This is a genomic window from Streptomyces sp. AC558_RSS880, assembly GCF_019049255.1.
In the GTDB taxonomy this organism is placed as follows: Bacteria; Actinomycetota; Actinomycetes; order Streptomycetales; family Streptomycetaceae; genus Streptomyces.
On record NZ_JAGMUJ010000191.1, the window covers coordinates 57,672 to 114,885 of the forward strand.

Below are 57,214 nucleotides of genomic sequence, written 5' to 3' on the forward strand. Positions count from 1 at the left end.
CCGAGAACACGGTGGGGACGGCCGTGCGGATGCCCTTGGAGACGACGGCCACGTCGTCACCGACCCGGGAGAGCACGTCTCCCCGGCCGACCTGCTCGATCCGCGCGCTCGGCATTCCGAGGACCGCCCGGACGGCCCTCTCCCGCAGCCGTGCGAGCAGGTCCGCGCCCAGCCTGCCGATCAGATAGGTCGACACCGCGGTGGCCGCCGCTCCGAGCAGGGCGGCGGCCACCATCAGGGCGCCGATCGTGACGAGGATCGAGCGTGACTCACCTTCGGTCACCCCGTCGACGACCCGGCCGAGCAGCAGCACGGGGAGCACCTGGAGGGCCGCCCCGGCCACCGTGGTGAGCACGGTGGCCGTGGTCAGACCGGGCACCTGCCGGCAGTGCGCCGCGACCCATCGGGCGGCCTCGCGCCCGGTCGCCGTCCGCAGGGTCGCCGGGGCGACGCGCGTGTCGGTCGTCCTCACACCGTGCCCCGGGCCGGCCGGGGACGGGACGTGTCGGCCGTCATCCTCAGCCGGCCGCCGACTCGACGAGCTCGTCGACGGCGTACGGCATGGACAGCAGGGTGCCCTGGGAGATGGCCGCGCCGACCGCCGGGCCCTCACTGTCCAGCAGGTAGGACACGTTCCCCTTCTTCACGGCGTCCAGGTTGGCGAACAGCTTGAACTTCTTGAGGGCTTCCGTGTCCGCCTTGTCGTTGATGACGAAGATCCGGTCGACGTCGACGAGGTCGACACGCTCGGGAGAGAGCTTGGTGTAGAAGCTGCCGCCCGCGATCTTGTCGATCTCGGTCTGGTACGTGAAGCCGATGCCCGACGTCAGCCGTCCGCGCACGTCGGTGGAGGTGAACGGCGCCACGGAGTTCTCGTACCAGGACAGCACGACGGCGGTCTGGTCGGCGAACTCGGGGTGTGCCTTCTTGGCGGCGTCGAGCTTGCCCTCGATGTCCTGCACCATCTTCTCGCCCTCGTCGGCCTTGCCGAGGGCCTTGGCGATCTGGAGGGCGTTGTCCTGCCAGGGGGCGCTGAACGGCTCCTTCTCGGTCTTGGTGCGGCCCACCGTCGGAGCGATCTTGGAGAGCTTGTCGTAGGCGGCCTGGTCGACCTCGGAGTAGACCGCGATGATCAGGTCCGGGCGAAGGGCGGCGATCTTCTCGTAGTTGGGGCCGGAGTCGCCGTTCTTCATGATGACTTCGGGCTTGGTGTCGCCCCACTTGTCCTTCACCCACGGCCACTGGGTGTTGATGTCGGGGCTCTGGCCCGCCGGGTTCGGGTACTGGTCGACCATGCCGACCGGCTTGATGCCGAAGGCCAGCACGGACTGGTCGTCGGTGTAGCCGACGGTGACGACCCGCTCGGGGGCCTTGTCGACCGTCGTGGATCCGAATGCGTGCTCCACGGTGACCGGGAAGGCGCCGGCCCGAGTGGTGGACTTGCCGTCGCTCGCCTGGTCCGCCGGGTCCGAGTCGGAACCGCAGCCCGCGAGGAGGCCCGCGCCGAGCGTCGCGGCGAACAGTATCGCCGCCGGCCGCCGCCACGGCTTCCTACGCGTCGTTCTGTGGAGGAGCATCCGCAATCCCCTTGCTTTTCGCGCTGTCGCTACGCCCCGTGCGCAGGGCAGGCAAACCGTATCGCACTCGAGTAAGGTGAGCCTAGCCTAACTTGAACAACTTCTTTGGGGGTCAATCCAGTTGGACGTGTGTGCGACCGATCGGCACGATGAGCGGCCGGTCGCCCACCGGATCGTCGATCACCTTGGCGCGCAGCCCGAACGCCTCGTCCAGCAGCTCGGCGGTGATCACCTCCCGCGGATGTCCCTGGGCCAGGATCGAACCGGCCCGCATCACCACGAGGTTGTCGCTGTAGCGGGTGGCCAGGTTGAGGTCGTGCAGCACCATGACCACGGTGCACCCCGACTCGTGCAGGTCGTTCACCAGGTCGAGCACGTCGATCGCGTGCGCCAGGTCCAGGTAGGTGGTCGGCTCGTCGAGGAGCAGCAGGTCGGTGCCCTGCGCCAGGGTCATGGAGATCCAGACGCGCTGGCGCTGTCCGCCGGACAGCGTGTCGACCGCGCGGTCGGCGAGGTCGGACACCCCGGTCATGGCCAGCGCACGCTCCACGACGGCGGCGTCGTCCGACGACCACTGCCGCAGCCAGCTCTGGTGCGGATGACGGCCCCGGGCGACCAGGTCGGCCACCGTCAGCCCCTCCGGCGCGACCGGTGCCTGCGGCAGCAGGCCGAGCTTCTTCGCCACGTCCCTGGTCCTGAGCCGGGCGATGTCGTCGCCGTCCAGCACGACCGATCCCTTGGCCGGCTTGAGCAGCCGCGCCAGGGTCCGCAACAGGGTCGACTTCCCGCAGCCGTTGGGGCCGATGATCGTGGTGACCAGTCCCGGCGGTATCGCCACGTCGAGATCGTCGATGACGGTCCGGGCGCCGTATCCGACCGTGACGCCCCTGGCTGCCAGCCGTGAGGCGCCGTCGACCGCGGACTCGGCTCCGGTGATGGACTGAACGACCACAAGGCCCCCTTACTCAGGTCTGCCTGACTTTGTATCAGCTATCTGCGGTTCGCCCGTACCAGCAGATAGACGAGGAAGGGGCCGCCGATCGCCGCGGTGACCACGCCGACCGGGAGACTGACGGGCAGTGCCTTGCGCGCGACCAGGTCCGAGCCGATCAGCAGCAGCGCCCCCACCATGCCGGAGGCGGCCATCGGCGGCGTCGGGCACCGCGCCAGCCGCATCGCCACCTGCGGCGCGACCAGCGCGACGAACGGGATTGGGCCCGCCGCGCCCACCGCCATGGCGGCCAGCAGCACCGCGCACAGCAGCAGGACCGCCCGCACCGCCGAGTGACGCACGCCCAGGCCCGCGGCGACGTCGTCGCCGAGGTGCATCGGCCTGAACTGGAACGCGACGCCGGTGACGACGGCCAGGAGGACGAGCGTGCCCCAGAGCGCCGGCATGACGTCGTCCCACGACCGGTTGTCCAGGGAGCCGACCAGCCAGGCCTGGGCCTGGGCCACGTCCCTGATGTCGGCCGTGACCAGCAGCCAGGTCGTGATCGACTCCATCACGGCGCTCACCGAGATGCCGATGAGGATGAGCCGGAAGCCGTCGATCCCGCGCCGCCAGGCCAGGAAGTACACCAGAAGACCCGTACCGAGACCGCCCATGAGGGCTGCCGTGGACAGGCCCACGGAGTCGGTGATCGCCGCGGCCGTCCCGCCGGACACCGTCACCAGGAACACCGCGGTCGCGCTCGCGCCCAGGGTGATTCCCAGAACGTCCGGGCTGGCCAGCGGGTTGCGGGCGACGGACTGCGTGATCGCCCCGGACACCCCCAGCGCGATCCCCACGACGAGCCCGGCGAGGGCCCGCGGCATCCGCAAGTCCATGATCACGAACTCGTCGACCTGTTCCCCCTGCCCGAGGATCGTGGAGATCACCCGGGGCAGGCTGATCGGGAAGTCCCCGACACCGATGGACACGCAGAACAGCAGGAGGCTCACGGCCGCCAGCGAGGCCGTGACGAGGACGGCCCAGGGCCGCCATACGAACGACACGGGGCCGAGCCGTACGCCCGGCGCCACCGTCGGCTTCACATCCGTCCCGTTCATGCGTTCCTGAACTTTCCGCGCCACACCATGACGGCGAAGAAGGGGGCGCCCAGGAGGGCGACGAGGACACCCGCGTCCAGCTCGCCCGGCCGCACCACCACCCGGCCCACGATGTCGCAGACCAGGAGGACGATCGCGCCGAGCAGGCCCGCGCAGGGCACCAGCCAGCGGTAGTCGGGCCCGGTCAGATACCGGGCCACGTGGGCCACCATGAGCCCGAGGAACGCGATGGGACCGCACGCGGTCGTCGCCGCGCCCGCGAGCAGCGTGATGGCGGTGACGCCGACGGTCCGGCTGAGCGCGATGTTCACGCCCAGTCCGCGCGCCACGTCGTCGCCCAGGTTGAGCAGGTTGATCGCGGGCAGCGTGGTCAGTGCCAGCAGCAGCCCGGCCGCGATGAACGCGGTCATCGGCCAGATGACGTCGAATCCGACACCGGCCACGGAGCCCGAGTTCCAGAACCGCAGCGCGTTCAGGGACTTCTGGTCCGAGAGCGCGACGGCCGTGGTCATCGCCGCGAGGAACACCGTGACCCCCTGGCCGGCCAGTGCGAGTGTCAGCGGATTGCCCGCCCCCCGCCCGATGCTCGCCAGCCCGAACACCACCACACCGGCGACCGCCGCCCCCAGGAAGCCGAACCAGACGTATTGGAACGGGTCGGAGAGGCCGAACAGGGCGATCACCGACACCACGGCGAACGAGGCACCGGAGTTCACCCCCAGCAGGCCCGTGTCGGCGATCGGGTTGCGCGTGTACCCCTGGATCAGCGCCCCGCCGACCCCGAGGGCGACGCCCGCCACGATCGCGAGCACCGTCCGGGGCACCCGGACGGTCCGCACGATGAGCCGGATCTCGGTGAGCCGCTGGTCGGGGTCGGGCGGCGCGGACAGTCCGTGCCACACCTCGGCGGGACTCAACGCGCGCGCGCCGACGGCCAGCGACACCGCCGCCGCGATCACGAGAATCCCCACCAGGGTGCCCAGACCCACAACCCGCCGCTGCCGGACCCGTGTGGTGGCCACGGTCGCGGGGCGCTCCACTGCTGTCGTGCCCATGTGGACGTACGTTATCCCTTTGATCAACCCTGGCGGGCGTGGTCGCCCGTGCGGTCGGCGACCGTCCGGGCCTCGTCGGAGGCCGACTTGCGGCCCCGGTCGAGGAGCGAGTCCAGGATGTCGCCGACCCTGACGGCGGTGTTGGACAGCAGGGACGAGGTGATGCCGTGGGTGTGCTCCGTGCCGCCCTGCAGGTAGATCCCGCAGCCCAGTTCGGGGTCCGTCGCGACGCGGTAGTCACGCTCGACACGGACCCGGCCCTCGTCGTCGCGCAGGCAGTGGTCGGCGACCTCGCCGAGCAGGCCGACGGGGTCGGCGGGGCTGTAACCGGTGGCGAAGACCGCCACGTCGGCGTCGAGGAGGGTCTCCTCGCCGGTGACGAGGGAGGTGACGGTGGCGCGCACCTTGTCCGGCGTCTCCTTGACGTCGGTGAGCCGGGAGACGTTGAGGAAGCGCAGCCGCTCGGTGCCGAGGACCTTCTCCCGGTACATCTGCCGGTACAGGTCGTCGATCAGGTCGATGTCCACCACGGAGTAGTTGGTGTTGCCGTGGTAGTCCATCAGCCGGCGCTTGACGGTCTCCGGCGCGGTGAAGAACTCGTCGACGGCCCCGGGGTCGAAGATGCGGTTGGCGAAGCTGCTGTCGTCGGCGGGGCTGTAGCCGTAGCGGGAGAAGACGGCGCAGACCTCGGCGTCGGGGAACCGGCGGTGGAGGTAGGCGACGTTCTCGGCGGCGCTCTGTCCGGCGCCCACGACGACGAACCGGGAGGGCGAGGTCCCCTCCAGTTCGTCGACCTTCGACAGGAGTTCGGAGTTGTGCCAGACACGGGCGCCGCGCTCCACGCCCTCCGGCATCAGGGGGCGCAGGCCGGTGCCGATGACGAGGTTGCGCGCGCGGTGGACCGCGAGTCCCTCCCCCGACCGGACCGTCACGTCCAGGTACTCCACGGTGCCGTCACGGACCACGGGCATGACGCCGACGACCTCGTGGCCGTACGAGACCATGTCGTCGACCTGGCCGGCGGCCCACTCGAAGTAGTCGTGGAACTCCACCCGCAGCGGGAAGAGGTTCTTGTGGTTGATGAAGTCGATCAGCCGTCCCCTGCTCTTGAGGTAGCACAGGAAGCTGTACTCGCTGGCCGGGTTCCGGAGCGTCACCAGGTCCTTGAGGAAGGACACTTGCATGGTCGCGTCGTCGATGAGCATGCCTCGGTGCCAGCCGAAGCGCGGCTGCTGCTCGAAGAAGTGCGCGGTGACCGCTTCCTCACCGCCGACGCGTGCGTTGTGCTCGCTGAGCGCGATCGCCATGGCCACGTTGGACGGCCCGAAGCCGATACCAATGAGGTCGTGGATCAGAAGGGCGTCGCCGGGACGAGCCTGTGCCATGTCACTCCCATCGTGCGGTGCGGCGGCCGTGCGGGGGCAGGCAGCCGTTGGTCATGCATCGGGAAGTACGGGCGTCCGGGCACGCCGAAGATCAGCTGCCCCGAACTTAGGTAAGGCTAAGCTCAGCCCCGCGGGGCTGTCCATAGACAAAACGGGCACCCGGGGGCGCGCCGACCGCCAACACACGCCCCCATGCGCCCCGTTGACCACTTAGGTAAGCCTTGCTTTACTGATCGCGGTCATTCCCTGCCCCGAGGAGGAACCCCATGCGGGTCGTCATGTTCGGCTACCAGACCTGGGGGCACCGCACCCTGCGAGCCCTCCTGGACTCCGAGCACGACGTGGTCCTGGTCGTGACCCACCCCAAGAGCGAGCACGCGTACGAGAAGATCTGGAGCGACTCGGTCGCCGACCTCGCCGAGGAGAACGGCGTACCGGTCGTGATCCGCAACCGCCCCGACGACGACGAGCTGTTCGACCGCCTCAAGGAGGCCGACCCGGACGTCATCGTGGCCAACAACTGGCGTACGTGGATCCCCCCGCGCATCTTCGGCCTGCCCCGCCACGGCACCCTGAACGTGCACGACTCGCTGCTGCCGAAGTACGCCGGCTTCTCCCCGCTGATCTGGGCGCTCATCAACGGCGAACCCGAAGTGGGCGTCACCGCGCACATGATGAACGACGAGCTCGACGCCGGCGACATCGTGCGGCAGGAGTCGGTCCCGGTCGGACCGACGGACACCGCGACCGACCTCTTCCACAAGACCGTCGACCTCATCGCGCCGGTCACCATCGGCGCCCTCGACCTGATCGCCTCCGGGCGGACGGAGTTCACCCAGCAGGACCGCTCGCAGGCGAGCTTCTTCCACAAGCGGTCCATCGAGGACAGCCGCATCGACTGGACGTGGCCGGCCGCGGACCTGGAGCGCCTGGTCCGCGCCCAGTCCGAGCCGTATCCCAGCGCCTTCACCTTCCACAAGGGCAAGCGGCTCGAGGTCCTGGCCGCCGTCGTCTCCGAGGGGCGGTACGGCGGCACGCCCGGCCGCGTCTTCTACCGCGAGGGCGACGGCGTGGTGATCGTCGCCGGCGCCGACGCCCGCACCGGCCGCAACCACGGCCTCGCCATCACCCGCGTACGGACCGAGGACGGCCGGGAGCTGCCCGCGACCGAGTACTTCACCTCCATGGGCGGCTATCTGACCAACCGCCCCTGAGCCGTCGTCGCCGCTTCCGCCCCGCGGCCGGCGCGGGGCCGTCCGGCCGCGGGGCGGAAGCGGCGACGCCCGAGGTGCTCGAGGGCGACATCGGCGCTTGACCTCAAGCGGACTTGAGCTTCTACGTTCGTCGCACAGCCGCGGGAACCGACCGGCGGTGCCTTTCGAGGAGGTTCGTCATGGCCGAGCGCACAGCCGACATCGAGATCCCCGACCGCTACCGGTATGCCGTGGTCCCGCACATCATGGTCGACGACGCCGCCGCGGCCATCGACTTCTACCGGCGGGCGTTCGGTGCCCGTGAGGACTTCAGGGTCGATGCCCCGGGCGGCGGGATCCTGCACGCCGAGATCACCATCGGGCGGTCGGCGTTGATGCTGGGCGACGCGAGCGTGGACGAGGCGGAGGCGGGCTCCTTCGCCGCGCCGGCCTCGCTCGGCGGGGGCACCTCCGTCACGCTGCACGTCTTCGTGCCGGACGTCGACAGCCTGGCGGAGCGCGCGGAGACGGCCGGCGCCGAGATCCTCCAGCCGCCGACCGACATGTTCCACGGCGACCGCACCGTCATCCTCAAGGACCCCTCGGGTCACATATGGGTCTTCCTGACTCACCTGGAGGACGTCTCGGAGGAGGAGCTCCGGCGCCGCCTGGCCGCCGCCGGGTGACCGCCCTCGGTGGGCACCGCCGTGCGGCGGCGGGCGAAGTCCATGGTGCGGGCGAAGCAGTCCTCGACGTCGTCGTCGGTCAGGCCCACCCAGAGGTGGTTGCCGCCGCCGAGGAGACGCAGGTCGGGGTCGTGACCGGCGGCCCGCAGGGCGTCGGCGAGGCGGACGGACTGCCGGGCGGGGACCAGCACGTCGTCGGTGCCGTGGAGGAGCAGGAAGGGCGGCGCCTGGGGGCCGACGTGGGTGACCGGGCTGGCGTCGCGGGCCGTGCCGGTCCGCTCCGCCGGGGCGCCGCCGAGCAGCAGGGCCTCGAAACCGGCCGGGTCATGGGCGTCGTAGGCGCCCTCGGGGTGGTCCTCGGCGAGTGCGGGCAGATCGGTGGGGGCGTACCAGGTGACGCAGCCGGAGACGGTGCCGGCGGGCCGGGTGAGGGCGGTCAGGGCGGCGAGGTGTCCGCCGGCCGACTCGCCCCACAGGACGGTCCGCGCGGTGTCCAGGCCGAGGTCGGCGGCGCGGGTGCGCAGCCAGGTGAGGCAGGCGGCCAGGTCGTCGGTCTGGGCGGGGTGGGAGGCCTCACCGCTGAGGCGGTAGTCGGGGCAGGCGACGGCGAACCCGGCCCGGGCGAGCCGGGCGAAGGGGCCGGGGTTCCAGTGGCGGAAGCGGGGGCCGAGGTCGTCGCGCAGGCCCGTGCGCCAGGCGCCGCCGTGGACGAAGACCACGACCGGGACGGGGCCGGCGGGGTCTTCGGGGAGCCACAGGTCGACGGCGAGCGGACGGCTGCCCTCGGGGACGGCGTAGACGGCGCCGCGCAGCAGTCGCACGCCGTCGGCGGGGTGCGCGGGGTGCGGCAGGGGCAGCGCGGCCGGATCTGGCGGGGCCAGGAGGTGGAGGGGGAACGTCACGGTGGGTGCCTTACGTCAGCGGGCCGTGCGGGGCAGGATGCGGCGGGCGTTGGCGGTGGTGAGCGCGCGCCAGTCGCGGGCGCCGTCGGGTGCCGGGGCGGCGTCCAGGCCCGCGACGTGGGCCTCCACCCCGGCGGCGGGGGTCCAGCAGTGGTCGCTGCCGTACAGGAGGCGGTCGCTGCCGACGAGGTTCAGCAGGGCGGGGAGCTGGCGGGGCAGCGCGGGTCCCGCGAGGTCGTAGTGGAGGCGGCGGAGTTGTTCGACGGCGCCGGGGGCCTCGGTGCCCTCGGGCATGAACATCCTCATGAAGCCGTCGATGCGGTCGGCCAGCACCGGCAGGGCGCCACCGCAGTGCGGCACGATCACCGTGAGGTCGCGGTGGCGGTCCAGTGTTCCGGCCATGAGCAGGTCGGTGACGGTGCGGGCGGTGTCGAAGATGAACTCGATCATCGGCCGGGGACGTCCGAGGGCGGACCGCTCCCAGCACACCGGGGACGTGGGGTGCAGGAAGACGACGGCGCGGCGCCGGTCGAGTTCGGCCCAGACGGGCTCCAGGTCCGGGTCGCCGAGGTAGGTGCCGTGGGTGTTGGTCTCCAGGATCACTCCGTCGGCGTGCAGGGTGTCGTAGGCGTACGCGATCTCCTCCAGGGCGCCGTCGACGTCCGGGAGCGGCAGTGAGGCGAACAGGCCGAAGCGGCCCGGGTGTTCGCGTACGGTCTCGGCGCCGGCCTCGTTGACCTCGCGGGCCAGGCGGCGGGCGGCGGTGTCGTCGCCGAAGTGGACGCCCGGTGAGGAGATCGAGAGCATCGAGGTCTCGATGGAGCAGCGGTCCATCAGCTCCAGGTGCGCGGCCGCCGACCAGGTGGGCCAGGCGGGGACCCCGTCGGGGAGTTCGTGTCCGGCCTCGCGGGCCCGGCGGACGTAGGAGTCGGTGAGGAAGTGGGCGTGGACGTCGAGGTATCCGGGGGTGTCAGGGGACACGGGTGGTTCCTTCTTCTGCGGCGGACGGAGGAGGGGCGGGACGGCGCCGGGTCGGGCGGTCGCGTACGGCGGTGGCGGCGCGTTCGCCGAGCACGATGCCGGCCAGCCCGGCCAGGCCGAGGAGCGGCGGGGCGGGTGAGGTGAGGTCCATCGCCCAGTAGAGCGCCCCCATGAGCAGACCGGCGGCGAAGGAGAGGGCGGCCTTGCGGAGGAAGCCGCGCGTGGCTCCGGTGGCGCTCACAGGGTCTCCAGCACGGCCTGGCCCAGCAGCATGCCCAGCAGTCCGGCCAGCGCGACGGGGGGCGGTGCGGGCGACTCGACCCGCACCAGCACGTAGGCCACGCCGACCAGCGTTCCGGCGATCAGTGCCTCGAGGTACGGCATGGACCGCTCAGCTTCCGGTGCGCCACTTGTGATCGGGCAGGAAGGTCACGTCGTACCGCTGCGGCACGGTGCCGAACTTGTGCGGCTCGGGCACGAACGGCCGCCGGGGCAGGCCGAGTTCGTCGGTGGGGGTGCCGAGGTTCTCGAAGAACCGCTCGAAGGTGCCGCCCGGTCCCGCGGCCACGCCGACGATCCGGCTGTGGTGGCGTTCGATGCGGTAGGCGTGCGGGCAGTTCTTGGGCACGAACCCGAAGTCGCCCGCGGTGAGCAGCTTCTCGTACTGCTCGCCCTCGAGGTCCTCGACGAACAGCCGCACCGCGCCGTCGGTGATGTAGAAGACCTCGTAGGTGTCGGGGTGGGAGTGGGCGGGGATGATGTCGCCCTTCGGGCCCTCGCAGGTGAAGAAGTTGAAGGTGTTCTCGGTCTGCTCGCCGCCGGCGTAGACGGTGAACAGGTCGGTGAACAGGTGGGCGCGGTCGCCCTGGCCCTTCTCGATGAAGTACGGCTTGCCCGGCTCGGGCGGGATGTGGGAGCGCTCGCGGTAGCGGGTGGCGAACTCGATGGTCATGGTGGTCCTTCCCGTCGGAGAAGTGGGAGAAAGAAGAAAAAGGGACTCGGCCGGGATGCCGACGGCTCGCCCCGTGCCCGTCACGGCTCGTGTTCTTCACGCTAAACCGGCGGGGAGGGGCGGACTGCGTACACTCGGGCATGCGATGAAGGAAAACGGACAGTTCCCCGTGGGCCGTGGACCGGCCGGCGTCCCCGCCCTGGCCTACCGCCCGACGCCCGGCAGGCCGCCGGGTCTGGAGGTCCTCGACCTGCCGGGCCTCGCCGCCCGCGCCGAGGAGCGGGGGCTGCCCCTCACGGTGCCCGGACGTCCGGCCTTCCACGTGGTCGTCGCGGCCCGCGGCGGGCGGCTCGCGTGCTCGGTGGACTTCACCTCGTACCTCCTCACGCCGGGCGACTGGCTGTGGGTGTGGCCCGGGCAGGTGCTCCGGTTCCCCGACGGGCACCGGGGCTGCGACGCCACCGTCCTGGTCTTCCCGACGGGTTTCCCCGGCGCGGCGACGGACGCGCTCATCCGGGACGGCGCGCACGTCCCGCACCGCCTCGTCACGCCGGACGAGCCGCGGCAGAGATCCCTGCTGCGGCTCCTGGACGCCCTGGTCGAGGAGTACGCCGCGCTGTCCGACCTGTCGCTGGAGGCGTACGTCGAGACGCTGCGGAACCTGCTGTCGGTGATCCTGATCCGGCTCGTCCATCTCACCGACCCGCGACGGCGGGGGCGTGACGGCGGCGGCGAACCGTTCCAGCTGTTCCGTGAGGCCGTCGAGGAGGACTTCCGCCGGACCCACCGGGTCGAGGACTACGCCGCCCGGCTCGGCTACAGTCCCCGCACCCTGACCCGGGCCACCCGGGCGGCCCTCGGCTGCGGCGCCAAGCGCTACATCGACGACCGGGTGCTGCTGGAGGCGAAGCGTCTGCTGGTCCACAGCTCGCTGCCGCCCGCCGCCATCAGCGAGCACATCGGGTTCACCTACCCGACGGTCTTCAGCGCCTTCTTCCGTCAGCGCACCGGCATGACGCCGACCGAGTTCCGGTCGCTGACGAAGCCCTGAAGGCGGGGGTCAGCCGTCGGCGGGGTCCTCCTCGGGGTCGCGCAGCCGCGGGATGAAGACGGAGAGCACCAGGGCCACGACCGTGACCGCGGCGCCGAGCCAGAAGATCCCGGAGTAGCCGGCGTCGAGGCAGAAGGCGGTGCCCTCGACGGTGGTGCTGTGCGCGCCGAGGACGGCGTAGGCGCCGGCGGTCACGACGGCGCCGAACAGGCTGATGAGCATGTTGAGCATGCCGCTGCCCAGCCCCTGTTCGTCGGGCGAGACCACGCCGATCACCAGGACCGGCGCCACCGCGACGACCACGCCGGAGCCGAGGTCGGCGACGCAGGAGGTGACGATGAGCTGGAGTTCGTCGCCGTGGAAGAAGCCCACGAGGGTGTAGCCGACGGCCATGACCGCCAGACCGGCGCACCACACCCGGCGCGCGTCGAAGCGGCGCAGGTGCCGGCTGACCAGCATGCCGATGCCGAACATCACCAGGTTCCAGCTCACGCTGACGACGGCGTTGTGGTGGGCCGTCCAGCCGAGCCCGTCCGACACGCCCGGGATGGCGGGGTACAGGGCGAGCAGGATGGCGAGGCCCGGCATGGTGAAGGCGACCGTCTGGCCGAGACCTCCGGCCGTCAGCGCCAGGGCGACCTGCCGGCCGCGCTGGGGGCGGCGACGGCCTGCTTCCTGATCCGTGTGCTCGGCCTGCGCTTCGGTCTCGACGCGCCCGAGCCGCCCGAGACCCGCAGGAGCGAGGACGCGAGCGGGGCCGGTGCGTAGACCGCCCCGGCCGGTTCACCCGTACGGCCGTCCGCCACGCCCCGTCCTCCTCCGGTGGCCGAGGATGGGGCTGGAATCCGCCCGTCGGCCGCCCACCGGCCGCCCGGTCCAGGGTTCCGGAACACTCCCGCGAGGAGCCTCGATGACTCGTCCCACCCGGACCGTACTGGCCGGCCTCGACGCCGTCCGCGCCGACGTGGAGGACCTCTACCGGGACCTGCACCGGCACCCGGAACTCGGCCTGCGGGAGCACCGCACGGCGAAGAAGGCGGCGGCCGCCCTGGCCTGGCTCGGCGGCTGAGCGGCGTCCGCTCAACGGCTCAGGGCGGTCTCGCCCTCCATGTACGACAGCTTCTCGGGGTTGCGGACGGCGTAGAGGCCGGTGACGAGGCCGTCGTCGATGCGCACCGTGAGGACGGTGTCGAGCGCGCCGTCGAGCCGGACGATCAGCGCGGGGCGGCCGTTGACCTCCGCAGGGCGCAGCGACACCTCGGCGGTGAGCCTGCCCAGCCCGCCGTACAGCAGGCGGGCCACCTTGCCGGCCCCCACGACGGGCCTGAGGACGGCCTGCTTGACGCCGCCGCCGTCGCCCAGGAGGACCACATCCGGCGCGAGGACGTCGAGCAGGCCCTGCACATCGCCCGTCTCGACCGCCCGCCGGAAGGCATCGAGGACGTCCCGTGTCTCGGCGGACGAAACGGCCCCGCGCGGCCGGCGCGCCGCGACGTGCGCCCGCGCCCGGTGCGCGATCTGCCGGACCGCGGCCGGGCTCTTGTCGACGGCCTCGGCGATCTCGTCGTACCCGACGTCGAACACCTCGCGCAGCACGAACACCGCCCGCTCGGTGGGGGCGAGCGTCTCCAGCACCAGCAGCATCGCCGTCGAGACACTGTCGGCGAGCTCGACGTCGTCGGCCACGTCGGGCGCGGTGAGCAGCGGCTCGGGGAGCCAGGAGCCGACGTAGGACTCCTTGCGGCGGCCGAGCGTACGCAGCCTGCCCAGCGCCTGCCGGGTGGTGATCCGTACGAGGTAGGCCCGCCGGTCCCGCACCGCGGCGAGGTCGACGCCCGCCCAGCGCAGCCAGGTCTCCTGCAGGACGTCCTCCGCGTCGGCGGCCGAGCCGAGCATCTCGTAGGCGACGGTGAACAGCAGGTTGCGGTGGGCGACGAACGCCTCGGTCGCCGCGTCCGTGTGCTCTGTTTCCTCGCTCTTCACCGGCTGCTCCCTCTCAGTCGCTTCCCACGGTCCCCCCGCACACAGGACGCCGGCCGCCGCGGTTCTGTGACATGGGCGGGGGAGGTCGGTCCGGACCGACCGTCCGCCCCGGCGTTCGGCCGTGTTCCGGCCGGGACGCCGGGCGGACGCCGGCCGGGAGTCCCGGCCGGCGGGCTGTCAGCAGCCGATGGGGGCGGAGCCGACAGCCACGTCGTCGAACCACAGCGTGTCGTCGCCCGTCCCGTAGCTCTCCCAGCCCAGTCGCAGGGCGGTGGGGCGGGGCGGGGTGGTGCGGGCGAGCCACTGCCGGTCGATGTCCTGCGTCGGCACACCGTCGGCGTGCAGGCCCGGAATCAGCTCGTCGCCGAGCCAGGTGTCGAGTCCGGGAGCCGTCGTGTCGATCGCGAAGCGCAGGCACTGCCAGCTTCCCGTCGGCAGCGGCCTGCTCTGCGCCACGCCGGCCGGGCTCTGCTCCGGCAGGGTGGCGTCGTCGCTCTCCCGGTTCCACTGCAGGGCGCCGTTCTGGCCGCCGACGCGCAGGCTCCGCCCGCTCTGGGAGGTGTCGGGCAGGGAGACGAAGGTGACGTGGGCGGAGGGGAGGGCGGTGGTGTGCCTCACCCACATGCGTACGTGCATCACCGGACCGACCGAGGACAGGTCCGCGGTGGCGGCGACGAAGGCGTGGTTGCAGTAGCCGGCCCGGCCGTCCACCCGCAGCGACCGGCTGCCGCTGTGCGCGACGGCGGTGTCCACGGCGGCCGTCCCGGTGCCCTGGCAGTCGGGCGCGGTGAAGCGCCAGTCGCCGGACGGGGCGGGGCCGGTCTGGTCCTCGAAGTCCGAGCAGATCACCGCGCTGCCGCAGTCCGGGTCCGGTGGCGGGGTCGTGGGCGGCTCGGTGGTGGGGGGCGTGGTCGGCGGCGTGGTGCCGTCACCTCCGCACGGCACGCCGTTGAGGGCGAAGTCGCTCGGTGCGGGGTCGGCCGAACGCCAGGTCCCCTGCAGGCCGAACTCGACGGCGCCTCCCGTGGGCAGCACGCCGTTCCAGCTCGTACTGGCGGCGACGACGGACCCGCCGGTCTGGGTGACGGTCGCGTTCCACGCCGAGGTCACCTGCTGGTCGCCGGTGTAGGTCCAGCTCAGCCGCCAGCCGTCGAGCGCCGGACCGAGATGGGTGACCTTGATCTGTGCGGTGTAGCCGTCGGCCCACTTGTTCACGGTGTAGTCGACCCGGCAGCCGGTCTCCGCACCGTTCGCGGGCAGCACCGTGAGGGCGGACGCCGACAGCACGGCCGCGGTGAGGACCGCCGTCCAGGGCCGACGCGGTAATCGTGCGAGAAGGGCACGCACTTGTGCCTCCGAGGTAGGGGTGAGGGGTGGGGGACGTACGAGGTGCGAAAGCGTGATGGGAGCGCTCCCAGTCGGCGGGACGGGGGGTCCGGCCGGCCGGACCCCCCGTCGAAGGTCAGCTCGTGGGGAAGTTGTCGGGGGTGCTGATCCGGCTCTTGAGCAGCGCACCGGACTCGGTCAGCACGCCGCTGCCGCTGTAGTCGGTGCCGTTGCAGGTGCCGGGCCTGAACGCCGCGCTGCCCTCGTCGGCGTCGGAGTAGGTCCAGTTCGCGTAACTGATCTTCAGCTGGTCGAGCAGGTCCAGCCAGGCCGTGCTGCTCGCCCGGTCCACCGCGCCACCGCCGGTGGCGCTCACCGTGCCGAACTCGGAGACGAACAGCGGCAGTCGCGAGGCCGCCCGGCTCACCGTGGCGCGGTAGTTGTCCTTGTGGCTCGCGGCGTAGAAGTGGAACGCGTACATGATGTTGGTGGCGTTGACGGGGTTGTTGATCACCTCGCTCTCGTTGGAGCCGTCCGAGACTCCGAGCGAGGACCAACCGCGGGTGCCGACGATGATCACGGCGTCCGGGTCGGCGGCCCGGATCACCGGGATGACCTGCTCGGCGTAGCTCTTGACGGCCGTCCAGCTCACGCCGTTGGGCTCGTTGGCGATCTCGTAGATCACGTTCTTCTTGTCGGCGTTGCGGGCGGCGACGGACGCGAAGAACGTCTTCGCGCGGTCGAGGTTGAAGTTCGGGTCGCCCGGCGTGAGGGTGTGGAAGTCGATCACGGCGTACATGCCACGGGCCTCGGCCATGTCGACGAGGCTGTTCACGCGGCCGGTGAAGCCCGCGGGGTCGGTCTCGTAACCGTCCTCCTGCACGTACATGGCGATGCGCAGCAGGTCCGACCGCCAGTCCTTCGCGAGCGCGTCCAGGGACGCGGTGTTGTAGCACCGGCTGAACCACTGGATGCCGTGGGTGCTCATGCCGCGCAGCTGGATGGGGCGGTCGTGCTGGTTGCACAGGTTCACTCCGCAGACGTGGAGCTGCCCGTTGATGTCCACGGGGGTGCCGTCGTCCGGGGGCTCTTCGACGGAGCCCGTACAGGCGACGCCGTTGAGCGTGAACGCCGTGGGCTGCGGGTTGGCACCCGTGAAGGAGCCGGTGAATCCCACGTCGACGGTCGCGCCGGTGGCCAGCGTGCGGTTCCAGTCGACGGCGGTGGCGGTGACCGTGGAACCGGACTGCGACCAGGTGGCGTTCCAGCCCTGGACGACCTTCTGTCCGGCGTCCGGCATGGTGAACCCGAGCGTCCATCCGGAGACGGGGTCGCCCAGGTTGGTGATCCTCACTCCGGCCTGGAAGCCGCCCTGCCACTGGCTGGCCACCGTGTAGTCGACCCTGCAGCCGGTGGCGGCCGCCGCCTGCGGACCGGACAGTGCCGTGAGGCCCAGGACCGTCGCGCAGGTCGCCAATAAGGCCAAAAAGCGTTTCACAGCGTTCCTCCTCGTGCGATGCGAGCACAGCGTGATGCAGCGCCATGGGAGCGCTCCCAAAGCCCATCGGCCCGAGACCGTACACCGGTGCGCCGATGCGCGATAGCCGTGCGACGGCCGCAGAATCCTGTGGCGCGGGTGACCACTGCTCAGCCGGAGGTGTCCGGGCCCGTCGACGCGAGCGGTGGCGCACGTCACACTTCCCCTCTGTCACAGGGAGCGGGCCGCCGGCATCTCGTGTTCAGCCCAGCACGACACCACGAACGAACACGAGTGAGGACGAATCCATGGATGCCCGATTCAACCTGTTCGAGAACGAGCTCGCCGCCCGGTTCGCCAAGCGGTTCGCAGGAGCCGGCCTGGTGATCCACGACTCGCCGCTGCCGAAGTCCACCCAGGAGCTGGTGTCACTGCGCGCCAGCCAGATCAACGGCTGCGGCCACTGCATCGACATGCACGTCAAGGAGGCCGCGGCCGCCGGCGAGAGCGCGGTCCGGCTCCACCTGGTCGCCGCCTGGCGCGAGTCCACCGTGTTCACCGAGGCCGAGCAGGCGGCACTGGCTCTCGCCGAGGAGGGCACCCGCCTCGCCGACGCCTCCGAGGGCGTCTCCGACGAGACATGGGCCCGGGTGCGCAAGCACTACGACGACGACCAGACCGCCGCGCTGGTCGTCCTGGTCGCCCTGATCAACGCGGCCAACCGGCTCGCGGTGATCACGCACCAGAAGGGCGGCTCGTACGAGGCGGGCATGTTCGCGGCGGCGGTCGAGGACTGACCGGAGGACGCCTCGGGCCGGTCCGGGACCGTGTGATCCGGGCCGGCCCGCGCCTGTCAGGGCGGAACAGGGCCCGGCAGGGCCGCACGAGGTGCGGGTTCCCCCGTCACGGCACCTCGCGGCGCACGAGCGCCTCGGCGAAGGGCTCGCCGGTACGGCGGGCGTACGCCGTCCGCTCGCGCACCTCCCTCAGCGTGCGCGGGCGGTACCCGGGCCCGCCGCAGCAGCTCTTGTGGAAGTGGACTCCCGCGTGCAGCAGGACGGACAGCACCCTCCATGCCTCGGTGTCCCGGCGCGGCGGCGCCGCGAAGGCCGACCCCACGTGGATCAGCGGTTCCGCACAGCGGGGACACGTCCGGTGCGGTCTGTCCCTGTCGTAAGGCTGCTTGTACGAGGCCCGACAGGGCAGGCAGACATAGGAGGTCTTCGCGTGGCCCATGCCGCCAGGGTAGGTGTCGACCGGGCGGCACTCGAGGGGATTTTGTGGTCCGGGGCGCTCTGCGGACGTCTCCGCGCCCGTGAGACGGGATCCGCGAGCGGCGGCCGTTGTGCCGGGGAGTGCGGAGCGGGGCGGTGTGCCGCACTCTCCGGGTGATCGTGTTGTCGCTGTGTGCGTCAACGGCCCCCGGCTGCACGGGTATGAGGTCGAGGCCACCGAGTCGGGGGTGCGTGCGCGCCGTCGAGCGGGAGTGCGGACATTCCCCGTCGGCCGGGAAGCCCGTCCGGTGCGCGGCGGCCCGGAGAGGGCGTCCGGCCGCAGCCCGCATGCGCTGATCACGTCCGTCGGAGGAGGCACGATCGTGCGACGTTCGTGGGCGGGTCACGAACTGATCGGGATTCAGAATCCTCGCGGCGACGGAGCGTACAGTGATGACGGGATCAGTGACACTGACATGCCATGAGCCAAGGTCCGACAGGGGGCGTACGGTGGATCCGATCGACGAGCATCTCGCCCGGCTCTCCCGGCGGACGAAGAGCCCCGGGTCCGGTCGGTCGTCATGAGGGTCGAGGCGCGTGACAACTCCCGCGTGTACATGGCGGGCGGAGACCAGCACATCGCGGGCGCATGAGCGCACCCTCCCGCGATCCGGACCCGACCGGCGTACGGATCGAAGCTCAAGCCCGTGACAACGCCAAGGTCTACATAGCGGGCAGGGACATCCACATCACCCAGTCCGGCTCGGCGGCCGACGACGAGCATGACCCTTACAGGGACATGGTCGACGCTCTTCGGGTGTTCACCGGCCCGTTGTTCCTGCTCTGCGGATGCGTGGCGCTCATCGGGGCGGGGCTGCTCGGTCCGGAGAATCCGGGTGGCAGCCTCACCGCACTGGTACTGCTGGTGGCGGGCTCGAGCGGACTTCCCATGGCGCTCGCCCTGACGCGTCGCCGCTACTGGCGCCGGCAGCACATCCGGCTGCTGAACAGCCCCGCGCTCATGCGCCGTCACGACCGGCGGCTGGACCACGCGGCGCGGCATCTCGCGAGCGCACTGCGTGCGCAGTGGGAGGCCGAGGAGAGGCTGCGCAAGGTGCAGCATCCCAGTCCGCTGCCGGTTCGCTGGAGCACCGAGGACCGGCTTTCCGACCACTGGTCGAGCGTGCGCGGGGACGTCGGGTGCGACACGCCGTTGGACCTCGCGGGCGGCTTCGCCTCCGTCGCCGAGACATACGCCCGGGTGCCTTCCGGCAGGCTGCTCGTGGTCGGTGGCCAGGGTGCCGGAAAGTCCGTACTCGCCCTGCGGTTCGCGCTGGACCACCTCCGCCGGGCCGGGCCGGGCGGCCGTGTTCCGGTGATTCTTCCGTTGGCGTCCTGGGATCCGACCAGCCAGGACCTGGAGTCCTGGGCGGCGGCGCGGCTGATGCTCGACCATGCCTGGCTGGCGGCCCGCACCGCCCGGGGGACCGCCCTCGCTGTCGAACTTCTGCGGAGCGGAAGGCTGTTGCCGGTTCTCGACGGCTTCGACGAGATACGTTCCGAGGCACGTCCCGAGGCCGTTCGGCGACTGCGCGCTTCACTTGGGCACGCGGACCCCGTCGTCGTCACCAGCCGGGTCGACGAGTTCGACACCGCCGTCGCCTCGGCGGGCTTCCTGCTGCCCGCCACCGCGGCCGTCCGTCTGCTGCCCCTGGGCCTGGACGACGTGGCCGAACATCTGCGCCGCACCACGCGCAGGACGGTCACCGGTGACCTGGTGTCCACCAAGTGGGACCGGGTGTTCGCCCGGCTGCGCGAGGGCGCCGGCGACGCACACGTCGAGCGGTTGCGCAACGTCCTGACCACTCCCCTCATGGCCTCGCTGGCGCGCACCGCGTACAGCGAGACCGCCAGGGACCCGTCCGAACTCCTGGACCGCGCCGCCTTCCCGACCGAGACGTCGGTCGAGGACCACCTGCTGGACCAGTTCGTCCCGGCGGTCTACGACCGGCCGGAGCAGGCGACCCGGTGGCTGGTGTTCCTCGCCCGGCGGCTCGAGGCCCAGGGCACGCAGGACCTGGCGTGGTGGCAGTTCGGCCGGCGCGCCGCGGGCGTCCTGCGGACGCTCGGGGTGGTGTCGGCACTCGCCGTGTCCACCGCCGTCATGTGGTGGTTGTTCGACGACGCACCGGCTTCGTTCTTCTTCGGTCTGCCGGTGTGGGTTCCGGTGGGGCTCATGGGTCTCGTGTCGGTGGCCGACATGGCGGTCGGGACGCGGGGACATGTGTCCTTGCCCCACCGGTTCCGACGCCCCGCGTCGACCGGCCGTTTCCTGCTGGGTGCCGCGGCAGGGCTCGCCCTGGTCCTGACGTGCGGTCTCTGGCTGTTCGACGCCGGCGTCGTCCTGGTGCTGCTCCTGGTGCCCTACGCCGCCGTGCTGAGCTCCGTCCTGCATCCCGCGGTCCCCCTGGCCACCGCGCGCAGCCCGAGATGGGTGCTGCGCCAGGACCGCAGAGCCACTGTCTTCTCCCTCGGGCTGGGGAACCTGTCGGCGGGCGGCGGCCCCTGTCTGAGGGCCGCCGTGCCCGTGCTGTTCCCCGTCGTCGCCCTGACGACCTGGAAGGCCGGCGCGGGCCGCGACGCCGTCGATCCCGTCGACTGGGCCGTCGGCATCGGTGCCTCGTCCGCCGCCCTGGCGGTGTTCGCCGTGAGCGTCTCCGCCTGGGGCGTCTTCGCAGCAGCCAGAGTGCGGCCGTGGCTCGCCGGGCAGGTGCCCTGGGAGCTGATGGATTTCCTCGAGGACGCCCACCGCCGCGGCATTCTGCGGCAGTCCGGCGCGTACTACCGGTTCCGGCATGCCCGGCTGCAGAAGAGGCTCGCCGGCCGTGCTGCGGCTCAGCTCCCTCCGCCCCCTCCCGCACCGGCACGGCGACCCCGTCAGCCGCTCCTGGCCGCTGCCGGCGCACGGGGACGGACGGCCGGGTTCTCCCTGTGGTCCCTCGTGGTCCTGGCCGGTCTCACGGTGAGCTCCCTCCGCATGTCGGAAGGACCCCCCGGACCACGTGTGCTGATCAGGCCGGGCTGCGAACTGCTCGACCGGGAGGCTCTCACGGCCGTCCTCCCCGAGCCGGACATCGTCGGCGAGCCGGACGGCGGCGGCATGTGCTGGTGGACCAACGAGCGGCCGGTCCCGGGACGGCCGGATGTGCAGGTCGAGGCACGGGTGCTCGCCCCCTCCCTCCGGTACAGCGCAGTGCAGTACGCGGAGAAGCACTTCCGGTCGGAGGTGCGGGTGAAGGAGACGAAGTACGACCCACCGACATCCGACAACGTTCACCGACCCCAGTACACCGGACACCCGGAAGGGCTGGGAGACGAAGCCTTCACGGTGATCCACGTCAGGGACTCCGCCATGGCCGAAACCGTGGTACGCGTCGACAACGTCGTGCTCGTCATCACCTACACGGTCGACGCCCGGGACGACGACGGGACGCCGGCGCGCCTGGCCCGCACCACCGAGAACCTGGCGCGTGTCGCCGTGAGCAACCTTGACCCATAGCTATGGGATGGCGCCCGCCGCGAGGGCGTCCGGCTCGCGCTGATCCGTCTTGCCGCCGCACCGCTCGCCGACGGGCGCGCGTCACGTCGTCCGCGGCCTTCCCCACCCTCGCCCGCACATCTCGAGCCTTGACCGCATACAGTCAGCGAGGTTCAACAGGGGAGGGAAACCCGCACGTGAAGCACCGCATCACCCGCCGCGCCGCCACCGCGTTACTGTGCGCCGCCACCACCGTGATCATCACCGGCTGCGGCCCGGACGGTACCGGGGCCGACGCGAAGAGCACCGCGTCGGCGTCCGGGACGAAGCACGCGTTCGGCACCATGACACCCGAACAGATCGACCATCAGGCCCGGGAAGCCCTCGGGAACACCACCAGCATGCGCTTCACCGGCAAGGCCGACATCGACGGCCGGCAGATGGAGGTCGACCTGGCCATGGACGTCCACGGCTCCTGCAACGGCACGGTGGACACCTCCCCCGGCGCCATGCGCATCATCAAGAAGGGTTCCCTCGTCCACGTCAAGGCCGAGGAGGACTTCTGGCGGGCCACCTTCAGCCGCGGGATGACGGCCGAGCAGGCCGAGGAGATGGTCGCCCTCTTCACTGGCCGCTGGATCAAGCCCCCCAGAGGGATGTCGGAGATCCTCGGGCGCGTGTGCGGCGGTTTCGACGCCCTGCTCGGGGGACTGGATCCCGTGTCCGACGGAAGCGCCACCCGCGAGGCCGACGCCACCGTGGGCGGCCGGCCGGTCGCCGTGCTCACCGAGAGGACCACGACCGAGACCACGACCGTCTACATCGCCAAGGAGGGCGAGCCCCACCTCCTGCGGGCCACGGCCACAGGCGGTGATGTGTCCATGGACCTCACCTTCACCGACCACGACAAGCCCGTCGACACCACTCCGCCGCCGCCCGACCAGGTCCTCGATCCCACCACGCTCCGCTGATCCCGCGTGCGCGCCCGGCCGGCCGGTGAATCCGCCGGCCGGGCGCCCGTCCGTCAGATCGGGAAGTGCGCGCGGCCCCTGGCCTGCGCGGTGACCCAGCGGGTGTCGGTGAAGGCCTCGGCGCCGGCCTGTCCGCCGAAGCGGCCGTAGCCGGAGCTCTTCACTCCGCCGAAGGGGGCCTGCGGTTCGTCGGCGATGGACTGGTCGTTGACGTGGACGATGCCGGTGCGCAGCCGGCCGGCGACCTCCAGTCCCTTGGCCAGGTTCTCGGTGATGACGCCCGCGGTGAGCCCGTAGGGGGTGTCGTTGGCGAGCGTGACGGCCTCGTCGGTGCTGTCGACGACGTGGACCACGGTCGCCGGGCCGAAGATCTCGTCGTAGTAGATCTTCATCTCCTCGGTGACCCCGGTGAGGACGACCGGGCGGATCAGGGTTCCCGGTTCCTCGATCTCGCCGGTGCCCGCGGCCAGCTCCGCGCCCCGGGAGACCGCGTCCGCGACCAGCGCCGAGACCCGGCGGGCGGCGGCCTCGTTCACGACCGGGCCGACCGCGGTGCCCGGGTCGCTCGGGTCGCCGCAGGGCAGCGCCCGGACGCGGGCGGCGAACTTGGCGGTGAACTCCTCGGCGACCGTACGGTGGACGACGACCCGGTCCACGCACATGCAGATCTGGCCCGCGTTCATGAAGGAGCCGAAGACCGCGGCGTCCACCGCGTAGTCGACGTCCGCGTCCTCCAGCACCAGCAGGGGGTTCTTGCCGCCGAGTTCGAGGACGGCGGGCTTGAGGTGCTGGGCGGCCTGGACACCGATGGTGCGGCCGACCTCCGTGGAGCCGGTGAAGTTGACCATCCGCACCCGGGGGTCGGAGATCAGCGCGGAGACCACCTCGGCCGCGTCGGCGCGGTCGTTGGTGACGACGTTGAGCACGCCCGCGGGAAGCCCCGCCTCGTGCAGGACGTCCGAGATCAGCAGGCCGCAGGCGATCGGCGCGTCCTCGCTGGGCTTCATCACCACGGTGTTGCCCATCGCGAGGGGCATCGCCACCGCGCGGACGCCGAGGATGACCGGCGCGTTCCACGGCGAGATCGCGGCGATCACCCCCTTGGGCACCCGCACCTGGGTGGAGTGGACGCCGTCGGCATTGGTGGCGAGGATCTGGCCGGTCGGGCGGCTGACCTCGGCCGCCGCCTCCAGCAGGATGTCGGCGGCCAGGTGGGCGTTGAAGCCCGCCCAGGGTGCGGCGCCGCCGACCTCCGCGGCCATCAGCCGTACGACCTCCTCGGTGCGCTCGGCCATCAGTTGCGCGGCGCGCAGGAAGATGCGGCGGCGTTCGGCCGGCTTGGTCGCGGCCCACGCCTCGAACGCGGCGTCGGCGGCGTCCACGGCACGGCGTACGTCGTCCGGGGTGCCCGCGGCGACCTCCGCGCAGACGGCGCCGGTCCAGGGGTTGGTGTCGGATGCGGTGCGGCCGGAGGAGGCGGGGACCTCCTGGCCGTTGATGATCAGTCCTCGGGAGACGGACACGGGATGCTCCTGTACAGGGGATGTGGGGCTCAGGCCTGGGCGGGCGAGGGTGCGGGGCCGGTGGTCCGGCGGGTGCGCAGGGCACGGTGGGCGAGACCGACGAGAGCCGGGGCGACCACCGGCGCGATCATGTAGTTCCAGAAGTGCTCGTGCGTCCCGGAGAGCAGGGCCGGTCCGAAGGCCCGCGCCGGGTTGATGCTCGCGCCGGTCACGGTGCCCAGGGTCGCGACGACCACGCCCACCCCGATGCCGATGACCGCCGGGATCAGCGCCCCCAGGGCGGGTCTGCTCATCACCAGCGCCACCGTCACGAAGACCGCGGCGAGCGCGGAGCCCTCGACGAGGAACAGTTCGACCGTACCCGTCCCGGGTGCGGGGTGCACGGCCCCGTGCCCGACCTGGCGCACGGCCCCGCCCCACACCAGCCCGGCCAGCGCGGTACCGGCCGCGGATCCGGCGAGCTGCGCGGTGACGTACGGGAGGACGGCGCGGGACGGGAAGAGGCCGCTCGACCACAGGAACACGGTGACGCCGGGGTGCATGTGGCCCCCGGATCCGCGGCCGGGCGGCGAGTACATCAGGCCCGCGATGAGCGCGGCGACCGCGACTCCCGCGACGGCGAACAGGGTCTGGGGGTCGCCGACCGCCAGCGGCGACCCGGGGAGGGCCAGCCAGCGGATCAGGCTCACCACTGCGAAGAGAAGCACCGTGGTCAGCGCGAACTCGTACGCGCTGTGCCGGACGAGATCCGCGCGGCTCTGGGCGGAAGTGCTCATGGGAGTCCTCATCAGGGACGGGGGCAGGGCAGGGGCAGGGGCGGCTCGACGGGGTGCGTCCCGCACCACACCGGGCATTATTTTTCGCTGAGTGAACTTACTTTCATTTCCCGAGTGCGCCGAGTCTGTGTGATCGCCGGGACGCTGTCAATGGCCGGTAGCGTTCTCCCGAAGACGGGTACGGCCTCATGCGCCGGAAAGCCGACATACAGGAGGAAGTGCCATGGCGCCGGGCGTTTCGAGGGCGGCACCGGAGGCGCCGACGGCCCCCGCGTCGGCCGACTCCCCCGCGGAAGCCGCCGGCCCGCTGGAGCGCGGACTGGCCGTGCTGCGGATCGCGGCGGACGCCCCCCACCCCGTCCGCCCGGGCGATCTCGCCCGCGCGACCGGCCTGGCGCGCTCGACCGTGGATCGGATCACCGCGACCCTGACCCACCTCGACCACCTGCGCGCCGTGGGACGCGACCTCGTGCCCGCCCCGCGCCTGATGGAATTCGGCAACGCCTACCTGCGCGCGAGCGGCATGTCCCAGGCGCTGCGGCCGAGCCTGGAGCGGCTGGCCCGCACCCTCGACGAGTCGGTCTCGGCGATCGTCCTCGACGGCTGCGACGCACGCATCGTCGGCAAGGCCGTCCCGCCCGGCCGGATGATCCCCCTGGGCTTCCGCGTCGGCGACCTGCTGCCCGCCGAGCGCTGCGCGGCCGGTGCCGTACTCGCCGCCGGCTGGCAGCCCGACACGTACGACGCGTGGCGGGCCCGCCGTGCCGCGGACCCCCTGGACGAGACCTTCCCGGCCGTTCCCGCACGCCGCACCACTCCTCCCCCCGAACAGGTGGAGGCCGACTTCGCCGCCTGGACCGCGGCGGCCGACGCGGACGGCTGGGCGCTGGACGATCAACTGGTCGCCCCGGGCCTGGTCGCGGTGGCGGTCCCGGTACGCGACCCCGACGGCCGGCCCGTCTGCGCGATCAGCGTGCTCGCGCACACCAGCCGTCACAGCGGCGACGCACTGCGCGCGCACGCGCTGGCCACGATGGAGGAGGAGGCCCGACACATCGCGGACGCGTTGTACGGCACCTCGACGGAAGCCACCGCGCCGCCCGCCGCCCCCGCCTACGCCGACGCCAAGCCCGAACTGGGACCGTCCTTCCTGCAGGCACTGGCCAGGGGCCTCGCCGTCCTGACCGCGCTCGGCCGGCGGCGCGGCGGCCTCACCCTCGCCGAGGCCGCCGAGGCCGCAGGACTCTCGTACCCCAGCACCCGCCGCAACCTCCTGACGCTCCGTCAACTGGGTTACGTGGAACAGCTCGGCCGCCGCTTCCTGCCCTCCCCGCGCGTCCTGGAACTCGGCTACGCGCGGCTGTCCACCCTCACCCTCGCCGACATCGCCCAGCCCCATCTGACCGAACTGGCCGGACGGGCACGGGAGTCGGCCTCACTCGCGGTCCTCGACGGCACCGAGGTCCACTACGTGGCCCGGGCCGCCGTCCAGCAGATCACCAGCGCCCGGATCATGCCCGGCACGCGACTGCCCGCGTACGCCACCTCCATGGGCCGGGTCCTGCTCGCGGACCTGCCCGAGGCGGACCGGCGGGAACGGATCGACGCCTCGCACCCCCGGGCCCTGACCCCGCACACCCTCACCTCGCCCGACGCGCTCGGCGCCGCCCTGGACCGGGTCGCCCGTGAGGGACACGCCCTGGTCGAGCAGGAGTTGGAGGCGGGACTGCGCTCGCTGGCCGTACCGGTCCGGGACCGGAGCGGGCGAGCCGTCGGAGCCGTGAACATCGCCCTGCACGCCGGTCCCGAGCCGCCCGAGCACACCAGGGACACCCTCCTCCCCGCACTGCGCGCCTGCGCCGCCCGCATCGAGTCGGACCTGGCGGTCGCGTTCGCCGACGGCCCCGTACAGACGGGCTGATCATCCGCGCGATCACACACGCCGCCCGAAAATTCTCACCGCACCGGTCCCCGGTCACCGGCCACTCTGCTTGACCTGGACTTCGGTTGAGGTCCTAGCGTGCGGCAGACGCGATCATTGGCCGACGGCAGGAGAAGACGACGATGATCCTCGTGACGGGTGCCACCGGAAACATCGGAAGCGCTCTGGTGCGGCAGTTGCACGGGGCCGGCGCCTCACCCGTGCGAGGGCTGACCCGTGACGCCGCCCGCGCCTCGTTCCCCGACGGAGTCGAAGCCGTCGAGGGCGACCTCGCCCGGCCCGCCTCGCTGAAGCCGGCGCTGGACGGAGCACGTTCCCTGTTCCTCGTGCCGGGCATGGGCACGGACGCGGACGTTCTCGCTGCCGCCCGGCAGGCGGGTGTGGAGCACGTGGTGCTCGTGTCCTCCATCACGGTACGGACCCATCCGCACCTGCCCGCCGCCGCCGAGAACCTGGCCGTCGAGCGGCTCCTCCAGGACAGCGGGATGAACTGGACGATCCTGCGCCCGACACAGTTCGCCTCGAACGCCCTGTGGTGGGCGGAGTCGATCCGGGAGCACCGGTCGATCCGGGTGCCCTATGCGGACACCGGGCTTCCCGCCGTCCACCCGGCCGACATCGCGGCGGTGGCCCGGGCGGCGCTGACCGGGCCGGGGCACCACGGGCGGACGTACGCGCTGACCGGACCGGAACGCATCACACCCCGGCAGCAGGCCCGGGCGATCGGGGCGGCCCTGGGGGACGAGGTGTCCGTCGAGGAGATCAGCCGGGAAGAGGCACACCGGCAGATGGCCCCCTTCATGGGAGCGCAGACCGCGCACGCGGTGCTCGACCTGATGGGCGGGGACGTCAACGACGAACTGCTCACGGTGCACGACACGGTCTCGCACGTCACCGGCTCCCCGGCCCGGCCCTTCGCACAGTGGGCCGCGGAGAACGTCGCCGCGTTCCGCTGACGATCCGGCTTCCGGCGGCGTCACAGTGGCCACCGGCAGCCGCTCGCCTCGCCCCCCCGGCCGCGGAACATCAGCGGTACCGCCTTCATGCCTGAATCACACCGTTGAGCATGGCAGTTGAGAGACCATGGAGTGATCTGCGAGGAACGCGTTCACCGTGTTCGCAGCATTCGACATCCGTGAGGGAGCCATGCCTGCGTCGTCGGAGCCGAAGCCCGGCCCGGCTCATGAGCACGGGCGAGAGTGGTCGCAGCGGGCCGCGGCTTCCGGCTGGGCTTCCACCGGGGCTTCCAGCGGACTCGGCTGCTTCCCGTGGACGACGCTCACGGTGCTGATCGCCCTCGTTTCGGGGCTGTTCACCATGCTGTACAGCAGCGACGACGGGCCGGGGGATCAGAGAACCTACGTCGAGGAGATCAGCCAGGCTCGCCGGCAACTCTTCGAGGGCCAGCTCATTCACACGGACACCAGGTCCTTGGATCTTGTGGCAGGTGCGGAACCGCGCTCGTTCCGCGTCGAGGTCCTGGGCAGTTGGCGCCGCCCCGGTCCCGGTGAGACGCAGGCCCCGGTCAGCGCGGGGTCCCAGATCGGAGTGAAGCTGCACTGCTCAGGCGCCGGGGTACGGTGCACGCCGCTGTCGTCGGAGCGGCAGAGTGTCCTCTCCAGGAAGGACGGGGCGACCTGGATGTGGGACGTGAGCGCGCGGCACGCCGGGAAGGTCAGCATTGCTCTCACCGTGACCGCCTACTTCCGCGACGGCGACACCGTGCTCCTCGAGAAGCCGCCCATGGCATCGCGCGTCGAGGTGGCCGCACCGCCCGGCGACGGCAGTTGGTTCTCCTGGGTCAAGGACTCGTGGCAGTGGGTGGCGGGTGCGATCACCGGACTGGGCGGGCTCGCCGTGTCGGTGACCGCCATCGTCACCGCGGTCGTCATGGTGATCCGCCGTCGGCTTCCGGGTGCCGACACGGAGGAAGCGGGCGCCGCTGAGCGCGTGCGTGGCCCTGGTTCGCGACCGAGGACACGGTCGACGCGAGAGGGCCGTTCGCGTCTCGGCCGTCCACACACGCGGTCGACTGTCGTCAGGAGCCTTCCTCCCAGCCGTCGGAGAGACGCTCAACGCGAACCGCGCGAGTGACAACCCGCAAGGCGACGAGCCCTGGGGGTGCACCCTGTCCATCGAGCGGTGCCTGTGGGTGTACGGGATTCCGTACGGCTGTTGTACGGGTCCGGGGCCGTGCCCACGTCGTTGCGGCTCGCGTTGGACAAGGTCCCGGCGGCCGGGTTGGGCGCCGCCGCAGTGCGGGTGGGCGGGTGCGTTCCGGGACGGAAGGGCGTGAGGGTGTGAGCACGGTGCGGGAGACGCGGGGCGGTCGGGCGGCGAAGGCGAAGGAGGAGGGCGGCGATCTACCGGGGGCGTGGGCGGCGTACGGAAGGTTGCTCCAGCATCTGCGCAAGCGGGCCGGGTTGAACCAGCAGCAGCTCGGGGAGGCCATCGACTACTCGCTGGAGCAGGTCGCCTCGGTCGAGCAGGGGCGGCGGCCGGCGAAGGCGGCGTTCACGCGGGCGGCGGACCGGGTGCTGGAGGCGGGTGGGGTTCTGGAGGTGCTCCAGGACGAGGTGGACCGGGCGAAACTGCCGCGTTTCTTCCGCAACTTCGCGCTCATCGAGGCGGAGGCGGTGAGCCGTTTCTCTTACGATCCGCTGCTGGTACCGGGGTTGTTGCAGACGGAGGGGTACGCACGGGCCCTGTTCGCCGGTCACTGTCCTCCGCTGAGCGAGGAGACCATCGACCAGCACACAGAAGCGCGGCTGAGTCGGCAGAAGCTGCTGACGCGGGTACCGCTCGCCGAGTTGTCGTTCATCATCGGGGAGGAGGCGCTGCGGAATCCGGTGGGCGACAGAGAGGTCATGCGCGAGCAGTGGCAACACCTGTTGAAAGTAAGTGCGTTGCGCAACGTTGAGGTGCAGGTCATGCCTGCCGCGCCCGGGTTCCACTCCGGCCTGAACGGGCCGTTCGTCGTACTGGAGACCAGTGGACACCAGCACCTCGGATACATCGAGTCTCAGGAAGTCGGGTGCGTCGTCCATGATCCAGCAGAGGTCAGCGCCTTCGGGTTGCGGTATGGCAAGCTGCGATCGCAGGCTCTGAACGCTGTCGAGTCTGCGCGGCTGATCGAACGGCTGGTGGGAGAGACATGAGCGTGGAGCAGGTATCCGAGAACGTGAACGGGCTGCACTGGTTCAAGAGCAGCTACAGCGGGTCGGGCGGCGGCGACTGCGTGGAGGTGGCCACCGGTCCCGGCGCCGTGTACGTGCGGGACTCGAAAGCCCTGTGTGACGGGACCATGCTACAGATCGGCCGGGACGAGTGGGCCACGTTCGTGGCGCTCATGGCCGTGTAGCACCGCTGGGACTTCTAAGCGCGACAGCGGGCTGGTCCGAGTCACTTCAGGTGACTCGGACCAGCCCGCTGTCATGCCGCCCGCTCGGAAGAGGGAGCCTTCGGTGTGCTTCGGTGCCGAACTGTGGTCCTGCAGCTTCAACACTTCTATCGTGTTGCCGCACTCTCACTCGACGTTCAGGGGGTTCGGTGGATCCTGCGACCTTGGCATCAACCGCAGCGGCTGCATTGGTCGGGGCCATGGCAACCGACACGTGGCAGCACGCGCGCACCGCCGTCGTGGACTTATGGCGGCGCGCTTTTCCTCAGCGGGCCGACACGATCGAAGCAGAACTGGTCGGAGTCCGTGAAGAAATCCAGTCGGCCCGCCAGGCGGGCGACGACAGCACAGAACAAGAGCTCGCGGAGGACTGGCAGCGCAGACTCATGCGTTTGCTGCGTCAGGACCCAGGTCTGGGAGAGGAGTTACAGCGCATACTCGACGACGTGCTACGACCGTCTCTTTCAGCTTCCGATGAGGAACGTGTCCGTTCCCTCGTCATGAATGCGACGGCTTCCGGAAGCAGCCGCGTCTACCAAGCCGCTCGGGACATCCATGTCACCGAGAGCTGAAGAGGTTCCCGAGGGAAGGGCGGACAGAGGCGAGGAGGAACACCGGATCGTTCTCCGGGCGCAAGCCTCCGACTCGGGCCGTACCTACCAGGCCGCCGGGGACATCAACGTCTTCGAGGCAGGTCCGGGCACGTCGGTCACCGAGATCGAACTGGACCGAGTGGCAACCGAATCCACGGCTCGCACCCGGTCACTCGTCGCCTCTCTTACGTCGTACGCACCGGCTGACCTCACCTACCGACCGCCCTCGGACGCGATCGGCGTACTGACCTCGTTCCTGGAATCACCGTCGCGCGTGTTCGTCCTCAAAGGACCACCGGGTTCCGGCAAGACCGCCTTGACCTACCACCTGGCGGATCGGATGGGGCCTGACGTCAGCTTCCAACTGCATTCGGCCGATTCTTGGGACCTGCCCCGGTTCGAGCTGGCCGCAGAGATCCTGCGCTACGCATCGGTGCCGCGTTCGGACGACTCGTTACTCACCCTGGAGCGGGCCGGCGTCCGTCTCGATCGACCATGCGTAGTGGTCGTCGACGGCATAGCCTCCCAGAGCCGATTCGACGCGGTGGCCCTGCAGGTGGACCGCATCCTCCGCCAGGTCACTACACCCGCTCTGCGTTTCCTCCTGGTTGTGCGGACTCCCCCGGACATCGAGATGTCGGCCTATCCGGTGCTCTCCGCCACTGTCTACAGTCAGTCCGCCGCCCGCCCACGCGGAACCTCCTACCAGCTCGTGCCCTGGAGCACAGCCGAGGCGCGAGTGGCCTGGAACCAGTCACGCAAGCCGCGTGAGACCGTCTTCAGCGAACTGCCGGCCGCCGTCCGCCAGCTAGCCCGGCTTCCTCTGTACATGAAACTGCTGAAGGCTGCCGGGCTCGACTCGGCAGACGGCGAAATCAACGGTTACCGGCTGGTCGATCACTGTGTGGCCGCTGTACTGCCGGCCTCCGGACATGATCGGGTGGATCTTTCAGAAGCTCTGGCCGACGCCGCCCTCCAGGCGACTCCGGAGCTCGTTCCTTCCCCTCTCCGATCGTTACAGCCTGCGTCCTCCCAACCCACAAGCCCTTTCGGCGTGGAGGCACCTCCTCTCGTCCACAGCGGAGCGGACGGAGCTCCCGTCTTCATCCACGATGTGGTCCGGGAGTACTTCCTGGCTACCAGGATCACAGCACTCCTGGAGGACCAGGGCAGGTCGTCGTCAACGGTTACCGCTGTCAATGAGCTGGCCAAGAAGGCCATGGGGTCCGCGGCCGCCCGAGGTGTCTTCGAGTTCACCGTCTACGGTCTGGACCGCTCGGCGCCCGACCTGCTGGCCGCCGTCATGGTGTCACCCGCGGTGCACGTCGGTTCCACCCTGCCTCTCGTCCTGGGCCTGGTCGCTCGGGGCGGGGTGCGGTTCGCCGACGAGCACGTACTGCGGGTGTGCACGCGAAGGTGCCGACGTGAGGCGTCCGCGGAGTTGGCCAAGTCACTGCTCGCCGTCCCAGCGGTCGCCGATGCCCTGGCGGCGGAGTATGCCCCTTGGCTCGCGGAGCTGCTGAGGCAGTTCGGCCCGGCGGTATGGCCGCAGCTCGTGACCGCCATCGAGCGATCCCTCGACGCCCAGGGCATCAGGCGGCTGCTGAACGCGGTCGACCTGAGGCATGCGGACGAGGCCACCTTCTTCGCCCGCTACTACTACGTGTTCCTGTCCTCCGAAGCCGATTCGGCCGCGGAATCACTCGACACCTTCCTGGAACATCCGGACTGGCGCGTGCGGGCGGCTCTCGCCGACGGCATCCGGGACAAGCAATCACCTCGGGCAGAATCGGCGCGGATCATCATGGACCGGTTGGCCTACGACGCGGACTACAAGGTCCGCGCCGCAGCGGCCCGGGCCATCGGGCAGGCCGGCTCGGAGCTGGCCGAGCACCACCTCGGGGCCCTGCTCACGGACGACAACTGGCATGTGCGGAGCAACGTTCTACAAGGGCTCCTCTCCGGAAGCGGCGAGCCCGCCGATGCCCGCCCCGCCACCGTCATGGCCCTCGATCTGCTCCGTTCCGAGCCCGGCTGGCAGCAGTGTCCCGCCCAGATCGCCACCCACTACGAGCGCCTGCTCCTCCTGAGCGGTGTGCCTGGCCGGAACCCGGAATCGGCCGGCCGGACACGCGCCCTGTTCGAACTCCTGCGTGAAGCACGCACCGGTTGGACCTCACTTGCCGGCGAGGTGCGGGACACCTTGGTCGCAGAAGGGCTGAGTGTGCCGAGCTGGCTCGTCCGACGGGAAGCCAAGGCCTTCGCACGCCCTTATTCGGGCTCCGGGGCGGTCTCGTCAGCTTCCTCGTTGGCTGCTCCATCGCCTCCCGACGCCTATCGGCGGTTACGCGGCGGCAGATCCATCCAGATCGCGCTCGACCTGCACGACCTGGACCAGGCAGTCGAAGTGGCACGGGCCGTGGCCGCGGCAGGTGCCGAGTTCATCGAGGTCGGCGATCCATTGATCAAAACGGTGGGTGTCACCGCCGTGGAGCGGATCAAACGAGCCGTCCCCAACACCACCGTCGTCGCGGAGATGATGTCGGCCGACTGGGGACGCGACCAAGTGGTGCTGGCGGCCGAATACGGAGCCGACGTGGTCTTCCTCATCGGGCCGGCCACCACCGCAAGCGTGTCGGCGGCCGTCGACGCGGGGCGGCGGCTGGGCGTCCCCATTCTGCTGGACGTACCGTCCGGACATGCCTCTGCCCACTGGATCGCCGACATGGAACAGGCCGGCGTGGACGGCTTCGCCATCACCACCAACATCGACATCGGAGTCGGGAGCAACCATCCCCTGGCCCGCTCTCAGGCGCTCCGCAGCTGGACGAGGCTTCCGGTCGCCGTTTCCGGCGGTTTCAGCTCGACCGACCGGACGGTGCTACGCAGCCCCGAGTGGGACGTACTCATCGTCGGCCGCAGCGTCACGGAGGCCACCCACCCCACAACCGCCGCCCGTTTGCTGACCCAATTGATCCACCAACCGGAGTGAGACCCGCCGCCATGCATGTCACCCCCCTTCGCCAAGACCTGATCCCTGATGTCATCAAGCTGATGGAACAGGGAGCCCCTTACATCCGCCCCCGTACCGCGTCGGACTACTGGCTGTACGCGCACCTTTTCGCCTCCTCGTGCCCGGTCGCCCTGATCGACGGAGAAGTGGCTGGTGCGGTCATGGCGTTCCGCAGTCAAGAAGATCCTGCGGAGGTCTACATCCAGGACGTGATGACCAGTCCCGGCCACCGCAGGCTCGGCGTGGCGAAGGCCTTGCTGGAACACGTACGGCTGCGGGCCGTCTCCTGGGACTGTTCCCGTGTCTACTTGACGTCCGAACCTGAGAACACCGACGCTCAGGCCACATGGCTTTCGCTCGGTTTCCACAATGTGCCGGGGGAGATGGAGGTGAACGGCGTCTCGGTCCGCAGGGACTTCAAGGGCCCCGGCAAGCACCGGGCCGTCTACCAACTACTGGTGTCCTGATCTGCCCTGATATCCGTGGTGACGACGTGCTTCTCGATGCCGTCGAAGAGCACGTCAGCCGCCGCCAATACCCCTGTGCCCAGTGGTCTCACCCGTGCACCCGCTTCGCTTGCGATGAGCCGCCCCGCCGCCCAGTCCCAGCGTGAGGCCCGGTCCTCGAAATAGGCGTCCAGGCGGCCGGCTGCAACCCAGCACAGGGCCAGTGCGGTGGAACCGAGCATGCGGATACCTGCCACACCGCCCACCAGGCCGGCCATCCGCGCGCCCTGCTCTCTGCGGTGAGAGACGTCATAGGCGTACCCGGTGGCGACCAGCGCGTCATCCAGAGCGCTAGCCGGCGGGCCGTTGAGGCGTTCCTCTCCCAGGAAGGCACCTTGTCCTTCCATCGCGGAGAAGAGTTCGTCGTGCAGCGGGTCGAGCACCACGCCGACGACGGGCGCCCAACGCCCTTCACGTCGCTGTTCGCAGGCGACGCTGACACCCCAGAAGGTATGACCGCGCAGGTAGTTGACCGTGCCGTCGAGCGGATCCACCACCCATCGCAACCGGCTCTGCCCGGCCTCGTCGCTTCCTTCCTCGGCGAGGATGCCGTCGTCGGGGCGATGCCGACGCAGCCAGCCGGTGATCGCCGCCTCACTCGCGAGATCAGCACCGCTCACCGGGTCGGTGTGTGCCTGTTTGTAGTGGACGTCGGTCACGGCTCTGAACGCACGCAGCAGCTCCTCCCCTCCCGAACGAGCCGCTTGCTGCGCTGCTGCCAGGCAGTCCTGCAACTCCTGCTGGTTCAGTACCGATTGTTGTTCCACTTCCGCAAGGCTCATGGGTGGGAGGGAACAGGACGGCTCCAAGACACGCAAGTCCATCGATCCGGTCTGTGGCCGCGTGTCGGGTGCCGGACGCGCGAAAGGGCGCGAATTCTTTGGCTCCATGAAACCAATCCTGTGTGCGCGGGGTTGACCTGACCAGGTCGGACAGCCGTACCAGAAGAGCTCGTACGGCTCCTGTACGGGTTGACAGGGCTGGAGCAGTGATCTACGCCCGACACCATGCCGCTTGGGCGACAGACTCCCGATGGCCTCGTCCGAGAATTCCGAGTGGGACGATTGTCAGCCCAGTGCATTGGCCGGCAGAAGTTGTTCGAGGCGCTGGGGTCGTCATGCCTCGATGCGCAGCCAAGTGTCGCCCGTGCGAAGCCAGAGGACGCCGTCACGGCCCTGGCCAAAGCGCATGACGACCCGGCCGGGTACATGGAGCGCGCGGCGACCGGTCGCCGTCCAGGTGGTGCCGTCGAACTCGGCCCGGCTGAGTTCGACGGTCCGCCGGTTGTGGTCGCGGCGGGTCAGCACGGTTCGGTCGTCGCGGACAGCGAAGCCGTCCGGTTGGTGAACAGGAAACGGCGAACTGCTCACGGTGCACGACACGGTCCGGCGGGTCACCGGCTCTCCGGCTGGGGTCTTCCGGCAGTAGGCTGCGGAGAACGTCGCCGCGTTCCGCTGACGGTCCGGCGGGTGCGCCGCAGTCTCCCGTGGATGCCGGGCGGAGCGTGGGTTCACTGTGACGGTTTCCTCTTCTTGGGCTTCTCCCCGAGGCCCGGCAGCGGACGGGCGTCCCTCAGCGTGCTGCCCTTCTTCTTCGCCCGCACCTTCTCCCCCGGATTCACCAGCGCCTGGCGCTTCCGCTTGCGCTTCGTCACCCCACTGTTCAGCCAGTCGCGTGCCGTCCTCATCTCCCGCAGCAACTTGGCGTGTTCGGATTTCGGCAGGGTGACTATCGAGTCTTCCGCCTGCTCGAGAAGACCCACCACGAGCCTTCTGTCCTGCCTCTCCCGTGCACCGCGCAGAGCCTCATGAAGTGGTGTGACCTCCAGTAGTGAGGCGCGGGCCTCGACATGGACGATGGTTCGCCGTGTCGCCGGCGCGGTTCTCTGCGCGGCGATCCGTCCGTCGGCGGTGAGCTCCAGACGCGCTGGAGCGGTGCGGGGCGGCATTCCGTACACGGCGAACGCCCGGTCGGCCTCCCGCTGGCACCAGCGCTTCAACACCTGTGCCGTGGCCGGTGTCCCGCCACCGACAGCGGCGACGATTTCCCTGATGTAGGGCGGTGGTTCGCCCTCTCCGGTTCTCAGAAGAGCTGACAGTAGCGGTGCGCCCTCTTCACCGGCCTGTTCCACGGCGAAGAGCAGGCCGGCCCGATCCTGCGGAGAGACCCCCAGCAGGTCACCGCCGGCTGTGCGGCACAGCGCTTCCCAGGTGAGCCGGGTCCGGAAGCGTGCGGCGCTGATCAACGCTTCCCTCAGCGCACGGACCCGGTCGTCGCGCGACCTCGGCGCCACCGCGGTACCTGCCACCTCGAGAGGTCGCGAACCGGAGGTGCGACGTCGCAACTCGACTCCTGGCACCCGCAACCCCTCGGGAGTCATGACGCAGGCCCTGAGTGGCACCCATTCGGTGCTGTTCCGGGGGTCCTCCGCCCGGAGACGGATGTGCCGGACCGCGCCGTGCGTCTCGAAGCGGAAACGAAGCAGATATCCGTACTCGTCGCACAGTGCTTCCATGGTCTCCAGTTGCACCGTGCTCGGCCCGAAGACCCAGTCGAGGGTGGCCGCCTCACGCGTCAGCTGATCACGCGTGCTGGCCCACTCGGTATGAGAAAGCTTGCTGAACTGGAAGCGTACGTGCTGCTGCCCGCCGTTCCCGGCACGGAAGTCAACGGCGTCGCCGGGGCCGGACCCGAGATCGCGTGAGGTGGCGCGTCCTTTGATCCCGAGTCCGCCGGTCCAGGCGGCGAGGTCGTCCTTGATGAAGAGGTGGTCGGCGCTGTTGGCACCCGTGGCCGTGCGGTGGCAGGAGGTGTGGGGCCGGTGCGCGAAGTGGCAGACCTTGTCCCGGTACAGGCGGTCGGAAAGCTCGTTGCCACAGCCGCCGAGCTGAGTTCCGCACCAATATGTGTAGGCACGGTGACCGCGGCGCCACCGCAGCAGTTCGTCGGCGTCCGTCGGCAGAATGATCGCGCGTCCCGAGTTCGGGCTCCCGATCACCGCGGTCTGCACGAGTCTGCTGTCCGGACCACTCACTGCTTCCCTCCGGGGACTGCCCGCGCCCGCTGGGGGCGACGCCACACTGATCGTTTTCGGCATCAGTATGTGATCCCTACACTCACTTCACAAGCTGTCCCCTATCTCACATTTCGCCTTCATGCGATCAGTTACTGACTCCTGACAAGGCACCCAGGAGCACCGTGGCTCCGCGGCGGCTCAGCAGTTCGTGGAAGCGCTCATTGCGGAAGGTGCGCAGGCATGCGTAGCAGCTGCTCTCAGGGCCGCATTCACAGCCGTCCATCCGGTCAACCGCCGCTTCGACGACGGCTTCGAGATGCTCGCCGATACGGATCGTGTTACCCGCACCGCCCGGCGTGGTGTCGAAGAGCAGCAGCGACGGCATACCGTCGGTTCCGGTGTGGACCGTGCCGTCGATGTCGTCCCGGCTGATCTCCAGGTGGGTGGCCGCGCCTTCCAGCAGTGCGTAGAGACCGGAACGCAGGGTTTCCTGCGTCGCGCTGAGGGCGGTGAGGGGGTCGAGGTGGATCTGGAGGAAGTCCGTCTGGTACCGGTGCGCGAGGGAGACGATCCGGAGCGGTCCGGTGCACTGCGCGTCCTTCAGTAGATGAGGGTGTGCCGCACCCCGGGATGCCGCTCGCGCGTGCGGACGACCCCAGCCGCACCAGTCGCAGATCTCGTACCCGGCACCGCCCGGCCCTTCCGAGACGACGACCATCTCTCCCCGGGTACCCGCCGACCAGGCCGTGGTGTGTCCGGAGGTGAAAACAGTGGTTCCCTCGTGGACGTCCGCAGTGTCGGTGGACATGTGGACGTCGCCGTACCAGGAGCGGCGCGGCGGTGTCTGTCCCGGGTTGCGCTGGGGTCCGCGCGCGGCGACGAAACCGTAGACCGGCTCGACGTAGCGGCGCGGAGCGGAGGTGGACAGCGTGCCGCAGGCGGCACAGGTGGGATCGACGGGCTCGGTGGCCTCCCCATAACGGCCGCAGGCGCCGCACACGGTGTAGTAACGGCTGACCAGTTCACGGTCGGGCAGGCGGTAGACGCCCGCGGACGCCCACAAACGGCCGCCCGCCACGATCTCGGCTCCCGGCGCGTACTCGTGGACGGCAGCGCTGAGGTCGCGGGTGAGTTCGAGCTGACCCGATACGGTGCCGCTGTCCTGCGGGATGCGCAGTTCGACGGTGTCCACGGGGAAGCCGTACTTGGGCAGGACGTTGCGGTTGGCCAGGACACCGAGCAGGTCACGGTGGGTCAGATTGCGGATGACCTTCTCGTACATGTCCGCCAGCCGGTACTTGCGGGCGGCCACCGCCTGGTCGCGTCGTTCGCTGTAGGCGGTGACGTCCTGGTCGAGGATCTGTCCCGCCGCCCGCAACAACCGGTCCAGTTCGCCGGTCCAAGAACCCGACTCCACGTCGATCTCGTCCTGGACGCTTGCGGGAAGCACCCGGCGGATCGAGACCGCCACGCTCTCCGGGACGGGCGTGAGCCAGTCGCGCACGATGTGGGCCGCGGTCTCGCCGGTGGTGTCGTCGGGCAGGAAGAACTCGCCCGCCGTGCGCCAGATGCGGCCCCGTTCCTCCTTCATGGCGCGGAAGAACGCGGCGAGGGCGATCGAGTGGGCGTGACGGCGGTCGATCCGCACATTATCGACGGGGACGATCGGGGCCCGGACCTCTCCGGTGATCATCCGCTGGGGTTCCGCGAACCGTGCAAGGTCGTGGGGGCGTCGCTGGGCGTAGGTGAGGACGAGCGCGGCGGAGTCCGCGCGACGGCCGGCGCGTCCGGCCCGCTGGACGTAGTTGGCGGTGGAGGGCGGCATGTTGCGCAGGACGACGGCCTGCAGCTCGCCCACGTCGACGCCGAGCTCGAACGTGGTGGAACAGGAAAGGGCGTTGACCTGCCCGCGGACGAACTCGCCCTGGATCTCGGCGGCCTTCTCGCCGGTCCACTGGGCGGTGTGTTCCTGGGCGCGCAGCGGGACGGGGTCGAAGGTGCGGTAGAGGCGCCGGAGGTGGCCGTCCGTCTCGGTGGTCGGCTTGTACTCCTCGAGGCGGCCGGTGCAGCGCAAGGTGGGGCACACCCCGCGTACGGACACGGCGACGACGCGGCGGCAGCGGTCGCAGGCGTGGAGCGGCTCGCTGTCCTCGGTGACGGGCCGCAGGCGCAGCCAGGCGTGGTCGAGCCGGCGGACCGCGCCGATGCCAGCCTGGTTCTCCACCGGCAGCCAGTCGGCGAGGTGTCCGGTGGTGAGGTCGGTCCACAGCCGGCCCAGGATCTCCAGTGCGGCCCCGCGCCGGTCGCCCTGGTGTCCGAGGGCGTCGAGCACCCGCTCCAGGTAGTCGACGCGCCGGTTGGAGACGCCCGCGGCGCTGGGCAGCCAGCTGATCACCTTGCGTTTGGCGTCGGACCCCTTGGAGCGGACCCAGACGGGTCCGCGGCGCGGGGCGAACGTCTCGTCGCCCGCGTCGACGTCCTCGGGCATGGTGAGCGCACCCTGGTTGCGCACGGTGCGCAGCAGTTCCTGCACCAGCCACCAGGCCTCGTCGTCGGTCAGCCCGAGGGAGGTGAGTGCGGTGGGCGGCTGCCAGAAGGGCTCGCGGTCGAGGTCGGCCCGGAGCAGTCCGAGGCCTTCGAGCGACTGGCGGTCGTCGATGCTGAGCACTTCCTGCATCACCCACAGGGCGACCTCACGCTGCTTGGCCTGGCGCGAGTCGTTGCGGCGGAAGACGCCGGCGCGGTCGGCGGCGCGGATGGTGTGGGCGACGAGGTCGTCGATGTGCAGCGGCTCGTCCGGGTCGGGGCAGCCTTTCAGCGCGGCCTGGGTCATCAGGCGCCGGTGCTGGATACGGGTGTAGGACTCCTCGAGGTAAGGGGCGAAGTAAGCGGCGGCTTGGCGGCTGTCGCTGAAGAACAGCAGCTTGCGGCCGCGTCCCGGCAGCGCGGCGGCGGGGCCGTCGGTCGCCGGGGGCAGCGCCTGGTAGAGGGCGGTGCCGAGGACCGAGGCCGCGGCCTCGTTGCCCGTCTCGAAGAGACGGATCATGCCGTGGCCGCGGGCGCCGCAGGCGAGGCAGGAGGCTGGGGTTCCCTCGCGGGTGTCGAGCTGGTGGACGCGGCGCAGTTCGGTCCCCTGACAGTCGTCCGCCGTGCAGGCCGCCGTCCCGGCGGGGTGCACGGTGGCGCAACGGGTGCACAGCCTGCGTTCACTGAGTCCGCCCTTGGTGCTCTCCCCGAGGGTTTCGTCGTCCTCGTCGACGCCGGCGCCCGAGTCGTCCCCGTCCAGGAGCAGCCAGGTGTGGGGCTTGTCGGGTGACTTGCGGTGCGCGAGACGGGACCGCCCCCCGGGGCCGTCGAGGGTGCCGTGCAGGTGGACGGCACCACAGCGGCGGCAGGCGCCCAGCTCGAAGGAGGGCCGTTCGCAGTGTGGGCAGACCTCGTGGCGGGCCAGGTCGAGGTGGGGACCGTCCGGGGCGAGGCAGGTGAACGCGCCTTCGGTGGCCCGTGCGAAGAGGTGGTAGCGGGCGGAGAGGACCGGGGCGCCGTCGGTGTCGGTCACCTGGCTCGCGAGCTGGATGAGCGCGGTGAGGGCGGCCGGTCCCACCGGATCCCCGGGGAAGACGGCCTGTGCGATGTCGCGCACGGGCCGGGGCCCCTCGGCGAGGGCTCGGCGCAGGGCGGCGGTGCCGGCTTCGGTGGCGAGGGCGGCGGCCGGGGTGGTGTCGGCGGACAGCCCGTGCATGCGTGCGGCCGACACGATCTCGGGGCCGGGGTCGGCCGTGGCGGCCAGGCGCAGGTACTCGGTGGTCGGCAGCGGTCCCCAGTGCGGGCCGCCGGGCGTGGCCACCCGTGTCGCGGTGACGAGGTCCTGTGCGGCGGGGTCGTCGGCGTCCCAGTGGAAGGGGACGTCGAAGAGGGCCTGGGCGAAGGCGGTGACGGCGGCGGGGTTCTCCTCCGCGCCGACGGTGGCGCTGGTGGCGATGGCCTGGATGTCACGCCCTTGGCCCACCCGGTCCTTCAGCCGGCGCAGCAGCATGGCCAGTTCGGCGCCGCGTGCCCCGTCGTAGACGTGGGCCTCGTCGACGACGATGAACTTCCAGCCGCCCGCATGTTCCCCTTCGAAGAGGTCCATGTCCTGGGGGCGGAGCAGCAGGTACTCCAGCATGGCGTAGTTGGTGAGCAGGAGGTGGGGCGGGGTGGCGCGCATCTCGCGGCGGCTGAGCAGTTCGTTGGGCAGGCGTGGTTCGCCGGGGTTGAGCTGCTCGAAGGTGTCGGCGGCTCGGCGCGGGTCGTCCTTGGTGTCACCCGTGTAGCGGCCGAAGGTGATGTGGGGGGCTGCGGCGAGCAGTCGGCGCAGGCGTTTCATCTGGTCGTTGGCCAGCGCGTTCATGGGGTACAGCAGGAGAGCGCGGACGCCGGGGCCGAGGGTGCCGCGGGCGTGTTCGGCGGCGAGCTCGTTGAGGATGGGCAGCAGGAAGCTCTCGGTCTTGCCGGAACCCGTACCGGTGGCGACGACCAGGTTGCGTCCGGCCGCCGCCTTGCGCAGTGCCTGCTCCTGGTGCCGGTACAGGGGGCGGTCGGCGGGCAGGGCGGGGCCCGTCAGCTGCCGGAACGCGGGGTCCAGTACGCCCTCGCCGATGAGCTCGTTCAGGGTGGCGCCCGGCGCGTAGGCGGGGGTGGCCTCCAGCAGGGGGCCCTTGGTGAGCAGCGGGCTGGTGTCGATGGCGTGGGCGAGGGCCTCGGCCAGGCGGGGTTCGCGCAGGGGCAGCAGGGAGCGCAGATAGCGGCGGTAGGTGTCGCCGATCAGTGCGGACGTGGCGAGCGGGTCGAGGCTGTGCACGGGCTGGCTCCAGGGCTGCGGCGGGTGTGACGGGGACGAGTACGGCTGTCTCCGGCCGGGCTCAGCCGGTGGCCTGCACGGTCTCTGCGGCGACCAGGCATTCCGCGAGGGCCAGGTCGCCGGCGGTGAGGTCGGGCGTGTGGACAGCCACGGACGCCCACAGCGACCGTAGCCCCCGTTCCAGTTTGACGGCCCGAGGATTTCCCGCTGCGGCGAGCCTGGCGATCAGCGCGCATCCCAGCGAGAACTGGGGCACCCGCATCCACGCTTCACCTGGGCCGCGCAGCGAACCCGGCCCCCGGTCGCGGAACGCCGTGACCAGGAGGGGGTGTCCGTCGTCGAGGAAGTTCTCGACGGCCGCCAGCCATTCCTCGCACTCCTCACGCACGGCGTGATACTGAAGGGTGCGCCGGTCGCGGAACGCCTGCCAGGCGGCTGCGGTCCGGGTGTCGGTGTCCAGGAGTCCGCGCGGTACGACACCCGCCGTGCGCCATACGGCCTGCTGCTGGATCTCGGGAAGCTCGTTCAGGGCACGGGCGTGGGCGTCGAACCGGCCGACCATACGGCTGGGGTCGTCATGTCCGGACAGGATCGTCATACCGGCACTCCCCAGGAACTGTCCTACCTCGTCGAGGAGTTCGCTCTCCTCCGGATACAACTCGTCGATCTCGTAGGCCGGGTCACCGGACAGGTACGGCAGCAGCGGCGCCGTGAGCAGTAGCGCGCACAAGGGTGCTCGCCGCCAGACGGAGCGTACGGCGGCCGGGTCCGTCACCTCCCGGATGCGCAGGGCGGCCAGGCCGCTGCCCACCAGCGCGGCGGCCAGCTCGCCGGAGCGCAGGGAACTGTCGGCCGCTCCCAGGAGGGCGTCGGGCCCGGCGTCCCCCAGGGCCTGCACGCACTCTGCCGGTGCGGTCTCCTTCACGCCGCACTCTTGCAGGTCCCGGCCGCGGGCGGCCACGATCCACTGGTACGGAACGGCGTCGGCGCCTCGCGGCAGCGTTCCGCGCCCGCCCAAATACTCTGTGGTCCGGGCCGCGGCGGTGCCGTCGACGACCGAGGAGGTCCAGGGGGAACGGCGCAGCACCAGGGTGTCGCGGTCACGTAGACGGGGCCAGGCAGGCGCGGCGTCGGCCGTGTGCGTTCCGGCGTGCAGACTCACGACGAGCGGGCCGGCCGACCGCCAGGCGGCGGACAGCGGGATACGACCGCTGTCGTCGACCGGCACACTCAGCGGCTGCTGCCACGGGGCGAGGACCTGGTAGAGCCGGGCGGTCAGCTCGCCGGGGTGGCGCAGCCCGCGCAGCAGCAGTCCGGTGCCGTCCGGTACGACCCCCTCCGCGATGGGCTGGGTGCGGACGGTACCGACGTGCACGTCCTGCCCCGCGACCAGCAGCCGCAGTTCGGCCTTGGCGCAGTCGCGGACGGTGTCCGTCAGGGCGGCCAGGGAGTAGCGCAGGTCGCCCTTGCGGGTCCGGGTGCGCCGTTCCGGCCGCAGAGTGACCAGGGTCGTTCCCTCGACGACAAGCACCAGTTCGGGGGTCACGGCCACCGCCTGCTCGGGCAGGCGCACGGTCAGGGCGCTGTCCCGCACCAGGTCGGCCGCGTCGATGTCGAGCGGCCGGATCGACCAGGGAAGAGGACTGCCGTCGAGTTCCAGGCGGACCTCGGAGTACGGGACGAGCGCCTGGACCCGGAACCCGCGCGTGCCGTCGCGCAGGACGAGGTCCCTGGTGATCTCGTACGGGGCGAACTCGACCGCGCTCTGGGAGACGGTGACCGATCCACCGGTACGGAGGTCCAGTCGCGTCGACACCAATCCGCCGTGCGGGGCCAACAGGCGCCACTCGGCCGAAGGCCTGGCCTCGACGCCTTCAGCCAGGAAAGCGGTGAGACGGCGTCGGCCCCGCCGCCGCCCAGGGCGGTGGACGAGGATCTCGTACGGGCCGAGCAGTGGGCCGGAAACGTGCTCCCAGGGATCGAGGAGGGCGCCGGGCGCGCCGGTGCGGCAGGCCAGGATCGCCTCGTGGCCGGGGCGGCGCACCTCCACCTGCCAGTGCTGCACCTCCGGCTCCCCCGGCCGCCGCCGGAGCCGGAGCGCGGGCGGCCGGTGCCACACCGGTGATCCGTCCTCATCGGCGAGCCAGGGCAGCGTCGTACCCCCTTCCCAGCCGAACGACCGTCCGACGGCCACCTCCAGCCACCTGCCCGGCGCCGCTTCGGAGGTGCGGAGCCGGGTCACGCCGGCCAGGGACACCTGGCTCAGGGTCCACCCGCTCCAGCCGTACGGGGTGGGCAGTTCGACGACCGCGGCCTGCGCGCCCTCCGTCTCCAGGGGGCCCACGTGCAGCAGGTGGATCTCGGTGGCGGGCAGCGGCTCGTCGAGGGGGATGCGGTGGCCGTCGGCGGCGAAGGCCAGCAGGACGGTGTCCGGGTCGACGACGGCCGACGCGTGGGTGGTGCCGGCCGGGTCGGTGGCCTCGACGCGGCGCACGGGTCCGGGCAGGACCCAGTGCGGCGGCGAGGCGGCGAACGATTCGCCGTCGGCCGTCAGCTGCCAGACGGCTGCGTCCGGGCCGCCGGACAGGGTCAACAGGACGCTGCCCGCGCCGGGTCCGAGGCGGAGTTCCGGAGGAGCCGTGGCTGCACCGGCCGCGGGGACGAGCGAAGGGGCGTCCGGCAGGTTCGCAGTGGTCGGCGGACGCCAGGCCCAGCCCAGCGAGTGTGCCGCCTCCTGTGCGGCTGTGAGCCAGACTTCATTGACCGTCGCTGCTTTCGAGGCTGCACGACGACGGCCGAGTTCGGGACGGGCCTCGACGACACGCGCCCGCGCCTCGGACAGCAGGTGTACGAGGCCGGGACTCCCCCTCTGCGTGCTGAGTGCCACGGCATGCACCGTGCAGGCGGGCCAGCGCGTGAACACGGTGTCCCACGGCAGACCGGACCGCTTCGCGAACAGCACGTAAGCCACGAGTGCTTCCATGACGAGCGCGGTCCGCCGGACGACGGAGTCCGTCCTGTCGACGGTCGACGGCTCCCCCGCCTCGCGCCACGCCCGTTCGCAGTCGTCCAGCAGCTGCGCGGGATCCACCAGCATGTTTCCCTCCCCGACCGGGCCGTACTTCCTTGCAGTCCGGACCGGCTGATGTTTACCTTTTTACCATTCCTTCACGTCAAAGCCGCACGGACTCCGCATGCGGCTCCAGCTATCACGTTGTCAGTGGCGGGTGGTCCAATACGAGAGGGTTTGTTGCACCGCTGTTCAGTACATGGAGGCACGTCGATGACGACAGACGCCGAGGCCGGAGCGTCGGCCGCGCTGTACGCCGGGCTTCTGGCCGCGGCGGGTCCGGAGCGGAACCTGACGCTGGTTGCCCTGCGGCGGCTGCTGGTCGGCACGGACAAGGACGCGCTCACCGAGGTACTGGGTCAGCTCGCGCAGGAGGGAGTCACTCTTCCCGTCTCTGTAATGGACTCGTTCGGTATCCCGGTCAGCGGTCCGGTGGCGCCGCCCCGACCGGGTCGCTCGGCGCCCGCACGGACTCCGGGCGAGGCGCCCACCCGTGTCGGGTCGCTCCCCGCCGTACCGGCCCAGAAAGCACCTGGTCCCCGCTTCAGTATCGTGCTGACCCCGGACAGTCGGCTGGACCTGACAGCGCTGACGATACGAACACTGCGTCCGAAGCGCGTACCGGCCGCTCCTCCGACGCCCAAGCCCATAACGGCCCGGCCCCTTCCCCCGGCTGCCCCCGCCAAGATTTCGCCACCGTCGGCCGACATGCTGGCGTGCCCGTCCGCGCTCTGTTCCGACCCTCCTCATACACACCGAAAAGTCAACTTCATGGGTCAGATCAGGGTGGACGGGCAGACGATCGGCACCCTCGCGGAGTTCTCCGGGAAGATCGTCACCGTCCTGCTGGAGGACAGGTGGTTCCGGGTTCTGCACGAAGGCCGTGAGATCGCGGCCGTGCCCCGGCGTCACCGGATCGAGGTCGGCACGTACCACGGCAACCCGCGCTGAGTCGCCTCGAACTCCGCGTCGCACCCTCACCCCGGCAGGAATTCGCTGGGCCGCCCGCTGTACGACACGTACAGCGCCTCCCGGGCCCGGGTGCAGGCCACGAAGAGGAGGCAGCGTTCGGCCGCCAGGTCGGTGGCGTTCTGGAGACGGTCCACGTCGGCGGGGGTGACGGCCGGAGGGAACGGGAAGGCGCTCGCGGTGGCCCCGGCGACGGCGACGCAGCGGTACTCCAGTCCCTTCATGCTGTGCAGGGTCGACACCCGTACCCCGACCGCGCTGTCCGGTTCGCCGTCGCGCACCCGGACCGCGGGAACGCCGGCTGCGGTGAGCCGGTCGGCGAGCTTGCCCGTCAGGGTGTTGAAGCGGGCACAGACCGCGATGTCCGACGGGGCGACCCCGGCATCCGTCCAGCCGCGCACCTGCCTGACGACGGCGTCGGCCTCCTCGTTCTCCGAGCCGTGCCCCTCGCACACCGGTTGGGCACCGTGGAGCAGGGAGCGGTAGCCGGTAAGGGTGTCGTGGCCGTCGCCGGTCAGGTCGGCGACCGGTTCGTTGTCGAGCAACGAGCGGGCCCAGCGCAGGATCTCCTCGGTGGAGCGGTAGTTGACGCGGAGTCGTCCACTGCGGCCCGCGACGGCGATGCCGAGGGAACGCAGGGAGACCCGGGCGTCGTAGATCCGCTGGTGGGGGTCGCCGGTGACGAACAGGTCGTCGGGGCCCTCCGGGACCAGCGCGCGCAGCAGCCGCCACTGTGCCGGGTGCAGGTCCTGTGCCTCGTCGACGACGACGTGGTCGTACGACGGCCCCACGCCAGGCTTGTCCCGCAGCAGCCGGGCCGCCTCGGCACAGACCTGGAGCCAGGTGTGCGACCGGGTGCGCGCCAGCTCCTCCTCGAAGAGGGTGACGGCCTGCCAGATCCGCCGTCGCTGGGCCCGTCCGAGCGCGCTGCCGCGTCCGCGCCGCTCGCACGCGAGGTACTCCTCCTCGCTCCGCAGGTCCTGGGCGAGGATCACATGCCGGTACTCCTGCGACAGGAACGCCTCGTTCCAGGGCAGGTCGAGACGGCGGAGCAAGCGCTGCCAGCGGGTTCGCTCGTCCTTGTCCCCAAGCGCTCCGCCGGGGTTGCCTCGCAGCTTCCGTACGGTGCGGTGGGCGACGGCGTCCACGGTGGTGACGTCGACGCGGGCGAGCAGTTCCTCGTCGTGGTCGAGCAGCAACGCGAGGCTGCTGTGCAGAGAGCGGGCCAGGGCGTTGGTGTACGTGGTGAGGAGGACCCGCGTGTCCGGGGCACGGTCCAGCAGGTGTCTGACGCGGTGCAGGGCGACAACCGTCTTGCCGGTGCCCGGCCCGCCGGTGATCTGGGCGGGTCCGGCGTAGGCGGGCCGGTAGGCGACGCGCCGCTGGGTGGGGTGGAGGAAGATCCGCCAGGCCGCGAAGGGCTTGGCCAGGATGTCGGCGAGTTCGTCGGCTCCGGTGACGAGCGCGATCCGGCTCCTGGTACGGGTGACCGCGGCGGCCAGGTCGTCCCCGGCTCTGTCGTCTGCGGCCTCGGGCTCCTTCTGCCGCACGGCGACCAGCTCGCGGTAGATGTCGTTCGGGTCGAGGCCGTCGGCGAGCAGCCACAGCGCCTCGAACTGGTCCTCCGGCATCAGCGAGCCGAACGCCTCCAGCTGCGCCTTGCTGGTGACGGTGCGGGCGGCGCGCAACGTGACGTCGTCGACGCCGAGGTGCCGCAGCACGGTGTCCGACCATGGAGCGAACAGGAGTTGTGGAGCGGCGGCGGCCTCCTGTGCGAAGAGTGGGGTGATCTGCTCCATCGCGGTCAGGTCGCGCACCTCCAGGCAGCGGGTGACGCTGTTGACCGTGTAGAGCCGCCGCTTGGCCCAGGAGTAGGCCTTGTCGTGGCTGACGACATGCACGAAGACGAAGAGGTCGCTGCCGTCGTCGGGCGCGAGCAGCACGATCCGCAGTCCGTCGTCTACGCGTATCGTGCGCATCCGGGGATCGCGGGAGCTGACCACCGACTCCAGGTGCAGCCCTTTGTCCGCGTGCAGTTGCGCGACCGTCAGCTGCTGGAACTTGGCCATCGCCTTGTGAACGCGGGCGCGGGCCGGCCGGTCCAGCCGGTCGACGCCCTCCCAGAACGTGTTGGTGATCGCGATCTGCGGCATGCTCCCCACCCTCGTCGGCGTCGACCCACGGTACTGCTGTTGACTGAGTTTACGAAAGAGATGATGATCGTCGCGCACGATGCCGCACATCACGTGGGCACTCTGAGTACGGGAGTGGAGCATGACTCTGGAGTTGTCGGCCGATTCCTTCGATCCGCCCGGTGAGCCGTTGGACGAAGTGATGGCACGGCTCCGGCCCGGCTTCATGCCGAGCCCCGAGGACGTCAGCCTCCTCTTCGAGGCCGCTCGCACGGTTCAGTGCGCGTTCGAGGAGGTCGGGCGGGCGAACACCGTCTTGGACGAGGTATCCGACCTCGGTGAGCAGATCGAGGCGGCGTTGGAGGATGGCCTGAGCCGACGGGCGCGGGCGGAGATTCCCGTCCTGCTGAGCGCTCTACGCGCCCAGGCAGCACGCGTCGAGCGGTCCGAAGCGGTGCGCGCGGTCGCCAACCGCATCCTCGGCAACGACGACGGGGACGAGCCCGAGTCCCTCGATCCCGTCCCCGCCCTCACCTCCGATCTCCTGCCCCGGGTGCCCTCTGTCTACGACGACGAGGAGGAACCCGGCAGCAGCCTCGCCGACCTGTGGGAGCGCCAGGAGCGGCTCGAGCGGGTCCAGGACCGGGTCCGCCGGGAGCGCGTGGAGCGCGTCGCCGCCCACCTCGTCTCCCTCGTGGAGAAGGTCGTCGACCGCTCCTTCACCGACACCCGCTTCACCCGGGCGGCGCTGGACGAGATGGACCGCGCCTACGCCTTGTGGTGTTCGTGCCTTGACGAGGCTTGAGGGGAGACTTCGCCCCCTTCACTTCACGCAGGCGGATCCTCAGGCTTCGGATCACCGGCCTCGCCGTGCGGCGTCATGGACTGCTCCGGCCGTCCTCGGAAGGCGGCTCCCTTCGCGGTCCGCGATTCGACGCGCTCCACGATGCGGTCGATGACGCGTTGGGGGTCCTTCCACTTCATCGCCAGCCGGTCGTGGTCCATTCCGTGTTCCGAGATGATGTCCCGCAGTTGTTCGAGGTCGAGTTCACCCAGGCACGAGCGGAGTCCCGCCTCGCCTGACTCGGCGAACACCGCGAACGGCTCGATCACTCCCGGAGCTCGCCGGCTCCGCCTCGGGCGTTCGGCCGGGCGGGGTGCGGTCTGCGGCCCGGGAGGGGCGAGGGCCTTGCCCAGTGCCCGGGCGAAGCGTGCCGTGCGTGCGGCTTCGGACGCCACCACACCGAGGACGCGCGCGAGGGTTGCCGCGAGTTCCGGATCGGACGCACCGAGCTTGATCAGGGCTTCTTCGGTCTCCCGCATCTGGGCGCGCAGGAGGCTACTGCCATCGAGCCGAGTGTCACTCTGCTCGGTCACGCCTTCTCCTCGACCAACTCGATGAACTCCTTCGTCATGGCACGGAAGGCATCGAATCCGCCCTGGTACCCGTACTTCTGCCGCAGGGTACCGCGACCGACGAACTCCGCCGAACCGGCGATGTCGTTCTTCTCGGGGATGAAGGTCGGAAGTACGGCGGGGAGTTTCTTGTCGCCCTGAAGCCGCCTGACGGTGTTCCAGTGGACCGTCGAGTTCGCCTTGTACTTCGTGATGACGATGCCGATTTCGTTGATGCTCTCCCCCAGGCTGTCGGCGAAAGCCTGCACACGCCGCTGGATCTGGGGGATGCCGTAGGTGGACAGGACGTCAGGAATCGTCGGGATGATGTATCCCTCGGAGATGCGCAGACCGTTCAGCGTGACGATGCCGAGGTTGGGAGGGCAGTCGACCAGTACGTAGTCGTAGTCATCGATGATCTTGCGGATCGCCTTGCGTAGAAGATCAGTGGGGTTGTTGGAGTGAAAACGCCCCCTGGGCATGGACGCCAGGCGGTCCTGGACATCGATGAGGTCCAGCGAGGAAGGCAGGAGGTCCACCTGCGTCACCGCGTCCACCGATGAGACATTGCGCTGAAGTGTCTTCTCCAGATCGAACTCCAGAGGCTCGTCCTCAGGCCGGAGAGCGTCTTTGAACAAGGTCGCCAGGGTGTACCCGTCGTCGTTGAGCTCCTCCCACTTCTCCTCCCCGATCAGGACGGTGGTCAGGTTGGTCTGCGGGTCGAGGTCGACCACCAGCACCCGCTTACCGAACTCCGCGGAGAGGAACTCCGCAAGGCCGGCCGTGGTAGTGGTCTTCCCGACGCCGCCCTTCAGGTTGATGGTCGAGATGACATGAGTCTTGGGAGCCACGTACTTCTTCCTCCGCTTGAGGTAGCGCCGGATTTCCCCAGCCCGGAAAACCGGACCGCTGCGCAGGTCCGCGACGGGGGCGGGGAAACGTATGTCACGGGTTCGCCAATTCGCCACGACCGTCCGGCTGACGCCGGCCATCTCCGCCACTTCGAACAGTCCAACGAGCTGGTCGTCCGATTCGGATGTGTCCTGCAAAAGACACCCCCCGTGAACGGCCTTCACATTTACCTGTCAAGCGTGAAGGCCGTTCACGGCCGCGGTCAACCGCCAACGCCCGCCGGTGGATGCACGGTTGTCTTCGCGCGCCCCTCTGCCGCGCATTCACGCCGGAGATATTCGGCCCAGACCGTTTTCCCGCCGGGATGGTGCGGTTCGCAGCCCCAGGCGTCCGCGAGCGTGGTGACGAGGAGCAGGCCCCGGCCGGACTCGTCGACCGTATCGGTGTCCGGGGCCGCGGGTACGAACAGACGGTCGCCCCGCGCGTCGGTGACCTCGATCCGGAGGGTGGCGGGTGTCAGGGTGAGGGAGAGGCGAGCGTTCCTGCCCCGTACCCGGGCGTGCCGGGCGGCGTTCGCGGTCAGTTCCGCGATGAGGAGGGACACCGTGGCCTCGCTGTCGTCTCCGGTGGAGGCCTCCGGCCGCTCCTGCTGTGCGGCGAGCCAGCGCTCGGCGGCACGGCGTGCGGTGTGCGCACCGTGCGCCGTGGTGGGGAAGAGGGTGCGGAAGTGCCCTGTGACGACGATCGGTCCACCGGGTGCGGTGATGGTTTCCTGGTTCACCTCACCGAGGGTGGCCGAGCCGTCCTACCGTGGGGAGCATCATGGACGGTACGCAGGGTGACTGTCCCGGTGCCGACGGTATGGTGTACGGGCGCGATGCGGCCGGTTCGCCCTTATCCCTTCGACATCGACGAGGGCGGCGTGGGGAGAGGGCTGACGCCGGGTTCGAAGTGGTCGCGGATGTAGATGCGGGTGCGCTGTGGCGTGTACTCGTGCACATAAACGCTGACACAATGCTTGTCGGACAAGCCATACATGTCAGAGATTTCCTGTTCCTCTGTGGCCTTGGGGGAGCCGGGGCAGACGTAGCCGTAGCGCATGCCGTCCTTGAGCGTCTCGGGTTCCGGGAGCCCGAAGTGCGCGAAGTCGTGGGGGGTGGCGTCGGCCTGTGCGGAGGTCGGTTCCAGCCACTTCTTCTCCGGCGGGTGCTGCTTCAGATAGGCCTCCGCCTCCGACCTGGTCAGGGTGAAGGTGAGGATGCCCGTGTCGAAGCGGGAGGTGACCTTGTAGGCGGCCTGCGGGGACCGGGCCGTGGCCGGAATGCCGAGGTCCAGCTGCTCGCTCATCCACTCCGGTGTGATCCCCTCGGCCCACCGCACGTCCGCCGCCTCCTCGCCCAGGCGGTCACCGGGTCCGGTGTCGTCCGGTGCGCCGAGGAGCCAGCCCGCCGCGACCACGGCGCCCGACAGGACCAGCACACCCGCGGCCACGCCGGCGACGAGCCACGGGCGGCGACCACCGCCACCTTCGGTACCGCTCGCGCCTTCCTCGGGTGCCCCGAAGGGATTCACTTCGCTCACCGGCCATCCGCCCTTCCCGTCGGCATGCCGGTCGCACGGTCCTGTTGTTGCTCCCGGCCGGGGTCCAAGCGTCCGTCCCTGCTGTCGTCGGGACCCGGTAGCGGGTCGTCGTTCGGCTTCGAGGAGCCGAGGTCGTAGTGATGGACGCCGCTACTGCCCGCCATGTGGAACTCCTGGGCGAAACCTACCCGGTGCAGCTTGGCCATCTGCCCGTCGGGGATCTCCAGCGGACCGATGTCGACGCCCTTGCCCTCGTCCCAGTTGTACCGGTCCCAGACGTTCACCTGGTAGTCGACGCCGATCCTGGGGTTGCCGTTCGCGTCCGGGACCGCGGTCACCACACCGGTGACGTTGGTGTTGGCTCCGCCCACCGCGTAGAACCAGTTGGGGTCGACCTCCTTCCCGAAGTAGAAGCTCTCGGGATGCTTCACCTCGACCGGGAAGGCGACCGGCTTCCCGCCGTTCTTCCTGAACTCGTCGAGCGCCTGCCTGCGCCAGTCGTCCTGGTTCAGTCTGACCGCCTCGTCGACGTACGCCTTATAGGAGGGGACGTCCGCCAACATCTTGTCCACAGGCAGGTTCATGGAGCTGCCGCTGTTTCCCAGGTAGTGGGCCATGTGACGGGACGCGTCCGTCATGCCCTGCCAGTCGGCACCCTCCGTCAGCAGTTCCATCTTCTGCTTGGTGGCCCACTCGCTGAAGCCGGGCGACTCGGAGCCGTGCTTCCCCGCTCCCGCGTCCGCCGCGACCTGCTGCACGGTGGGGCTCAGTACGCCCGCCGCCATCAGGTCGTCCTTCTGCGCCAGCCAGAGCCGTGCCCGCGCCTCGGGACTCAGGGACTCCCACAGGCGCCGCAGTTCGGCCCGCTGCTCCGGGTTCGCGTCCCCGCCGAGCCCGGCCAGTTCCTTCGCGCGCGGCAACTGCTCCTCGTCCAGGGACGTGTACGTGGCGTGACCCGCGTTGTGCGGGTCGTTGCCGTGGCTCTTGCGCAGCGCGCGTACGGCCGCCGCGTCGACCTCGGCGGCGTGCTGGACGATCCCCGTGAGAGTGTCCGCGTACCACTGCATGCGGTCCTTGGCTCGCTGGTCGGGGCCTTCGGGGGTGCACATCGCCTCCGTGACGCGGACCGTCCCGTCCGGGCCGTCGAGGACGAGGAGCCCCGGGTCCGGCGGAGTCCGGTCCGGGTCGCCCTTACGCGCATCGTCCGTGAGAACCCGCGCCCGATTCTGACAGTACGTCAGCTCGGCATGGGCGTCGGTGAGGACGTTGGCGATGCTCTCGGCCTCCGCCTGCAGGTCCGTGAACTCCTTGGCCGTCTTGCGCACGAACTCCTTGGTCACTCCGGCGTTGACGCCCTTCCAGCGGGCTCCGTCGGACTTCTTCGTCAGGCCGTCCCGCACATCGGTCGCGAGGTCGGCCAGTTCGCCGGCCATCGTCACCCAGTCGGACGCGGCCGTTCCCAGCTTGGCAAGGTTCAGGGCCATGAGGTCCGAGTACGAGAAACCACCCATGGCACTTCCTACTTGAAGTAGTCGTTCAGCACCGAGACGGGCAACGTCCCCGTACGGCCACGGATTTCGGCGGCTATCTTGGCGTCCTCCCGCGCATACAGCTTCTTGCTGTAGTCGAGGTGGTTGGAGATGTGCGCGCAGGCCTGCAGGACGTGCTTCACCTGCGAGGTCCAGACCTCGACGGTCGACTCCAGTTCCGGCCCCAGCCCGAGATCGTGACTCTTGAGCTCGGCGGCCGCCCGCATGGTGGACCCGGATCCGTTCTTGTCCGCGCCCGCGCCGGCGATGTCCGCTCTCTTCTTCAGCTCACCGTGGAGGACGAACGCCTCGTGGCCGACGGCCCCGAGATCGTCCTGGTACACCACGAGATCCAGGTCGCCGGCGCCTCTCGGTCCGGCCTGGTTCAGCTGCATCCGGGCGGCCTGGCCCTCCGACGTCGCGGCCTTGGACCTCTCCCACTCTTCCCAGACCACTTCGATCCCCCCGTTCTTCGCCCTACCGCGGCGGGTTCCACTGCGGCCATCAGCCGCCGCTCGCACAAACTTATCAACTCTCTTCACCTGCCCGGCGATTGGTTTTACCTCGCTTCTGACCGGCCCTGTTGCGCCGCGAGCCGACACCCGGCGGCATGGCGTGCGGAGGCAACCCGTGAGAACGGTCGGTTCACCAGGTGCGGTGACGGTTCCCCGGTTCATCCCACCGAGGGTGGCGGAGTCGTCCTACCGTGAGGAGCACCGCGACGGTACGCAGGGTGACTGTCCCGGTGCGGACGGTGTGGTGTACGGGTGTACGGGCGTGACGTGGCCGTGCCGTCGCCGGTTCGTCCTCGGTACAAGGAAACAGGGTGGTGGTACGGCATGGCGGCACAGCCGGGTGCGGGGGTTCCCACGGGCGGCGAGGCGGACGGCACGGACGAGGTCGCGGACCTGTTCCGGGCGCTCGGCCGGCAGATCAAGGTCGCCCGGGAGCGGGCCGGACTGAGCCAGAAGGAGCTGGGTGACCGGCTCGGGTACGGGGAGGAGACGATCTCGTCGGTCGAGCGGGCACGGCGGACGCCTCAACCGGAGTTGCTGGTCGCGGTGGATCGGCTGCTGGAGTGCGGGGGCCTGCTGGCTTCTGCGGCGGAGGATGTGGAGCGGGCGAAGACTCGGCGGAGGGTGCGGCATCCGGAGTGGTTCAAGGATTACGCGCGGTTGGAGCAGGAGGCGGTTGAGCTGCACGACTACAGCTCGCTTGTCCTTCCTGGACTCCTGCAGACGGAGGCTCACGCGAACGTGGTGTTTCGGACGCGTCAGCCCTTTCTGGACGAGGCGACCGTCGAACAGCGCGTGGCCGCACGGCTGGATCGCCAGCAGATTTTCAACCGCTGGCCTCCACCGTTCACGACCTTCACCATCGAGGAATCCGTGTTGCGTCGCCCACTCGGCGGGTGGGACGTTCATCGTGAACAGCTGGAAACCCTGCTGAGGTTCGGCAGGCTACGCAGTGTGGAGCTTCAGGTGCTGCCGATGGAGCGCAAGGAACATCCCAGTCTGGGCGGACCGTTCATCATGCTCACCCCAAAGGGAAAGCCGCAGGTGGCATACCTGGAGGTCCAGCACATCAGCCGACTGATCACAGATCCGGACGAGGTACGTATCCTTGCCGCACGCTACGGCAGCATCAGGGCGCAGGCACTCACGCCAGAAGAGTCACTGACCCTGATCAAGAAGATGCTGGGAGACCGATGAACACCGAACAGCCCGCACGGCTGGACTGGTTCAAGAGCAGCTACAGCAGCGGCGAAGGCGGCGCGTGCGTCGAGGTCGCCGCCGACACGACCGCCATACACGTACGCGACTCCAAGGAACGCGGTGGTCCTCAGCTCGCGTTCGCGCGGGGCGCGTGGGCCGGGTTCGTCGCGGACCTCGGGCGGGGTCGGACCTGACCGGCCCGCCCGAGGTCACGCCACTCAGGCCTCGTGGCGCGGCCCCTCCCCCGGCGGCGGGTCCAGCACGGTCCGGTACTCGCCGCCGGTCGCCCGGGCCTCCGCCATGCGGTCGTAGACGTCGAGGATGAGGTCCTTGGTGCGGTAGGCACCGCCGTGGGCGGCCTCATCCTCGCGCTGGACCACCGGGAACGTCTCCATGACGTACTCGACGTCCGCGCGACTGACCCCGTAGAGGTGGAAGAGCGCCGCGTCCAGCTCTACGCGCAACAGTTCGCGGCGTTCGTCGTTCCAACGGAACGGGGCACCTGCGCAGTCGAGGTCTGCGGCAAAGCCGGCCATGTCCCAGCTGGTGTATGTCAGTTCCAGCACACGGTCGATGAACCAGCGCACTCCACCGGGCGCCTCATGGAAGTCGGTGAGCCCCGGCACCGGCAGTTGATACAGGTATCCGTACGTCAGGTGCGTACCCGCGATCTTCTGACGGATCACGTAGTCAAAGACATACGACGACATGCAGGCCTGGAGCAGGGCAGCCGATTCTGCACTCTCCGGGAACACGAGCGGGTTGGTGTGCCCGACACCGTACGGCGGGAGCACCGTAGCCATGGTGGTTCGGGTATCGGTGGAACGGGCGATGTCTCGCCATCCCAGCAGCCACCCGTTCCACCACTCCCGGTCCGCCAGCCGCGTAGCAACCCCCGGCCACATGATCCGATTGCCCTTCTTGTCCCGCTTACCGGAGTCCACGTCGTCCTCCGGCACCCAGTACCGGGGCAGTGGAGCGAAGTCCGGGTCGTCGTGCTGTTGCGGCGTCACACGCGGCAACGTACCCATGTTGGCCTGGGCCTGAGTCTGGCCCTCGTACGTGCCCAGACGGTGGTCAAAGTGGTGGAGCATCTTCGCCTCGTACAGCGGGAGGTACCGCCGCTTGTCCCCGGCCTCGGGGCGGACGAACACGTTGTCGGTGAGGCGCCAGCCCTCTTCCTCCAGTTCCTCCTTGGTCCGGAAGAGATAGGAGTCGTTGGACATGTGGAACATGGTCATGAACGTCAGGCCCCACGGGTTGGTGCCGCCCCAGCCGTTCTCGTCCGGCTCCTTCATCAGGACCGGAACGCGGCGGTAGACGCCCAGGGTGATCTCGGCGTCCCGGCGGGTGCGGAACACCGGGAGCGTGCCCGTGTTGGGGTTGACCAGCAGGATCTCCTCCGGGGGCATGGCGAACCGCCGACCGTCCAGGTCCTCCATGTACCGGGTACCGAAGGCGAAGGACGCCTCGTCGACCCGCGTACCCACGCCGGTAGCGGTGAGCAGGGAGAAGCGCACCGAGTGGTGCACGTCCCGGCTCAGGATGAACGACTCGTTCTCGAAGTCCAGGAACGACGCGAGCCGCGCCGTGCGCACCAGGTCGGAGAAGAACGGGGCCGTCGTCGCGTCCGTGGCGATGCCGGTGGGCAGGACCAGACCCAGGCGCCCGGCCGGGGCGATACCCAGGGAGGCCGCCTCGGTGAACACCGCGTACGTGTTGACGTCGCCCCGGCCGGCCAGCGGAAAGCGGCCGGAGTCGCGCAGCAGATGGCTGACGCCCTCAGAGAGGCGGCGGGCGGCGATGAACTCGGCGTGCAGCGCCCGGTCCGTCTCCTCCTCGCTCTCGGCCAGCGCGTCGATCATGCGCTCGCGGGCCGCCTTGTTCGCGGCGTTCGCGATCTCTTCGTTCCGGGTCGCGAAGAACTCCTGCTCCTGGAGCTTGACCCGCTCCCACGGCGGATTCCCCAGCACACAGCTGAACCCACCCTGCCACCCGGTGCGTTCGTCGACACCCGGC

At 70.3% G+C, this 57,214-nt stretch carries 50 protein-coding genes and 1 pseudogene (2 of these 51 only partly in view); 19 read left to right on the plus strand and 32 right to left on the minus strand.

Going from position 1 to position 57,214, the window contains the following annotated elements; all coding sequences use genetic code 11:
• The 6 genes from KUM38_RS40060 to KUM38_RS40085 form a co-directional block, all read right to left on the minus strand.
• Positions 1-472, minus strand: the beginning of a protein-coding gene (locus tag KUM38_RS40060; protein WP_217137064.1) for an ABC transporter ATP-binding protein. The gene continues 1,316 nt to the left of window position 1, outside the view; only the first 472 of its 1,788 coding nucleotides appear in the window; the start codon lies at positions 470-472; its stop codon lies beyond the left edge, outside the window.
• A gap of 46 nt (positions 473-518) precedes the next feature.
• Positions 519-1,577: an iron-siderophore ABC transporter substrate-binding protein gene (locus KUM38_RS40065; protein ID WP_217137065.1), complete on the minus strand. Its 1,059-nt coding sequence runs from the start codon at positions 1,575-1,577 to the stop codon at positions 519-521.
• A 112-nt stretch (positions 1,578-1,689) separates the two neighbouring features.
• Positions 1,690-2,529, minus strand: a complete 840-nt coding sequence (locus KUM38_RS40070) for an ABC transporter ATP-binding protein (RefSeq protein ID WP_217137066.1) — start codon at positions 2,527-2,529, stop codon at positions 1,690-1,692.
• A 38-nt stretch (positions 2,530-2,567) separates the two neighbouring features.
• Positions 2,568-3,629: an iron chelate uptake ABC transporter family permease subunit gene (locus tag KUM38_RS40075; protein ID WP_217137067.1), complete on the minus strand. Its 1,062-nt coding sequence runs from the start codon at positions 3,627-3,629 to the stop codon at positions 2,568-2,570.
• Positions 3,626-4,684: an iron ABC transporter permease gene (locus tag KUM38_RS40080; RefSeq protein WP_217137068.1), complete on the minus strand. Its 1,059-nt coding sequence runs from the start codon at positions 4,682-4,684 to the stop codon at positions 3,626-3,628. The genes KUM38_RS40075 and KUM38_RS40080 overlap by 4 nt, the downstream gene beginning before the upstream one ends.
• A gap of 23 nt (positions 4,685-4,707) precedes the next feature.
• Positions 4,708-6,069: a lysine N(6)-hydroxylase/L-ornithine N(5)-oxygenase family protein gene (locus tag KUM38_RS40085; protein ID WP_217137069.1), complete on the minus strand. Its 1,362-nt coding sequence runs from the start codon at positions 6,067-6,069 to the stop codon at positions 4,708-4,710.
• 266 nt (positions 6,070-6,335) lie between these two features.
• Between KUM38_RS40085 and KUM38_RS40090 the strand changes: the two genes are divergently transcribed.
• Together KUM38_RS40090 and KUM38_RS40095 are read left to right on the plus strand one after the other, a co-directional pair.
• Positions 6,336-7,283, plus strand: coding sequence for a methionyl-tRNA formyltransferase (locus KUM38_RS40090; protein WP_217137070.1), 948 nt, complete (start codon positions 6,336-6,338; stop codon positions 7,281-7,283).
• A 179-nt stretch (positions 7,284-7,462) separates the two neighbouring features.
• Positions 7,463-7,948: a glyoxalase/bleomycin resistance/extradiol dioxygenase family protein gene (locus KUM38_RS40095; protein WP_217137071.1), complete on the plus strand. Its 486-nt coding sequence runs from the start codon at positions 7,463-7,465 to the stop codon at positions 7,946-7,948.
• Here KUM38_RS40095 and KUM38_RS40100 read toward each other — a convergent pair.
• Genes KUM38_RS40100 through KUM38_RS40120 form a run of 5 tightly spaced genes read right to left on the minus strand, consistent with a single transcriptional unit; the run spans position 7,891 to position 10,783 of the window.
• The gene (locus KUM38_RS40100; protein WP_308409158.1) at positions 7,891-8,850 is read right to left on the minus strand and encodes an alpha/beta hydrolase; all 960 of its coding nucleotides are present in this window, start codon (positions 8,848-8,850) and stop codon (positions 7,891-7,893) included. The genes KUM38_RS40095 and KUM38_RS40100 overlap by 58 nt on opposite strands.
• 15 nt (positions 8,851-8,865) lie before the next feature.
• Positions 8,866-9,831 (minus strand): amidohydrolase family protein, encoded by a 966-nt coding sequence (locus KUM38_RS40105; RefSeq protein ID WP_217137072.1) that lies wholly within the window; start codon positions 9,829-9,831, stop codon positions 8,866-8,868.
• Positions 9,821-10,072 (minus strand): DUF1427 family protein, encoded by a 252-nt coding sequence (locus KUM38_RS40110; protein WP_308409159.1) that lies wholly within the window; start codon positions 10,070-10,072, stop codon positions 9,821-9,823. Before KUM38_RS40110 ends, KUM38_RS40105 begins: the two co-directional genes overlap by 11 nt.
• Positions 10,069-10,215: a DUF1427 family protein gene (locus KUM38_RS40115; protein WP_217137073.1), complete on the minus strand. Its 147-nt coding sequence runs from the start codon at positions 10,213-10,215 to the stop codon at positions 10,069-10,071. The genes KUM38_RS40110 and KUM38_RS40115 overlap by 4 nt, the downstream gene beginning before the upstream one ends.
• Before the next feature lie 7 nt (positions 10,216-10,222).
• The gene (locus KUM38_RS40120) at positions 10,223-10,783 is read right to left on the minus strand and encodes a quercetin 2,3-dioxygenase (protein ID WP_217137074.1); all 561 of its coding nucleotides are present in this window, start codon (positions 10,781-10,783) and stop codon (positions 10,223-10,225) included.
• A gap of 145 nt (positions 10,784-10,928) precedes the next feature.
• On the opposite strand from KUM38_RS40120, the gene KUM38_RS40125 reads away from it, so the two are divergent.
• On the plus strand, positions 10,929-11,834 hold the full coding sequence (locus KUM38_RS40125) for an AraC family transcriptional regulator (protein WP_217137075.1): 906 nt from the start codon (positions 10,929-10,931) through the stop codon (positions 11,832-11,834).
• 9 nt (positions 11,835-11,843) lie between these two features.
• Here KUM38_RS40125 and KUM38_RS40130 read toward each other — a convergent pair whose 3' ends face one another.
• On the minus strand, positions 11,844-12,422 hold the full coding sequence (locus KUM38_RS40130) for an MFS transporter (RefSeq protein ID WP_217137076.1): 579 nt from the start codon (positions 12,420-12,422) through the stop codon (positions 11,844-11,846).
• A 35-nt stretch (positions 12,423-12,457) separates the two neighbouring features.
• Positions 12,458-12,640, minus strand: a complete 183-nt coding sequence (locus tag KUM38_RS40135; protein ID WP_217137077.1) for a hypothetical protein — start codon at positions 12,638-12,640, stop codon at positions 12,458-12,460.
• Between the two features lie 104 nt (positions 12,641-12,744).
• Between KUM38_RS40135 and KUM38_RS40140 the strand changes: the two are divergent.
• Positions 12,745-12,897: pseudogene (locus tag KUM38_RS40140) on the plus strand (amidohydrolase); the annotation flags it as partial.
• Positions 12,898-12,914: 17 nt separating this feature from the next.
• Here the strand turns inward: KUM38_RS40140 and KUM38_RS40145 are convergent.
• The 3 genes from KUM38_RS40145 to KUM38_RS40155 form a co-directional block, all read right to left on the minus strand.
• Positions 12,915-13,817: an RNA polymerase sigma-70 factor gene (locus tag KUM38_RS40145; RefSeq protein ID WP_217137078.1), complete on the minus strand. Its 903-nt coding sequence runs from the start codon at positions 13,815-13,817 to the stop codon at positions 12,915-12,917.
• Between the two features lie 177 nt (positions 13,818-13,994).
• Positions 13,995-15,164 carry a cellulose-binding domain-containing protein gene (locus KUM38_RS40150; protein WP_217137079.1) on the minus strand — a complete coding sequence of 390 codons (1,170 nt, stop codon included), beginning with the start codon at positions 15,162-15,164 and terminating at the stop codon, positions 13,995-13,997.
• A 115-nt stretch (positions 15,165-15,279) separates the two neighbouring features.
• Positions 15,280-16,641: a cellulase family glycosylhydrolase gene (locus tag KUM38_RS40155; RefSeq protein WP_217137080.1), complete on the minus strand. Its 1,362-nt coding sequence runs from the start codon at positions 16,639-16,641 to the stop codon at positions 15,280-15,282.
• A gap of 287 nt (positions 16,642-16,928) precedes the next feature.
• Here KUM38_RS40155 and KUM38_RS40160 point away from each other — a divergent pair, with 287 nt between their 5' ends.
• Positions 16,929-17,417, plus strand: a complete 489-nt coding sequence (locus KUM38_RS40160; protein ID WP_217137081.1) for a carboxymuconolactone decarboxylase family protein — start codon at positions 16,929-16,931, stop codon at positions 17,415-17,417.
• 106 nt (positions 17,418-17,523) lie between these two features.
• Here KUM38_RS40160 and KUM38_RS40165 read toward each other — a convergent pair whose 3' ends face one another.
• Positions 17,524-17,856 (minus strand): deoxyxylulose-5-phosphate synthase, encoded by a 333-nt coding sequence (locus KUM38_RS40165; protein WP_217137082.1) that lies wholly within the window; start codon positions 17,854-17,856, stop codon positions 17,524-17,526.
• Positions 17,857-18,483: 627 nt separating this feature from the next.
• Between KUM38_RS40165 and KUM38_RS40170 the strand changes: the two genes are divergently transcribed.
• Together KUM38_RS40170 and KUM38_RS40175 are read left to right on the plus strand one after the other, a co-directional pair.
• Entirely contained in the window at positions 18,484-21,393 is a 2,910-nt protein-coding gene (locus KUM38_RS40170; RefSeq protein ID WP_217137083.1) for a hypothetical protein, read from the plus strand.
• A gap of 176 nt (positions 21,394-21,569) precedes the next feature.
• Positions 21,570-22,343, plus strand: coding sequence for a hypothetical protein (locus KUM38_RS40175; protein ID WP_217137084.1), 774 nt, complete (start codon positions 21,570-21,572; stop codon positions 22,341-22,343).
• Positions 22,344-22,396: 53 nt separating this feature from the next.
• On the opposite strand, the gene KUM38_RS40180 is transcribed toward KUM38_RS40175, so the two are convergent.
• Complete coding sequence (locus KUM38_RS40180; RefSeq protein WP_217137085.1) at positions 22,397-23,866, minus strand: aldehyde dehydrogenase family protein; 1,470 nt, start codon at positions 23,864-23,866, stop codon at positions 22,397-22,399.
• A gap of 29 nt (positions 23,867-23,895) precedes the next feature.
• A complete protein-coding gene (locus KUM38_RS40185; protein WP_217137086.1) occupies positions 23,896-24,642 on the minus strand; it encodes an aquaporin in 747 nt (248 codons plus the stop codon).
• A gap of 223 nt (positions 24,643-24,865) precedes the next feature.
• On the opposite strand from KUM38_RS40185, the gene KUM38_RS40190 reads away from it, so the two are divergent.
• From KUM38_RS40190 to KUM38_RS40225, 8 genes are all read left to right on the plus strand, one after another.
• Entirely contained in the window at positions 24,866-26,563 is a 1,698-nt protein-coding gene (locus KUM38_RS40190; protein WP_217137087.1) for an IclR family transcriptional regulator C-terminal domain-containing protein, read from the plus strand.
• 143 nt (positions 26,564-26,706) lie between these two features.
• Positions 26,707-27,540: an SDR family oxidoreductase gene (locus KUM38_RS40195; RefSeq protein ID WP_217137088.1), complete on the plus strand. Its 834-nt coding sequence runs from the start codon at positions 26,707-26,709 to the stop codon at positions 27,538-27,540.
• Between the two features lie 190 nt (positions 27,541-27,730).
• On the plus strand, positions 27,731-28,678 hold the full coding sequence (locus KUM38_RS40200) for a hypothetical protein (protein WP_217137089.1): 948 nt from the start codon (positions 27,731-27,733) through the stop codon (positions 28,676-28,678).
• Positions 28,679-28,893: 215 nt separating this feature from the next.
• A complete protein-coding gene (locus KUM38_RS40205; RefSeq protein ID WP_217137175.1) occupies positions 28,894-29,742 on the plus strand; it encodes a helix-turn-helix transcriptional regulator in 849 nt (282 codons plus the stop codon).
• On the plus strand, positions 29,739-29,945 hold the full coding sequence (locus KUM38_RS40210; protein WP_217137090.1) for a DUF397 domain-containing protein: 207 nt from the start codon (positions 29,739-29,741) through the stop codon (positions 29,943-29,945). The genes KUM38_RS40205 and KUM38_RS40210 overlap by 4 nt, the downstream gene beginning before the upstream one ends.
• 239 nt (positions 29,946-30,184) lie before the next feature.
• Positions 30,185-30,556 carry a hypothetical protein gene (locus KUM38_RS40215; protein ID WP_254398500.1) on the plus strand — a complete coding sequence of 124 codons (372 nt, stop codon included), beginning with the start codon at positions 30,185-30,187 and terminating at the stop codon, positions 30,554-30,556.
• Positions 30,540-33,569 carry an orotidine 5'-phosphate decarboxylase / HUMPS family protein gene (locus tag KUM38_RS40220; RefSeq protein ID WP_217137092.1) on the plus strand — a complete coding sequence of 1,010 codons (3,030 nt, stop codon included), beginning with the start codon at positions 30,540-30,542 and terminating at the stop codon, positions 33,567-33,569. Before KUM38_RS40215 ends, KUM38_RS40220 begins: the two co-directional genes overlap by 17 nt.
• Before the next feature lie 62 nt (positions 33,570-33,631).
• Positions 33,632-34,057: a GNAT family N-acetyltransferase gene (locus KUM38_RS40225; RefSeq protein ID WP_217137093.1), complete on the plus strand. Its 426-nt coding sequence runs from the start codon at positions 33,632-33,634 to the stop codon at positions 34,055-34,057.
• Here KUM38_RS40225 and KUM38_RS40230 read toward each other — a convergent pair.
• From KUM38_RS40230 to KUM38_RS40250, 5 genes are all read right to left on the minus strand, one after another.
• Positions 34,036-34,878, minus strand: coding sequence for an inositol monophosphatase family protein (locus KUM38_RS40230; protein WP_217137094.1), 843 nt, complete (start codon positions 34,876-34,878; stop codon positions 34,036-34,038). The genes KUM38_RS40225 and KUM38_RS40230 overlap by 22 nt on opposite strands.
• 333 nt (positions 34,879-35,211) lie before the next feature.
• Positions 35,212-35,493 carry a hypothetical protein gene (locus KUM38_RS40235; RefSeq protein ID WP_217137095.1) on the minus strand — a complete coding sequence of 94 codons (282 nt, stop codon included), beginning with the start codon at positions 35,491-35,493 and terminating at the stop codon, positions 35,212-35,214.
• A 113-nt stretch (positions 35,494-35,606) separates the two neighbouring features.
• Positions 35,607-36,626, minus strand: a complete 1,020-nt coding sequence (locus tag KUM38_RS40240) for a hypothetical protein (protein ID WP_254398501.1) — start codon at positions 36,624-36,626, stop codon at positions 35,607-35,609.
• A 631-nt stretch (positions 36,627-37,257) separates the two neighbouring features.
• A complete protein-coding gene (locus KUM38_RS40245) occupies positions 37,258-41,952 on the minus strand; it encodes a DEAD/DEAH box helicase (protein WP_217137097.1) in 4,695 nt (1,564 codons plus the stop codon).
• A gap of 61 nt (positions 41,953-42,013) precedes the next feature.
• Positions 42,014-45,049, minus strand: a complete 3,036-nt coding sequence (locus KUM38_RS40250; protein ID WP_217137098.1) for a hypothetical protein — start codon at positions 45,047-45,049, stop codon at positions 42,014-42,016.
• A gap of 744 nt (positions 45,050-45,793) precedes the next feature.
• Here KUM38_RS40250 and KUM38_RS40255 point away from each other — a divergent pair.
• On the plus strand, positions 45,794-45,973 hold the full coding sequence (locus tag KUM38_RS40255; RefSeq protein ID WP_217137099.1) for a hypothetical protein: 180 nt from the start codon (positions 45,794-45,796) through the stop codon (positions 45,971-45,973).
• Positions 45,974-45,999: 26 nt separating this feature from the next.
• On the opposite strand, the gene KUM38_RS40260 is transcribed toward KUM38_RS40255, so the two are convergent.
• Positions 46,000-48,144, minus strand: a complete 2,145-nt coding sequence (locus KUM38_RS40260) for a DEAD/DEAH box helicase (RefSeq protein ID WP_217137100.1) — start codon at positions 48,142-48,144, stop codon at positions 46,000-46,002.
• Positions 48,145-48,265: 121 nt separating this feature from the next.
• Here KUM38_RS40260 and KUM38_RS40265 point away from each other — a divergent pair, with 121 nt between their 5' ends.
• Positions 48,266-48,928, plus strand: a complete 663-nt coding sequence (locus KUM38_RS40265) for a hypothetical protein (RefSeq protein WP_217137101.1) — start codon at positions 48,266-48,268, stop codon at positions 48,926-48,928.
• A 23-nt stretch (positions 48,929-48,951) separates the two neighbouring features.
• On the opposite strand, the gene KUM38_RS40270 is transcribed toward KUM38_RS40265, so the two are convergent.
• The 6 genes from KUM38_RS40270 to KUM38_RS40295 form a co-directional block, all read right to left on the minus strand.
• Positions 48,952-49,500: a hypothetical protein gene (locus tag KUM38_RS40270; RefSeq protein WP_217137102.1), complete on the minus strand. Its 549-nt coding sequence runs from the start codon at positions 49,498-49,500 to the stop codon at positions 48,952-48,954.
• Complete coding sequence (locus tag KUM38_RS40275) at positions 49,497-50,567, minus strand: AAA family ATPase (protein ID WP_217137103.1); 1,071 nt, start codon at positions 50,565-50,567, stop codon at positions 49,497-49,499. The genes KUM38_RS40270 and KUM38_RS40275 overlap by 4 nt, the downstream gene beginning before the upstream one ends.
• A 65-nt stretch (positions 50,568-50,632) precedes the next feature.
• Entirely contained in the window at positions 50,633-51,151 is a 519-nt protein-coding gene (locus KUM38_RS40280) for an ATP-binding protein (protein WP_217137104.1), read from the minus strand.
• Between the two features lie 113 nt (positions 51,152-51,264).
• Complete coding sequence (locus KUM38_RS40285; protein WP_217137105.1) at positions 51,265-51,951, minus strand: hypothetical protein; 687 nt, start codon at positions 51,949-51,951, stop codon at positions 51,265-51,267.
• Positions 51,948-53,462 (minus strand): hypothetical protein, encoded by a 1,515-nt coding sequence (locus KUM38_RS40290; RefSeq protein WP_217137106.1) that lies wholly within the window; start codon positions 53,460-53,462, stop codon positions 51,948-51,950. The genes KUM38_RS40285 and KUM38_RS40290 overlap by 4 nt, the downstream gene beginning before the upstream one ends.
• 8 nt (positions 53,463-53,470) lie before the next feature.
• The gene (locus tag KUM38_RS40295; protein WP_217137107.1) at positions 53,471-53,935 is read right to left on the minus strand and encodes a hypothetical protein; all 465 of its coding nucleotides are present in this window, start codon (positions 53,933-53,935) and stop codon (positions 53,471-53,473) included.
• A gap of 384 nt (positions 53,936-54,319) precedes the next feature.
• Between KUM38_RS40295 and KUM38_RS40300 the strand changes: the two genes are divergently transcribed.
• Together KUM38_RS40300 and KUM38_RS40305 are read left to right on the plus strand one after the other, a co-directional pair.
• Positions 54,320-55,192 carry a helix-turn-helix transcriptional regulator gene (locus KUM38_RS40300; RefSeq protein WP_217137108.1) on the plus strand — a complete coding sequence of 291 codons (873 nt, stop codon included), beginning with the start codon at positions 54,320-54,322 and terminating at the stop codon, positions 55,190-55,192.
• A complete protein-coding gene (locus KUM38_RS40305; RefSeq protein WP_217137109.1) occupies positions 55,189-55,389 on the plus strand; it encodes a DUF397 domain-containing protein in 201 nt (66 codons plus the stop codon). The genes KUM38_RS40300 and KUM38_RS40305 overlap by 4 nt, the downstream gene beginning before the upstream one ends.
• Positions 55,390-55,413: 24 nt before the next feature.
• On the opposite strand, the gene KUM38_RS40310 is transcribed toward KUM38_RS40305, so the two are convergent.
• On the minus strand, positions 55,414-57,214 hold the 3' end of the coding sequence (locus tag KUM38_RS40310) for an Eco57I restriction-modification methylase domain-containing protein (RefSeq protein WP_217137110.1). Its footprint extends 2,351 nt past the window's final position; only the last 1,801 of its 4,152 coding nucleotides appear in the window; the start codon falls outside the window, past its right edge — the gene reads right to left on this strand; it ends in the stop codon at positions 55,414-55,416.

Bases quoted from the DNA above. Each gene is read 5' to 3' on its own strand.
- KUM38_RS40065 (WP_217137065.1), bottom strand. From the start codon at position 1,577: ATGCTCCTCCACAGAACGACGCGTAGGAAGCCGTGGCGGCGGCCGGCG.
- KUM38_RS40075 (WP_217137067.1), bottom strand. From the start codon at position 3,629: ATGAACGGGACGGATGTGAAGCCGACGGTGGCGCCGGGCGTACGGCTC.
- KUM38_RS40080 (WP_217137068.1), bottom strand. From the start codon at position 4,684: ATGGGCACGACAGCAGTGGAGCGCCCCGCGACCGTGGCCACCACACGG.
- KUM38_RS40085 (WP_217137069.1), bottom strand. From the start codon at position 6,069: ATGGCACAGGCTCGTCCCGGCGACGCCCTTCTGATCCACGACCTCATT.
- KUM38_RS40090 (WP_217137070.1), top strand. From the start codon at position 6,336: ATGCGGGTCGTCATGTTCGGCTACCAGACCTGGGGGCACCGCACCCTG.
- KUM38_RS40095 (WP_217137071.1), top strand. From the start codon at position 7,463: ATGGCCGAGCGCACAGCCGACATCGAGATCCCCGACCGCTACCGGTAT.
- KUM38_RS40115 (WP_217137073.1), bottom strand. From the start codon at position 10,215: ATGCCGTACCTCGAGGCACTGATCGCCGGAACGCTGGTCGGCGTGGCC.
- KUM38_RS40120 (WP_217137074.1), bottom strand. From the start codon at position 10,783: ATGACCATCGAGTTCGCCACCCGCTACCGCGAGCGCTCCCACATCCCG.
- KUM38_RS40125 (WP_217137075.1), top strand. From the start codon at position 10,929: ATGAAGGAAAACGGACAGTTCCCCGTGGGCCGTGGACCGGCCGGCGTC.
- KUM38_RS40130 (WP_217137076.1), bottom strand. From the start codon at position 12,422: ATGCCGGGCCTCGCCATCCTGCTCGCCCTGTACCCCGCCATCCCGGGC.
- KUM38_RS40160 (WP_217137081.1), top strand. From the start codon at position 16,929: ATGGATGCCCGATTCAACCTGTTCGAGAACGAGCTCGCCGCCCGGTTC.
- KUM38_RS40165 (WP_217137082.1), bottom strand. From the start codon at position 17,856: ATGGGCCACGCGAAGACCTCCTATGTCTGCCTGCCCTGTCGGGCCTCG.
- KUM38_RS40170 (WP_217137083.1), top strand. From the start codon at position 18,484: ATGAGCGCACCCTCCCGCGATCCGGACCCGACCGGCGTACGGATCGAA.
- KUM38_RS40185 (WP_217137086.1), bottom strand. From the start codon at position 24,642: ATGAGCACTTCCGCCCAGAGCCGCGCGGATCTCGTCCGGCACAGCGCG.
- KUM38_RS40190 (WP_217137087.1), top strand. From the start codon at position 24,866: ATGGCGCCGGGCGTTTCGAGGGCGGCACCGGAGGCGCCGACGGCCCCC.
- KUM38_RS40195 (WP_217137088.1), top strand. From the start codon at position 26,707: ATGATCCTCGTGACGGGTGCCACCGGAAACATCGGAAGCGCTCTGGTG.
- KUM38_RS40200 (WP_217137089.1), top strand. From the start codon at position 27,731: ATGCCTGCGTCGTCGGAGCCGAAGCCCGGCCCGGCTCATGAGCACGGG.
- KUM38_RS40210 (WP_217137090.1), top strand. From the start codon at position 29,739: ATGAGCGTGGAGCAGGTATCCGAGAACGTGAACGGGCTGCACTGGTTC.
- KUM38_RS40215 (WP_254398500.1), top strand. From the start codon at position 30,185: ATGGCAACCGACACGTGGCAGCACGCGCGCACCGCCGTCGTGGACTTA.
- KUM38_RS40220 (WP_217137092.1), top strand. From the start codon at position 30,540: ATGTCACCGAGAGCTGAAGAGGTTCCCGAGGGAAGGGCGGACAGAGGC.
- KUM38_RS40225 (WP_217137093.1), top strand. From the start codon at position 33,632: ATGGAACAGGGAGCCCCTTACATCCGCCCCCGTACCGCGTCGGACTAC.
- KUM38_RS40230 (WP_217137094.1), bottom strand. From the start codon at position 34,878: ATGAGCCTTGCGGAAGTGGAACAACAATCGGTACTGAACCAGCAGGAG.
- KUM38_RS40250 (WP_217137098.1), bottom strand. From the start codon at position 45,049: ATGCTGGTGGATCCCGCGCAGCTGCTGGACGACTGCGAACGGGCGTGG.
- KUM38_RS40255 (WP_217137099.1), top strand. From the start codon at position 45,794: ATGGGTCAGATCAGGGTGGACGGGCAGACGATCGGCACCCTCGCGGAG.
- KUM38_RS40260 (WP_217137100.1), bottom strand. From the start codon at position 48,144: ATGCCGCAGATCGCGATCACCAACACGTTCTGGGAGGGCGTCGACCGG.
- KUM38_RS40265 (WP_217137101.1), top strand. From the start codon at position 48,266: ATGACTCTGGAGTTGTCGGCCGATTCCTTCGATCCGCCCGGTGAGCCG.
- KUM38_RS40290 (WP_217137106.1), bottom strand. From the start codon at position 53,462: ATGGGTGGTTTCTCGTACTCGGACCTCATGGCCCTGAACCTTGCCAAG.
- KUM38_RS40300 (WP_217137108.1), top strand. From the start codon at position 54,320: ATGGCGGCACAGCCGGGTGCGGGGGTTCCCACGGGCGGCGAGGCGGAC.
- KUM38_RS40305 (WP_217137109.1), top strand. From the start codon at position 55,189: ATGAACACCGAACAGCCCGCACGGCTGGACTGGTTCAAGAGCAGCTAC.